The organism is Jeotgalibacillus sp. R-1-5s-1, from assembly GCF_004405105.1.
GTDB lineage: Bacteria > Bacillota > Bacilli > Bacillales > Jeotgalibacillaceae > Jeotgalibacillus.
The window spans coordinates 488706-530891 of sequence record NZ_SORW01000002.1 but is presented as its reverse complement, the minus strand read 5'-3'; the positions used below and the strand labels follow the sequence as shown (position 1 = coordinate 530891).

Genomic DNA, 42186 nt, shown 5'->3' with positions numbered 1-42186 from the left:
TGATCCACCTTCATTATACAAATAAAACATGTATAACAGAGGAACCAGAGAAAAATCTGGTTATCTATACTATACGAGCGGAGGGTGGGTCTAGCCCGATTTTTACAATAGGATACTGAACTGCTCTAGATAGCGTGATTCCAGTTTCCATATAATCAAATTTACTCACTTCCAAAAAATCCTGAAAAATTCACAAAAAAAGCATTATCATTTTACTAAATAGGAATAAAGTATGTATATATAGGGTAGATGTATAAAAGTTAAAGCAATAAATAAGGGATGGGGAGTGACAGTAAAGATGAAATCACAATGCGTTCACTGTGGAGTATCTGTCAGCTTTGATGACAAAGGAACTTTTTACGTTAAGGCTAATGAAAGTGAGATCTCAAGGCTGAGCTTCAATTTTGATCATGATAAAGGTGTATTTTACCGCGACTATACAAGTCTGAAGGAAATAGAAATAATACTTGCAGAAATGGAAGAGATGCTTGACGCTGAAATTCAGTGTGGTGTTTCAAGCAATGGTCATCTTACCCGTTACATGCCAATGCACTTATTTTCAGTGAGACTTAGACATAGAAATACTGTACACTTCATTCAGCATGGCAAAATGATCAGCCATCTGCAGCCGATTATGGATATTAAAAATGGAGAACTGTATGGTTATGAATCACTGCTGAGGGCTGATAAAGATGAGAATCCTATATCTCCTTACGAGCTGTTTCAGGTAGCTAATGCCGCTGAGATGCATTCGCTTCTGGACCAAAGAGCAAGAGAAGAAGCCATTAAAGCAAGAAAAGAAAAAATTGATCCAGGCGTAAAGAGCTTCATCAACTTCTTGCCGTCTACTATTTATAACCCTGAATACTGCCTCCGTCATACGTTTCAAATCGTAAACAAGTATAATGTGGATCCACGGGATCTTGTTTTCGAAGTAGTGGAGACTGAAAAAATCAATGATGTTGATCATCTAAAGAAAGTTTTTAAAACATACAAACGTGAAGGCATGAAGGTTGCACTTGACGATGTCGGAGCTGGTTTTTCTACAATTGATATGTTAAAAATGCTTGAGCCCGACTATGTTAAAATTGACCGTTCATATATATCCTTCTGTGATCAGGATCATCAGAAACAGGATTTTCTTCATCGGGTTTATCAAACATCTGAACAACTTGGTATTAAGGTGCTTGCTGAAGGTATGGAAAGAAATGAAGAACTTGAAATATGTAAAAAAATCGGTTTTGATCTTGGGCAGGGTTACTTGATCGGAAAACCTTCCGAAAAAGCGATCGTTCCGGAGTTGAAAAAACCGTTTGCTTCATGAAAAGACTTGACTGAACGTACAAATGTGTTAATATAGCAGTATTCTTTATCACTTAAAAGCGTTTAAGTGAAACAGTATATTGCGATGATCCGGCAGACGGAGTAGATGTGAAACAGGCAAAAAGCAGAGACTGAGTGGGTGGTGGAAACTCAGGCCTTTTCAATCATCGAATTACACCTGCCATAATGGATGTACGATTCAGTTAAGAGAGCGAAAGCTAATTTGGGTGGTACCGCGGAGAAACCTTCGTCCCAGTGTTACGGGATGAGGGTTTTTTCTGTATTTCTAAGGAGGATGTTTTATGGAGAGAATTAAAGGTGAAATTACGCCGACGTTAGTTGAAGCAATTGGTTTAATTGTAATAGTAATAGGAATGATGTCAGTTTCCATGATCGGATTTGGAGCGGTGCCTCACATTCCGATGATTGGGTCCATCATTGTCTTGTTCGTATATGGATTGTTAAAAAAAGTGTCATTTAAAAAAATGCAGACTGGACTGGCAGAAGGAACAGTATCGGGAATTAATGCTGTGTTTCTGTTTCTCTTTATTGGTTTACTGATCAGTGCTTTATTGATTTCGGGTGCGATTCCTACACTGATGTATTACGGTCTTTCAATGGCTGAGCTTCCATTTTATTTCGCCATTGTTTTTGCGGTTACTTCCATCATAGGAATCAGTATTGGGAGTTCGTTAACGACTGCGGCAACACTGGGTGTCGTATTCATCAGTATTTCTTCTGCCCTGGATGTTTCTTTAGCCATTACGGCAGGGGCTGTTGTTTCAGGTGCTTTTTTCGGGGATAAAATGTCTCCATTATCAGATACCACTAACCTGGCTTCAACGGTAGTAGGTGTTGATCTTTTCGAGCATATTAAAAATATGTCCTGGACAACTGTACCGGCGTTTATCATCTCGCTGCTTTTATTTATGATTCTTTCACCGGAAGCTTCAGCAGCAACGAGTGAAATTGAGATGATCAGAGGTGCATTAGAGCAGTCCAACCTGGTCCATGTTTACAGCCTGTTACCAATCGTACTGCTCTTTATATTGGCGATCAGAAAAATACCTGCGCTGCTGTCGCTTATCATCACAAGCTTGTTTAGTATTGCACTTTCGTATGTTCATACTGCTACTCCAGTGGACCAGCTTTTCGGGATTCTTTTTGGAGGATTCTCAGCTGACACAGGAAATGAAGCTGTAAATTCCCTGCTATCAAGAGGCGGGCTTGAGTCTATGTTTTTTACAATCTCACTCGTTTTATTAGCTCTCGGATTGGGTGGAATGCTTTTCAAAGCAGGCGTTATTCAAAAGATTTTCTCAATGGTCCGTTCAAATGGTAACCGGGGAAAGGTTCTGCTGCAGGCGGGTACAACGGCTGTTGGAACAAATGTGCTTGTAGGAGAGCAGTATTTATCCATTCTTTTAACTGGTGAAGCATTTGCCAAAAGAGTGGATGAATCAGGGTTAAGGAGAAAGAACTTGTCCAGAGTACTTGAAGATGCCGGGACCGTTATAAACCCTCTTGTTCCATGGGGTGTTTGCGGCGTGTTTTTAACCGATGTTTTAGGAGTGGCAACACTTGATTATCTTCCGTTTGCGTTCTTTTGTTTAATTTGTCCATTGCTGACGATCCTGTTCAGCATCACAGGATGGACAATCTCGAAAGCTGACTAGATAAAGCATTTGATCATATTGTGAACAACCGTATTTAAAATTGATAAACGACACACGAGTCAGTATAGTGAAAGATAGAGTAAAATGCTGGTTTTGTGTAATCAGCGGAAGGGGCGTTAACCGTTGAATCTAAGTCGATTTTCAATTAGGCGGCCAGTGTTCACCATTGTCACAATGCTGCTTGTTATTTTATTGGGAACCATCTCCCTTACGCGGATCCCAATTAAACTGATTCCGGATATCAGTCCACCGGTTGCGGTGGTTGTTACTTCCTATCCGGGTGCAGGACCTACAGAAGTACTGGAAAAAGTAACGAAACCAATTGAGTCTCAGGTGGCGTTACTGCCGGGTCTTAAAAATGTATCTTCAACTTCTGAAGAGGGCTCAAATCTCGTATTTCTGGAGTTTGACTTTGCAACAGATATTGATGAAATTGAAAGTGATATTCAGCAGGCTGTTTCACAGTTTGAAGTGCCTGAAGGAGCAAATGATCCAAGGGTATTAAAATTTGACCCTTCCCAGTTTCCGGTCATTCAGTTAAGCCTTCGATCATCTGATACGGAAACAGACATCAGAGAACTGGCAGAAGAACTGGAGCTTGAATTAACCCGAACAGAAGGTGTGGCAAGTGTAGATATTTCCAATTCACTTGCTGAAGAAGTACGCATTCAACTCGATCAGGATCAGCTGCAGGAATTCGGACTTTCACAAAATGATGTTTTGCAAACGATTCAATCAAATAATGTATCCTTCCCGGGTGACCCGGTTGAAACGGATGGTAAAAATCTCACAACTCGTATACTAAGTACTTTAACATCCGTTGAGGATATTGAAACATTGCCTATTACCGTAGATCCGGTTTCGGGTGAAGATATCACGGTAGCTGATGTTGCAGAAGTAACGCTTGGTGAAGCCGAGCAAAACGTGATTACGCGGGCAAATGATGAGCAGGCTGTTCTGATCAGTGTACTGCAGGAATCAGATGCAAATACAGCTGATGTTTCTTCAGCATTCAAAGAATCACTCGATGAATTACTTGCAGAAGACAGGTATGAATCCATCACTGCTGACGTGCTGTTTGACCAGGGTGATTATATACAGCTAGCAATTGGCAACATCGGAAATTCACTGATTGTCGGTGGGCTATTTGCCATGATTGTACTGTTTCTGTTTTTGAGAAATGTAAAAAGCCCTATCATTATCGGGGTTGCGATTCCTTATTCAGTTATTGTGACGTTTGTTCTGATGTTTTTCTCTGATTTCTCACTGAACATCTTTACACTCGGTGCGCTGGCACTTGGTATCGGAATGCTCGTTGATAATGCCATTGTCGTGCTCGAAAATATATACAGACATCTCTCGATGAAAAAAGATCCGAAGACAGCTGCAGGAGATGGAGCAAAGGAAGTAGCTAGTGCGATTACAGCCTCAACACTGACCACGGTAGCTGTTTTTGTTCCTGTAGTCTTCATTGAGGGACTGATTGGGGATTTATTTACTGAATTTGCTTTAACGATTTCATTCAGTTTATTTGCTTCGCTCGTCGTCGCATTGACAGTTGTGCCAATGCTTGCAAGCAAACTTTTAAAAGAACCGAAACAAAACCTTGAAAAAATCCGCAGAGAATCCCGCTTCCTTAAGACATTTAATGGAACAGTTAAATGGTCTTTGAAGAGACGCTGGGTACCAATCCTGATCATGGTTGGACTTCTAGGAGTCGGCGGATACGGCATTTCTACTGTAGGAACTCAATTCCTTCCTGCAACAGATGAAGGATTCTTCAGTATTCGAGTCAACCTTGAAAATGGAACGGCCATCGAGGAAACGGAGCGGGTTGTTGCAGCAATCGAAGAGGAGCTTCGTCAGGAAGAATCCATCGATGTATATGTCAGCCAGATCGGACAAACACAACAAGGTTCGTTTGACGGAGGAGCTGACGGATCTATTGCAGATATATCTGTAAAAATGGTTCCTTTAGGAGAACGTGATTTGTCAGTATTCCAGCTCATTGAAAATATAACAGATGACATCGAGGATGCCGCGCTTGCTGTTAATGAGACTGCTGAAGTGTCAGCATCACTTCAGACTGCTACTGGTACCTCTCCGCAGACTTTATCATTTGACGTTCGTGATACAAATGAAAATCGCCTCGACGAATCAGTGGCACGCATTGAGGAAGCCTTGCTTGAAATGGATGCGATTACTGAAGTGGAAACGGACCTTGAAGACACAGTTGAAGAAGTTCAGCTTGAAATCAACCGTGAGGAAGCAAGAGAGTATGGTTTTGTACCTGCTCAAATCGCTCAGGAAGTAAATGCTGTTACAAGAGGAACACTTGCTACACAGATTATTACAGACGACTCACAGGTCTACAGTGTATTTATTCAGTATGAAGAAGAAATAGCTAATACGCTCGAGGGACTTGAGCAGCTGGCGCTCCGTGCACCGAGCGGACAATTTGTTGAACTGCAGGAGCTGGCTGATATTACGATTGCAGAAGGACCGGTGTCCATCCAGCGTATTGATCAGCAGTCAGCGGTTGGATTTACCGCAACCTACACCTCTGCTACAAACCTTGGTGCTATTTCAACTGAAGTGGATGAGGTCATAGCTGATCTTGATCTGCCTGAAGAAACGGAAGTAGTATTTGGTGGAGACCGTGAGTTACTTGAGGATTCTATTAACGATATGCTTTTAGCCGTGGTGCTGGCGATCGTACTCGTGTATTTTGTGATGGCTGCCCAGTTCGAATCTTTCAAATATCCGTTTGTTATCATGTTTACAGTGCCGCTATCCGTTATAGGTGTTGCGATTGCACTGTTTGTCACACAGACTCCGGTCAGCGTAACCGCGATTATCGGTTTACTAGTTCTGTCAGGTATTGTTGTAAATAATGGAATTGTTCTTGTTGATTATATCAATCAGCGCAAAGCTTCAGGTATGAACAGTTATGATGCCATTGTCACCTCAGTACGTGACCGTGCAAGACCGATTTTGATGACTGCATTAACAACAATTCTTGGGCTGGTACCATTGGCAGCAGGAATTGGTGAAGGAACCGAGATTAACCAGCCAATGGCGATTACAGTTATTGGCGGATTGATCAGTTCAACGTTCCTGACGCTTTATATCGTTCCGATTATATACAGCTTTGTAGATAAAGAGACGAGAAAAATGAATAAAAAGAATAAAACTTCAGCAGCCCAAAAGACTGAATAAAACTTTTCTGCTGAAGAAAAAATGAATAAGTGCCTGAAAACCGTTGTTTTCATAGTGAATAACATAACGCTTCAATGATGAAGGGTGAATGATTTCGCTATAAAGTTACAACGCGATTTTCAGGCACTTTTATTGTATAAACCATTCTCTATTAAGAGGGATCACAGCTGATTCGTATATGCCAGCTTGATTTTGTATAATAACACCAAGGGGGAATGTGAATTGAAAACCGGCTATTTCGTGACAGGATTTCCAGGCTTTTTGAGCGAGCAGCTTTTAAAGGAATGGATTTCAGGAAGTGTATCAAAAAGCATTTATCTTCTCGTTATGCCGTCTATGCAAAAGCAGGCGTCAGAACGATTGGAAGAATTGAAAAAAATCAATGAATCGCAATCTGTCTTCCATATTGTACAGGGGGATATTACGAAACCTGACATGGGGATGACGCATTCGGCATCAGCGTATCTGAAAGATAAAATTCATTATGTGTGGCACCTGGCTGCGGTATATGATCTAGCTGTACCAAAGTCCACAGCTTTTCAAGTGAATGTAACAGGAACTCATCATGTTAACGAATGGGTGCGTACACTCCCGAATATCAAGAGATACGTGTATTTCAGTACTGCCTATGTGGCTGGTAAGAGAAATGGTGTTATTAAAGAAACTGAGCTGATCAGGCCTGAAGCATTCCGGAATCATTATGAACATTCAAAGTTTGAAGCAGAAGTGCTTGTTGAAAAAATGAAATCGGAAGTTCCAGTGACCATTATCAGACCTGCCATTGTCAAAGGCTCAACCAAAAGTGGAGATACCACGAAGTTTGACGGACCTTATTATCTGATGAATATCATTGATAAAGTAAAGTCCATTCCTGTTATACCGTATATGGGGAAAAGCAGCGCTAAATTAAATGTGGTTCCGTATGACTATGTTATACAGGCAGCAAATTATTTGGCACATCTCCCTGAAGGAGAAGGGAAAACCTATCATTTAACTGATCCATATCCTTACCCTGCCAGAGAAGTATACCGGTTTATTATGCAGGAGCAGGCTGGCAGAACACCTTCTTTTACGATGCCTGTAAAAGCAGTTCAGTTAACATTATCGATTCCCTATGTCCGGAAATATATTAAAGCGGAAAAGGAAGGGCTTGATTACTTCTTTTGGGAAGCTGAGTTTGATCAGAGTCAGGCAGAGGAGGATCTGCGACAATCAGGGATCGAATGTCCGGATTTTGTAAAAGCCATCCCATCGATGGTCCGTTTTTACGAGGAAAACAAACATGACAAAAGATTCCATCGTAAAATAAAATAAATATTGCTTTCTTTTACCAGCATGATATAATATCGTTAATCGAATATCACTTTGACAGTTGTCAAGGGGGAGTAGCTGTAGCTATGGAGCGTACATAGCTAATTATGGTCGTCATGACATGAACATTGCCGTTCATCGGCCATAATGGCATTCATTTGCTTAGCAAGACCTTTGCCTATTATTAGGTGAAGGTCTTTTTTGCTGTTTAAAAAGGCGATTCGGTTAAAAAATATAGTACGGAGGCGATTTTATGGATGCAGCATTGTTGCTGGAGTACGCATGGGTTCTTTTAATCCTCATCGGATTGGAAGGAATTCTTGCGGCAGATAATGCGGTTGTAATGGCTGTAATGGTTAAGCATTTACCGGAAGAACAAAGAAAAAAGGCATTATTCTATGGACTATTTGGGGCATTTGTTTTCCGTTTTGCTTCGTTATTCCTAATTGCTGTACTCATTGATGTATGGCAGGTTCAGGCTATTGGAGCGCTTTATTTACTTTACATCTCGATCAGTCATATTGTAAAACAGCTGATGACAAAAGAAGATCAGCTTACAGATGCTGCTGATGCTGAAAAAGCTGCTAAAAAAGGTTCAGGCTTCTGGATGACGGTATTAAAGGTTGAACTGGCAGATATCGCATTTGCCATTGATTCAATGCTTGCAGCGGTAGCGCTAGCCATTACCTTACCAGCTGTCGGTGCTTTTGATATCGGGGGCATAGATGGTGGACAGTTTATCGTTATTTTCCTTGGTGGACTGATCGGTTTAATCATTATGCGTTTCGCAGCACACTGGTTTGTTAAACTGCTTGGGAAATACCCATTACTTGAAACAACAGCCTTTTTGATTGTCGGATGGGTAGGGGTAAAGCTGGCTGTTCTGACGTTAGGACATCCGAACCTTGCCTTGATTGATACACACTTCCCTCATTCAACAACATGGAAATTAATTTTCTGGTCCGTTCTTGTCATTATTGCCGTAGGTGGATTCCTGCTGGCGAAAAAACGTGGTGGACAGGAAAGCACAAGTACAGCTCATTAATAAAACATAGAAAAACATTGCAGACTTTAATGGTTTGCAATGTTTTTCTTGATTTAGCATCATAAATTTATGATCATACCCCCATAACCCACTCTTTTATCACCGAATGTTTATATGAAAGAAAGCTTTATCTTCCATTCTACGGAATTTACCGTTACAATTCAGCTATAAGAGGCTGAATTGAGGTGAAGATGGTGATCCCATTTCTTTTACTTGGTATTTATAAGTTTTCAAACCAGTCTTCACTTGAAGACAAAATCGTGTTAATTCAAAATGGAGACCTGCAATTACTTAATGAAGTACTGCAGGATTATAAGCCCTATATTAAAAAAACAGTGTCTAAAATTTGCAAAAGATATATTTACGATTCAGATGATGAGTTTAGTGTTGGCCTGATTGCTTTTCATGAAGCCATTATGAATTATCATCCGGAGCGTGGAGCTTCACTTCTTACTTTTGCTGAAGTAGTGATCAGAAGAAAACTGATTGATAAAATCAGAAAAGACCAGAGAGAAAAAGCAAATCTAACGTATGATCGTGATGATAACGAATCAGCAGCAGGTGTTCATGAAACCTGGCAGGCCATGGAACACTTTCAGCATGAAAACACAGTAAGGGACCGTAAAGAGGAGATTTTGCAGTACAGTCAGGCGCTGATTCCTTATAAGCTTTCATTTAAGGAGCTGGCAGAACAGGCTCCTAAGCATTCAGACGCAAGGGAAAATGCCATTTTCATTGCAAGGCTCGTACAATCAAATGAAGAATGGCTCCGCGAATTAAAAGAGAAAAAAAAGCTTCCGATCAAAAAAATAGAAAAAAAGATTGATCTGAGCCGTAAAACAATTGAAAGAAATCGTAAATATATTATTGCTGTAGTCATTTTACTTGATGGAGATTTTCCATATCTTCAGGAGTATGTGAAGGGGAGTTTGTAATGAAAAAGGGAATGATCATGGAAATACATAAACGTCATGTTGTGCTGATGACAAGAAGTGGGGAGTTCTGTAAGGTTGCAAAACCGTCCGGATCTCTTTCAATAGGGGAGGAAGTGGTCTCTTACCCACTGGAACGGAGCCGGCTTGGCGCGTTATCCTCGATTGGAGCTCTGGCAGCAGTTGCACTGATTATGTTCTTCCTAATGAACCCCTATTTTAATGATGAAACCTATGCTCACATCGCAGTTGATATTAACCCAAGCTTTGAACTGCTGATTAATGAAAACGCTGAAGTGATTGAATGGAACGGTTTGAATGAAGATGCCGAGAAATTGAATCATCAGCTTAATCTGGAAGGTGAGAGCGTTCAGGAAGCAATGTCCGAAATTATTGCTGCCAGTGGAAAAGCAGGTTTTATTAATGAGAATAACGAAACGGTTACGGTCTCTGCAGTTTATACCAATGAATCATCCACTACCTTTCAACAAGAGATGAGGAAAATGCTTGATGAATGGTCTGACCAGGAAAATAAAATGAACAATACTGCTGCGATTTCGATTCAGGAAGGGACCGTTTCCGATCTTGCTGCTGCAGAAAAGCAGGGAATTTCCTTCGGGAAAATCATTACCGGAAAAACGACTGCATTGACTGCCCTGCCCCTGAAACAGCAGCCGGTTCTGCCTCCGCTTAAGAAGAAGGATGAGGAGAAAGTGATAACGGAAGCTCCTGAAAAAGAAGTAACAGAATCAGCCGAAATGAAAAATCCTGAAAGCTCAGATGCAGATAAGCAGTCAGAGGAGTCTCCGGATCGTAAAAATCAATTACCATCTGCTGCTTCACATGGGCAGAATATGAAGCAACAAAAGCAGGAACGTAATGAAGAAAGAAAACAAGAAAAGCAAAAAGATGAACCTGATAAAACAAACCCTGTTGTCAGTACAGACAGTGAGGACGGTTCTAATTCAAATAAAGAGAAGAAAAATGATAAGAACAATGACAAGCCCGATAATGAAGGAAAAGGTCCTGATGATAGAGGCAATAAAAACAAAGATAAGGATGATAAAGGTAATAAAAACAAAGGCCCGGGTAATAATAATGGAAACGGTAATAAAGGGAATGAGGATGGCCATCCCGGAAATGGAAAGAAAAAAGATAACAATGATTAATAACAACTAAAGTTAGAAAACCGGCGTTCACAGCTTCTCAGGTGAATGCCGGTTTCTTTTTCTAATTACTTTTCAGAAAATCTACATGGAAAAATCATTTCCATACACATGAAAATCAGATAAGCTTAAATATAGATTTTACAGCACGGTTTGTTCCTGTAAGATAGAGTGAGCAGTACATGATACATCTGGTCTGTCTGATGTTCGTCAGACGATTAAATTTATGATGGTCAGCTTTTTATTATTGGGGTTCAGAAAGGAATTATATTATGTGGCAAAGGTTTAAAAACAGAATCAGAATGCTGAAACCTGCTCAATTGATTGTGGCGTATTACTTCTTTGCAATCAGTTTGTCATTTGCATTGCTGAGGCTGCCTGGTGTGCATAAGCCGGGACAGGAAGTATCATTAATTGATTCATTATTTACGGCTGTGAGCGCGGTTAGTGTAACGGGCCTGACGGTAATATCTATATCTGAAGAGTATACAGTGTTTGGTATTGTTATGGTCATGCTGATCCTTCAACTTGGGGGAATCGGGATAATGTCTCTTGGAACCTTCGTTTGGCTCCTGATCGGGAAGAGAATCGGTCTTCGTGAGAGACAGCTGATCATGGTCGACCACAATCAATACAATTTATCCGGCGTCGTGAAGCTGATTATTGAGATTATCAAAATCCTGCTGTTGATTGAAGCAATTGGCGCTTTATTTCTGAGTGTGTATTTCACTCAATTTTACGATACCTGGAGAGAAGCGCTGCTGCATGGGCTTTTTGCCTCTGTATCTGCTACGACTAATGGTGGATTCGATATCACAGGAGAATCACTTGTTCCTTATGCTAACGACTATTTTGTACAGGTTATCACGATTTTTTTAATCATTCTGGGCGCGATTGGGTTTCCTGTATTGATTGAACTAAAACAGTTTTTATCGAATAAATCAGGACATTTCCGTTTTTCACTTTTTACGAAACTTACCACACTCACATTTGGAATCCTGCTCGTTATTGGAACGGTTTTAATTTTTATTATCGAGTATAATAAGAGATTTGCTGATGTCAGCTGGCACGAGGCTTTCTTTTATTCCTTGTTCCATTCAGTTTCGACAAGGTCTGGCGGTCTCACCACGCTTGATGTCAGTACGTTTTCAGAGCCCACTCAGCTTGTTTTAAGTCTGTTAATGTTCATCGGTGCTTCACCAAGCTCCGTTGGTGGAGGGATTCGGACTACAACTCTTGCCATCGCCGTCTTGTTTTTGGTTAATTTTTCAAGAGGGCGAGAACAGATTCAGGTTTTTGGGCGTGAAATTCATCTGATTGATGTGTTCAGGTCCTACGTTGTGATTATTCTGGCGACAACAATGTCGATGCTTTCCATTCTTCTTATTATGATTTTTGAAGAGCAAAGTCTGATTTCAGTCATTTTTGAAGTCACCTCTGCTTTCGGAACTTCCGGTATGTCGATGGGTATTACGCCATCACTCTCTACGCCAAGTAAGTTTATTTTAATGATTCTCATGTTTGTTGGGCGTGTAGGACTGATTTCCTTCCTCTTTATGATTGGAGGAAATAATAAAAAAGAAAAATTCCATTATCCAAAAGAGCGGGTTATTATTGGTTAACTTTTAAAGTTTTTATAATCGTGCAGGCGACATCCTTCGCTTTCCGCGGCCGCGCGGTGAGCCAGCTAGTGCTACGCACTACGCTGTCTCACCTGTCGCTTCTCTGCCGCAGGAGTCTACGGATGTCGCCTGCACTTTTTAGAGTTGAATCGTGAGTGAATTTTACAGTAAATCTAATGTTTGGAAGGAAATGCTTTTTACATTATAATTGCTGGGATTTAAAACAGGGGGAGACAGTATTTTGTCTCCCCCTGTTTAATATGAGTCATTTCCATAAAGTTATATGGTTTTAAGTTTACTTGTATTGTACTCAAATTCAAATATCATTACTGTGCCCTGAGGCGGATAATAAGCAAGAAGGTATTGATGATTAAACCCTTTTTCAAGAACAGTATGCTTATGGAGCTCTTTTTGGTTAAGGCTAAGTTGTTCAAAGGCGGATCCTGCAATGGACGGCTGATCGGTTAGCAGCCCGTACAGTTCTTTTTGCCAATCTTCATTTTCCGGCTTGCTCCACCATGCTTTACGCGGCTTTTGTTTTTGATTCATCAGATAATCTTTTTTCATCAGATGTTCAGTGTATGGTACAGCGTCAGGTTTGGCCGTTTTCAGGAATGTGTGAAGTCTGATAAAAAGATCCTCAAGCTGGTGTCCGATCCTTGCCCACCCCTGACGATCCCAGAATGTCCCGAAATCCTGAAAGAAATCAAACGGAGTATCAAATACTTCCGATGTAAGGTAGTGGATCGTCTCATCCATTCTGTGATCATTCCAGTACTTCTCAAGAACGTCTTCAACATGTTTTATTCGGATCATATCATCAAACGACAGACAATTATTCTTCAGAATTTCATAAGGTGCATGGTCCATATAAACATAATCATGACTGGCTGCGTTAATTCTCAAACCGGTTCCCCGAAGCATTTTTAAAAATCCAAGCTGAAGTTCTTCCGGTTTCATAGCAAATACATCATTGAAGGTCTTTTTAAAAGAATCATAATCCTCTTCGGGTAAGCCGGCAATTAAATCAAGGTGCTGATCAATTTTTCCGCCATCACGCACCATCGTAACAGTTCTTTTCAGTTTTTCGAAATTCTGTTTCCGTTTTACAAGCTCATTTGTTTCATCATTCGTTGATTGAACACCGATTTCAAAACGGAAAAGACCGGTTGGAGCATGATCATTAAGATATTGAATCACTTCAGGACGCATAATATCTGCTGTGATTTCAAATTGAAAGACAGTTCCGGGCAGGTGTTCTTTGATCAGGAAATCAAACATTTCAAGTGCATAGCTTCGGCTGATGTTAAAAGTCCGGTCAACAAACTTAATGATTTTTGCCCCGTTATTCATAAGAAAACGAATCTCTTCTTTCATCGCTTCACGATCAAAATAACGTACACCGACTTCAATCGATGACAAACAGAACTGGCACTGGAACGGACAGCCTCTGCTCGTTTCAACATACGTAATCCTTTTTGATAAGTGAGGAAGATCCTCTTCAAACCTGAATGGAGAAGGCAGCTCCTTCAGATTGATTTTATTTGTTTGAGGGTGAACTTTTACTTTACCTTCCTTAAGATAGGCAATGCCATTTACCTCATCAAGCGTCAGCTTCCCATGAAGGTGTTCGAGCAATTGGTTGAAAGTTTCTTCACCTTCACCAACGGCGATGTAATCGATCTTACCGTCAAGACGTTTCAGCCAATAGGGAACGTCATAGGAGACTTCAGGACCACCAATGATTATTTTTGTATCAGGTGAGATTTTCCTAAACATTTCAATGACCTGGATCGTTTCTTCAATATTCCATATATAACAGCTGAAGCCGAGTATATCGGGTTTTCCGGAATACAGATCTGAAACAATATTAATCAGGGGATCTTTTATCGTATATTCTTTCAATTCGATCGGATAGTTTTTGGAATAGCTTTTTAAGTAGCGGATGGCAAGGTTTGTGTGAATATATTTAGCATTTAATGTGGATAGTACAATTTTCATTTGAAGACTCCTTTTTTGGCAATACGCTCTTATTTTACACGAGGAGTGCATTGGGGACAATGGGAGGGAGGATCGTTCTTTATAATGAATGTTTTTATTAATGACTGTTTATTTTTTCCTCATCTGATGTTAAAATAGGAAAAAATGTGAATAGCGGCTTATTATGCCGCTATTTCACATCAGGCTTTTTAACTAAAAGTTTTCGCGCTCTTGCTGCCCTAAGCTCTACGATAGGCTGGCTGATTGCCGCCACCCATTTTGAGGATAGGATGATCGTCAGGGCAATGGACGCTGCAAGGATAATGACAAGGGACAGATATGGATTAACGATTAAATCGATTCCGCTCTCCCTGTACAATTGAATAATAAACCCGTGGAAGAGGTAAACGTATAGCGTATTAACCCCCCACTTCGTGAAAAAGGTTTTTGATTCCGGTGCCAGTGAAAAGAAAGCTGCTGTCAGATAAAAGCTCATTGCATAAACGCTTAATCTCAGCAGCGGGCTTGTTTCAATCGGCATGCCAAGGTCCTCGTATGAATGAGAACCGAACAGCCACCTGCTGCTGAATTCCGGAAGCACAATCATAAATAAAAAAGCGACAACAAGTGAAAAGGCAGAAACGAGCTTTAGATTTCTTGATTTAATACGGGTGAAAAACGACCGGTCAAGGTAAAATCCTGCCAGGAAAAACGGGAAGAACACAAAAGTTCTCGATAAACTCAGTACGGACGAATAATCATTTACAAACCCGATTAACAGTCCAATGATTATACTGGTCAGCATAGCGATTTTCGGCTTAAGCTTAAGGACATGGTTGAACAATAGCAAAAGCAGACTCCAGAAAAACATGCTGATTAGAAACCAGAGGGACCACTGAGGGTTCAGTGGGTCAATTTCAAGGTTTTGCTCATTTCTAAGGAAATAGTAATAAACTGAATAAATGACCTGAAAGATCAGATACGGAATAATCAGCTTTTTAAATAGTTTAAAAAGCAGACCGCTTTTATAGACACCTTTTGCGAAATAGCCGGCAATCAGGATGAATGCTGGCATGTGAAAAAAGTAAATTGTCTGGTAAACCCCCATTAAAAGGGGATCCTCCTGCGTAATACTTTGAATAGCGTGACCAAACACCACTAGAAAGATTAACAAAAACTTGGCGTTATCAAAAAAATAATCACGACTGGACATATAAATCACCACTCTTCTTTGCTAGTCATTTTGTTTCATTACCCGTTTACCGTAAGAATAAATCTGGTGAAATTGGCATAAATCCTAATCAGGATAGTATCTTTAGTGAAAATGAGGGATTAACATGCGATTATCCAAAAGAATAGATCAGCAGGAAACTGATCAAAACCTCCTGAATAACGGGAATGAACTTTCAATCGCCAAGACGATTTTACACCATATGAAAGAAAGTGCCATTCTTTTTAATCAAAAAGGCAATATTCTTTTTGTGAATTCTACCACTAAGCATGAATTTGCAGATTATTGGGCTCAGGGACGAAACCTGTTTCAATTAATGGATACAAAAAGCACTGCATGGCTCCGGAGCTGTGTGAATATTAAAAAGGAAAGTGAATACCTACTGAAAATTCAAAGGGATGGGAAAGAAGATTTGCTGATCGAGTTTTCTTTTGTACCCTTGCATTTTCAAGATATTTTTATGCTGATCCTGAAAAAGGGAACGGCTTTTGACTATGCTGAGCAGGAAACGATTGCACACGTTTTTGATAAATCTGTCCACGGACTGATCATCACGAATAAATTTCACAAAATCGTAAAAGCAAACCGCTTTGCCGAAAAACTTTTTCAGCTTCATTCCCAGCAGGATAAAGATTCTTTTGATTTGGTAAAATTGATCGATCAACATGTCCACAGCATTAACACTAAAAGATTTAAGCAGCAGCAGGGGATGTATCGGCCTGAAAGATTATCAATCAGTGTGATCGCGTTTAATGACGGTTATTACGAAGTCAGCAGGGCAGAAAGTATTTATCAGGATTATGATTTGTACGTGATTCGTGATGTCACCGGGATTGTGAGCATTTTAAATCAGGTGGACAGAAATGATACCCTGAAAGTTGTCGGTCAGCTCGCAGCTGGTATTGCCCACGAAATCAGAAATCCTATGACATCTCTAAAAGGGTTTATACAGTTGCTTGAAGCTGCCCTTAAAAATGAGCATTCAATGTATTTTAATGTGATTACATCTGAACTACAGCGAATAGAGTCCATTATGACAGAATTTTTGATGCTTGCGAAACCAAAGGATAGTAAGACCATCAGGTTCAATTTGTATGATATCATTCATGATTCAGTCGAACTTATGAAGCCGCAGGCTGTCATGCACGACATTGAACTTAACATGCTCTCTTCGAGTGAAAACGCTTTCATAAAAGGAGACCCGAATCGTTTAAAGCAGGTTGTCATAAATCTGATTAAGAATGGTATTGAAGCCATTGAAGAGAAGGGGATCATTCAGATTAACATTGAACAGCATCAGGAGCAGGTTGTCGTCTTAATAAGGGACAATGGGTGCGGAATTTCTGAAGACAAACTAGGAAAACTGAATGAGCCGTTTTATACAACAAAGGAACACGGAACAGGGCTGGGTCTGCCTGTGAGCTTCAAAATCATTGAAGAACATGGCGGTTATGTGGATGTGAAAAGCACGGAAGGTGAAGGAACTGAGTTCAGCCTTACTTTTCCGCTGGATGCTGACTGAAAAAGCGCTGCTGGTTACACTCTATATTTTCACACATAAAAAAGTGGAATGATTAGAAAAATCATTCCGCTTTTCAGTGTATTTATACGATCAATAAAAATCAGGTCTGCGATCTTCAAAAACAGGTATTCTACTGCGGACTTCCTTTGACACTTCCAAGTCGATTTCAGCATACAAAATTTCTTCCTGATATGAAGCGATAGCGATTTCCTTTCCCCAGGGGTCTATCACGATGGAGCGGCCGCCAAATTCATTATCTGGATCCGACCCAACCCGGTTGCAGGCAATCACATATGACTGATTCTCAATCGCACGTGCTTTAAGGAGCGTCAGCCAGTGATCAATTCTTGGAGACGGCCATTCAGCTGATACAACAATTACTTTTGCTCCCGATAAGACCGGCTTCCTGATCCATTCCGGAAAGCGGATATCATAGCAGATGAAGCCGGCAAACTCAGTACCTTCCAAAAGGAAGCCTGGTTCATCCTTGCCGGGCTGAAGGAAATGATGTTCGTTCATTAGTTTGAACAGATGAAGCTTACTGTACTCATGCACAAGATCTCCGTTTCTGTCCACAACAATCATCGTATTAAAAACGCCCTCATCCGTCTGTTTGGCAAAAGACCCTCCAATCACATTAACCTGATAGGATTTAGCAATTTTCTGCAGAAACGCTGTTGTCTGTTTCCCGTCTTTGTCCCCAATCTCATCCAGCCGGGTAAGGTCATATCCGGTTGTCCAGAGCTCCGGTAGCACGATCGTATCAGTCTCATCAGCATTTATATTTTTCATCCACTCTGAAAGCTTTTCATAATTTTTTTCAGGATTTCCAAACACGATATCCATCTGGAAAATGGCAATATTCATAACGTCCACCTGCTTTCCATAATAATCTTTACATTCGCACTTTTCCGTTATAACATTTACAGCAAAGATTGGAAAGTGGATAGGAGTGTCAATGTGAAGAAATTTGAAAAAGCATCAAGAATTCATCAGTTACCGGAACAGTTTTTTGCCAAACTTTCCTCGAAGGTAGCGAAAAAAGTTCAGGAAGGGCATGATATTATCAACCTCGGTCAGGGGAATCCGGACCTTCCGACACCGGACCATATTGTAAAAAGGCTTCAGAAAGCAGCTGAAAACCCTTTGAACCACAAATACTCGCCATTCAGGGGTATGCCATACATCCATCAGGCTGTTGCAGATTTTTACGAAAGAGAGTACGGGGTTTCAGTTGATCCTGAAACAGAAGTGGCTGTTCTATTTGGGGGCAAGGCTGGCCTTGTGGAGCTGCCGCAATGCCTTGCGAATGCAGGGGACATCGTGCTTGTTCCGGATCCGGGTTATCCGGATTACTGGTCAGGGGTATCGCTTGCGGAAGCTGAAATGTATATGATGCCTTTATTAGAAGAGAATCAATTCCTTCCTGATTACAGCAAAATTCCTGAGCATATTGCTGATAAAGCACGTTTACTCTTTATTAATTATCCTAATAATCCAACGGGAGCGACTGCTGATGAAGCATTTTTCAAGGAGACCATTGCGTTTGCAGAAAAGCATGATCTTTGTATCGTTCACGATTTTGCCTACGGCTCCATCGGGTTTGATGGGATCAGACCGCCGAGTTTTCTGCAGGCTGAAGGAGCAAAGGAAAATGGTCTTGAAATTTACACGTTGTCAAAGACTTTTAATATGGCGGGCTGGCGGGTTGGTTTTGCAGTAGGCAACCCTTCCGTTATTGAGGCCATCAATGTTTTGCAGGACCATTTGCATGTCAGTTTGTTTGGTGCTGTCCAGGAAGCTGCTGAAGAGGCGCTGATTGCATCTTATGAACCCGCCCTTGAATTGTCTGATATCTACGAAAGCAGAAGAAATGTCATGGTACAGGCTTTCACAGAAGCTGGCTGGGATGTCACAGCACCAAACGGTTCTTTTTTTGCCTGGTTTAAAGTTCCGGACGGTTTTACTTCTGAGTCATTCAGTGATTATCTGCTGGAGCATGCCAACGTTGCAGTAGCACCTGGTGTCGGATTTGGTGAAGCGGGAGAAGGTTATGTCAGAGTGGCGTTATTGGCGACTGAAGACCGGATTAAAGAAGCAGCAAAACGCATTCAGCGTCTCGGGGTTTTCTCTACGGTAAATTAATAATCAGACGATCATAATCATATTAAGAGGAGGGATCAGGGTTGAAAGCAGATCAGACTGAAATTGTGATTCTCCAAACAAGTGATGTTCATGGGCATGTCAGAGATGCCACCGTTTGGGGTTTGAAAACTGCATCTCACGGATTGGCAAGGATCAGCTCATTTGTCAAAAGGGAGAGAGAAAAAGATCCTGATCTTCTTCTTTTAGATAGTGGTGATATGCTTCAGGGAAGTCCGCTTGCTTTTCACTATGCACATTTTAATGACTATATGCCAAACCCCCTTATATCCGTTATGAATCACCTGAGCTATGATGGAGCAGTGATTGGTGAGCATGACTTTGATTATGGGTTACCGTGTGTCAGCAGGGCAGTAAGCCGCTCCTTTTTTCCATGGCTCTCGGCTAATGTTGTTCATAAAGTGACAAAGGAGCCTTATTTCGGTTTTCCGTATACGATCAAAAATATCAGAGGAGTTAAGATCGCCATACTCGGCATTACAGCTTACCGGGAAAGCGGTCATGAGCCTTGTATTGTAAATGATGTCTTATACGAAGACGCATTCGACGCAGTGAAACGCTGGATTCCGTTTATTCATGAGACAGAAAAGCCTGATCTCGTGATCCTGAATTATCATGGAGGAATGAATGATGTAGCATGCGACCATAAATCCGGTGCAGTGGATCAGGGCTTGGAAATTGCACAATCGATTGAAGGGATTGATGTGATGCTGACTGGACGCCAGCATCGGCTGGTCTGTAATAAAATCCACGATAAATGGATGATTCAGCCGGGTGCATTTGGACAACATGTTGGGAAAATATCGATTCTGATGACGAAAATGGGCAACTCCTGGAAAGTTGAACAAACCTCAGGACAGCTCGTTGATATGAAACAATATAGCTCTGATCCCGAAATCGAAAAACTTGTATATTTTCAGGAGCTTGAAGCAGGGAGATGGCTCAATGAACGTTTAGTCAAAGAAACCGCCGGTCCAAAAGGATCTGATAGCAACATAAAAGTGGCTGACTGGATAAAAAAGGCGACTCCTGAGGATTTTATTGACTTCTTTTAACAGCCCCGACTATACTTTAAAAGAAGATGAGACAAAGGACTGACAAATATGACAGAAGCGACCGATTATAAACAATCGTTGAAGCTTTTTATCGTGCTTTCCCGCGCATATAAAGCGATCAATGAATCAAGCAACCAGTTTTTTCAGGCGAAAGGTCTAAATCCGACTGAATTTGCTGTGTTGGAGCTTTTATACCATAAAGGCAGGCAGCCACTGCAGAAAATTGGTGGAAAGATTCTTCTTGCGAGTGGCAGTATCACGTATGTAGTGGATAAGTTAGAGAAAAAAGGGCTGATCAGAAGAATTGCATCTCCAAAAGACCGCCGGGTAACCTATGCTGAAACAACTGACGAAGGAAACCGTTTTATGGCAGAGATTTTTCCGGATCATGAAAAAAACCTGCATGAATTAATGGCAGCTCTTTCGGATGAAGAACAGCAGCAGGCAATCGAACTGTTAAAAAAGCTTGGTCTTTCCATAAAAGATTTATCTTACTAAACCCGTTGAAGAAAATGACTGGACGGGTTTTTTGTAATGTGTAAAAGGGTTTGCGCTTTTTTTATTGAATGTAAGAAGATAAGGGGGAGTATACATGCAAAAATTTAATGATTATCAATATAAACGTCCTGATTTTGCTCAGGCGAAAATGACGTTTGAAGAACTTCTGACTGCTTTTACAGAAGCCGGATCAGCTGAGGAGCAAATCGCAGCGATCAATAAGCTGAATACATACCGCAACAACATCTCAAGTCAGTATAACCTGGCGTTGATTCGTGCATCTGTTGATACAAACGACGAATTTTATCAAAAGGAAAAAGACTATTTTGATGAAGTGATGCCAAAGTTTTCTGAGCTTGAAACCAATTATTATAAAGCGCTTGTCGCATCACCATACAGGGACCGCCTCGAAGAAAAGTACGGTAAGCAGCTGTTTGAGCTCGCTGACTTTTCAATTAAAGGCTTTTCACCTGAAGTGATTCCGTTGTTGCAGGAAGAAAACAAATTAACATCTGAATATTCAAAGCTTGTCGCCTCTGCTGAAATTGACTTTGATGGAAAAACGTTAACACTGGCTCAGCTTGATCCTTACACAGAATCGACAGACAGAAGCATGAGAGAGAAAGCTGTTAAGACAAAATTTGATTTTTTTAACCAGCATGCCGAAAAATTCGACCGGATTTACGATCGTCTCGTAAAAGTAAGACATGAGATTGCGCTAAAGCTTGGTTACAAAAATTTTGTTGAGCTCGGCTATATTAGAATGCTGCGTATTGATTATAATGCTGAGATGGTACAGACTTTCAGAAATCAGGTAAAAGAATTTATTGTTCCTCTAGCCACTAAACTCAGAGATAGACAGCAAAATAGAATCGGCGTTAATGAATTGAAATTTTGGGATGAATCTCTTTCTTTCCTGTCAGGAAATGCCGCTCCTAAAGGCGATCCTCAGTGGATCATTGATCGCGGAAAGGAAATGTACAGTGAACTCTCACCTGAAACAAAAGAGTTTTTTGATTTCATGAATGAGCGCGAGCTGATGGACCTTGAAGCGAAAAAAGGAAAAGAGTCTGGCGGTTACTGTACGTTTATTGAAGATTATGAATCGCCGTTTATCTTCTCGAACTTTAATGGTACATCAGGGGATATTGACGTTTTGACCCATGAAGCCGGTCATGCATTTCAGGTATATATGAGCCGTCACCTTGAAGTACCTGAATACAGATGGCCGACCCACGAATCAGCAGAAATTCATTCTATGAGCATGGAATTTTTCACATGGCCGTGGATGGAAAGATTCTTTGAAGAACAGACAGAAAAATATAAGTTTTCACATTTGAGCAGCTCTTTGCTGTTTCTTCCTTATGGCGTAATGGTGGATGAGTTCCAGCACATCGTCTATGAAAATCCGGATATGACACCTGCTGAGAGAAAAGCAGCGTGGAAAGAACTTGAGAAAACGTATCTTCCTCACCGTGATTATGGTGACCATAGTTATCTTAACGAGGGTGGATTCTGGCAGCGTCAGGGCCACATTTACGAAGTGCCGTTTTATTATATTGACTATACACTGGCTCAGATTTGTGCGTTCCAGTTCTGGAAAAAGTCACGTGAAAATCACGAATCAGCATGGGCAGATTATCTGCATTTATGCAAACTTGGCGGATCTCTTCCGTTTACAGAGCTTGTAAAGGAGGCAAACCTTCTTTCACCATTTGAGGAGGGCTGTGTGGAGTCAGTGATCGGGGAAATTGAACTCTGGCTTTCATCAGTGGACGATCAGAAGCTTTAATGGAAAGAGGATTGGGTTTGTTTAAAATTAGAAAATCCGGTCCGGACTCACCCTCCGCTTTCCGTGGCCGGGCGGTGAACCCGCCTGTGCTACGCACATTCGGTTTCACCTGTCCCTTTCCGCCACAGGAGTCTACGGGTGAGTCCGGACCTCTGAGAAATCAATCTTTTATCTGGCACCTCAAATCGTTTTGAAAAAATGAGTCTTTGAGTGTATCATCCTGTGATATTTTTAGTACTAAGGTGAGTGCGACGGAAAGCGTCCGTCTGGAGCGGAACTCACTGGCTGAATCATATTAGACTGGAACGACTCTATTCGAGGGTTGTTCCAGTTTTTTTATTCCCGAAACAAAAAACTTGAAAGTCAAAAAAGGTCAAATTATAATAGAGCCATAAGGTCAAAGAAAGTCAAATTAATATTTAATCATTAAAGGAGGAGTCACAATGATTTGCGAAAAATGCAGTACAAATCAGGCAAATGTTCAATTAAGAGTCCAGCTGAATGGCAGCATACAGGATTTTCATTTGTGCTCCGACTGCTATAAAGAAGAGCGCGCAAAATTGCATTCTGCTATGAATGGCTATAATGGCGCTGGTCAATCACCAAAGCGTGACAAAAAAGAGGAACGTCCTGAACAGGCACAAAAAGAAGCCGGTCTTCTTGGTGAGTATGGCAGAAATCTGACTAACCTGGCAAAAGCCGGTCTGATTGATCCGGTGATTGGTCGTGACGCAGAAATCAGCCAGATGATCGAAATTTTGAATAGAAGAAATAAAAACAATCCGGTGCTGATTGGAGAACCGGGAATTGGTAAAACGGCAGCAGCTGAAGGGCTTGCACTGAAAATTGCTGACGGTACAGTGCCCCAGAAGCTTAAAGGTAAAGAAGTCATCCTGCTTGATGTAGCATCACTTGTGTCTAATACGGGCATCCGTGGGCAATTTGAAGAGCGGATGAAACAGCTGGTTTCAGAGGTTCAATCCCGCAAAAACGTCATCTTGTTTATTGATGAAATTCATCAGATCGTAGGAGCTGGATCTGCAGAAGGTTCAATGGATGCAGGAAACATTCTGAAGCCGGCCCTTGCAAGAGGCGAGCTTCAGCTTGTCGGTGCAACGACACTGAAGGAATACCGGAAGATTGAAAAGGATGCTGCGCTTGAACGCCGCTTCCAGCCTATTCACTTAAAGGAACCGACAGCTGAAGAAGCATTCGAGATTTTGAAAGGTCTTGCACCACGCTATGAGGAGTATCATAAGGTGACTTATAGCGAAGAAGCACTCAAGGGTGCAGTCCAGTTATCAAAACGCTATATTCAGGATCGTTTTCTCCCGGACAAAGCGATCGATCTGATGGATGAAGCGGGTTCTAAACTGAATTTAACCGTGGATCATCATGATAAAGAAGAGATTCAGCAGCGTCTGAAGCATATTCATTTAGAAAAAGAAAAGGCTTTGAAGGAAGAAAATTATGAGCTTGCTGCAAAGCTTCGTGATGAGGAAGAAGCGCTTGAGCATAAACAAAACGATTCTTCATCAGCGGAATATCCTGTTGTTGACCTTGAATTGATTCAAAAACTGATTGAACGTAAGACCGGGATTCCAGTTGGAAAACTCGAACAGGATGAACGGGTGAAAATGTCCAATCTTGAAGAAAACTTAAACAATAAAGTCATTGGTCAGTATGAGGCTGTGAAAAAGGTGGCCAAAGCAGTCCGCAGAAGCAGAGCAGGACTAAAATCGAAAAACCGTCCTGCCGGATCATTTCTTTTTGTTGGGCCAACGGGTGTAGGTAAAACAGAGCTTTCCAAAACGCTTGCTGAAGAATTATTCGGATCAAGAGACCAGATGATCCGACTGGATATGAGTGAATATATGGAAAAACACAGCGTTTCAAAGCTAATTGGTTCACCACCGGGGTATGTCGGTCACGATGAAGCGGGACAGCTTACTGAAAAAGTAAGACGCAATCCCTACTCCATTCTGCTTCTTGATGAAATTGAAAAAGCACATCCTGATGTGATGAATATGTTCCTTCAGATCATGGAGGACGGCCGTTTAACAGATAGTCAGGGGCGTACGGTGCAGTTTAAAGACACCGTGATTATTATGACAAGTAATGCAGGAGTCGGGATGCGTAAAAAAGCGGTTGGTTTTGGCGCAACAGAAGCCGCAGATGAAGCAACTATCCTGGATTCATTAAGCAACTTCTTTAAACCGGAGTTCCTTAACCGTTTTGACAGTATCATCGAGTTTAAACCACTTGAAAAAGCGCATCTAGTGAAGATTGTTGATCTGATGCTTGAGGAATTAAACGAATTGATTGAGGAACAGGGTATGGAGCTTACTGTTTCAAAAGAAGTAAAAGAACAGCTTGCAGAGCTTGGCTATCATCCTTCATTCGGCGCTCGCCCTCTGAGAAGAGTCATTCAGGAATACGTGGAAGACCGGATCACAGACTTTATGTACGACAACCCGGATTTAAAGAACGTGCGTGCTGAATTAATTGAAAATGAAGTAACAATTGTTTCAAAGTAAAAAATAGATAAGAAAATGAGGGTGGGTCATTTTTGACCCACCCTCATTTTCTTATTGAATCGTTTCAGCCATTTTCAGAAAAGCGTCCTGTGTGCCGGTGTCGGCTTTTGTGTACATTGTGATTTTAATCAGTTTATCTCCCTGTTTAGCTAAAAGAGATTGATAGTCAGTGTCTTCTGTCTGTGTTGAGTAACCCGCGATGACCTCTTCGAATTGACTGTTTTCAGGCATCCAGTCAGCAGCATTTTCTGCATTGACTGCATCACGCTGGCCAGCCATCTGCTCCTGAACAAATGAAGTGTCAGTTTCGTTTGCAGGGAATGTTTCGACTCTCATGTATTGAGATGGATCTTCATTATAGAACACCTGATCAACGTTCGGTTCTTCCGGTGTATAAGTAAAGCCGTCCAATACATACATACTGTATCCATTGTTTGTGTTTTCCTGAAGAAACGCTGTCTTATCCGTTGATTCTCCCTCTAATTCAACGGTCATTTGCTGTTCGAGCAGGCGCATACCATTTTCTTCTCCGGCAGCTGTTTCCTCTTCAGCCGTTTCTTCAGCAGGTTCTTCTCCTTCTCCAACAGCAGCTTCATCTTCTGTTTCCTCAGCAGGCTCTTCTTCTTCTACAGGCTCTTCTTCAACAGCCTCTTCCTCGGTCGTTTCCTCATTGTCGATTGTTTCAGATGTGCCGTTTGTTCCGTCCTCAGATGCAGGTTCAGCAGTTTCTGTACCGCATGCCGCAAGGATTAATGTTAAAATCAGTGCAAAGATCAATAAATGCAGCTTTTTCATTTCATTCCCTCCAGTTTGATTCTATATGTTGTCAGTATAGTAGACGTTTGACAGAATGAAAAGTTTCAAAATAGGATGAAAGTGATAAATCTGATGAACAAATAGAATAGAGTAAGAGGTGTACAGCATGACAAAAGAAGAAATTAATCAAATGTTTGAGCAGCTGAAAAACAAGGAAATAAATGAAGTGTTTGTTAAAAAAGAGCAGTTTGATGAGGTGAGGGAAGTGCTTGTGGCAAGAAATGACTTTAAGCATTTCAGAGGAATTGCAGGACATAACGGTCATACTGTTTATACGTATCTCGATGAACCAAGAAGTTAAAGGAGCGGATCGTAAATGAGAGTAGTGGTTGTAACCGGTGCAGCGAGTGGAATTGGACTTAGTGTCGCAAGAGCATTTGCCGGAAAAAAGATGAAGGTGTACATGCTTGATGTGAATGAAGAGAAGCTTAGAATTGAAAAGAAACGATTATTGGAGGATGGGCTTGATGTCATCACAGAAGTACTTGATGTATCAAAGCATGAAGAAATTGAACGCTTGTTTTCTAAGATCCACGAGAAGGAAGACTCTATTGATGTATTGATTAATAACGCCGGTCTTTCGGAATTTAAATCGATCTGGGAAGTAACGGTTGAGGATTGGGAAAAAGTAATACATACGAATCTTTCAAGTGTATTCTTTTGCTCAAGGGAGGCGGCCAGAAGAATGAATGGCGGTGCTATAATTAATATTTGTTCGACGAGGGCTTTCATGTCTGAGCCGGATACAGAAGCGTATGCAGCTTCCAAAGGCGGCATCCATGCATTGACTCATTCACTTGCTGTTACATTAAGTGAAAGAAACATCACAGTGAATGCAATCAGTCCCGGCTGGATCGCAACAGAAGACTATGATCAGCTAAGAGACATAGATCATAGTCAACACCTTTCCAACAGGGTAGGAAAACCCGAGGATATTGCTAGGGCATGTTTGTTCTTATCTGATCCTGAAAATAACTTTATTAACGGTGAAAACCTTATTATTGATGGCGGTATGACGAGAAAAATGATTTATGAACATTAATTAAAATGGTGGATGTGGATTCAGTACAAGATCCCGGGAGTCAGAGGAAACTTTGGCTGCCGGGATCTTTTGTTATATCAGCAAAGTATATCGTTGATCAACTCTATTTTCCGAATTTTTGGTATAATAAAGTATATCATCTGTCAGGGGGAAGAAAATGAAACAGTTAGTTAATAAAGAGGTAAGTAAGACCGTTATTGGTAGAACAAAAGAAACAGAACTCTTACTGATTGCATTGCTTCAGGGAGGACATGTGCTGATTGAGAGTGTTCCAGGGACAGGGAAAACGTTATTGGCAAAAACCTTTGCCGGAGTGGCGGGAGGAAAGTTTAAAAGAATTCAATTCACACCGGATGTATTGCCATCAGATGTAACGGGGCTCCATTATTTTAATCCGGAGACGCATAAGTTTGAATTAAAAAAAGGGCCGGTTATGACGAACTTCTTATTAGCTGATGAAATTAATCGTGCCACGCCAAGAACGCAGTCAAGTCTGTTGGAGGTGATGGAGGAAAGACAGGTCACGATTGACGGCACGACTGTTCAGGTGGATTTTCCATTCATGGTCATTGCCACTCAAAATCCTGTCGAGTCACAGCAGGGAACCTTCCCTCTGCCTTTTGCGCAGTTGGACCGTTTTATGTTTAAACTGCCAGCTGATTATCCTTCTTTTTCCGAAGAAACGGACATTATTAATCAGTGGATTAATCAATCTGAAAAGCAGGAACCGGAGTCCATTCTATCAATCGATACATTGGAGGATGCAGTCAGAAAAGTAAGAGAGGTTCTTGTGCATAAGGAAATGGCTGATTATATTGTTGAGTTGATCAGGGCGACAAGAGAACATGCTTCTGTTGAGTGGGGGGCAAGTCCCCGTGCAGGAGTTGCGCTCGTTAAAGCTGCCCAGGGGTCTGCTTTTCTGGAAGGTCGTCATCATGTTGTTCCTGAAGATGTCAAAAAGATGCTCAGGTATGTACTAGCACACCGGCTGCAATTAACTGCAGAAGCTTCTTTGACAAAATCAACAGATCAGGTGCTTGATGAGATCATCCAGTCAGTGGATACCCCAGTTGAGCTGAGGCTCTGATATGTGGGAACGTGAATCCGTTGAAAAAAAGAGAATACTCGCGGTTGAATTGCTTGCCTTTTCAGGTATTCTGTTTTCTTTGTTTGGTGCCCAGTTTGAAGCCATGACATTAGGAATTGTCATTCTTATCTATATCAGATTTCACTTGCGATATCTTGATAAAGTCGGTGAAGGGCTGACCATTACAAAAGAGAGATCAGCTGAAAGACTTCACATAGGGGAAAACTCCGAATGGTTCTTAACGTTTCAAAATGGGAAGTATCCGATGAAAAATGCAAAACTGCAACTACTTTTAACTGATCATATAGAGCCGTCAGAAGGGGATTGGTCGGTAAACGGCTCACTTGTTGAATGGGAAACGGATATTTCATTGGAAAAGTATGAGAATGTTACCGTCACGATACCGTTCCGATCGATCAGAAGAGGGAAGGCTAAAGTGGTTTCAGTAAGACTAAAAATTCCACACCTGTTTGGTTACGGTGAAACGGTGCTCAGGTATAATAGCCATCTTTCTCATTCAAAGCTGATTTATCCGGAGATTGAAAAAGTGTCGTTTCAATCATTATCTCCGGTTTTTAAATCAGGTGAGGATCTGTCTTCTCATTCATTGTTTGAAGATCTGACTATGCCGGCTGGGACTCGTGAGTATAGGCCCGGAGATACGATTCAGCGGTTGAATTGGAATGCCTACGCTAAGACGGGTGAACTTCAGACGAATGTTTATGAACGAGTGACAGAAGAAAAAATGATGATTTTGCTGAATGTATCCCACGGCCATGCGAAAAACATTGAATTTGAAAAACTGATCAGGCAGGCTGCCTTTCTTGTGACGGAAGCCCACCGCAATAACCGTTCAATCGGACTTGCAGTTAATGTAAGGACGAAAGGATCACCTCACTTTTACTTCCTGCCACCTGAGAAGGGGACAAGTCACAGCAGAAAACTCCTTGAAATGCTAAGTGTATTATCGATCGGTGACGTAACATTGCCATCTCATCTTGTTATTAATCAGCTGAATCTGATGCAATTACAGGCGAATGATGTGATACACATCGGACAAATGGATCAGACATCTGCCGGGAGATTGTCAAAAATGAGCGGAAGAGTCTGGATCATTACTGAGTCAGGAGGGACTGCGGTAAAATGGAACGATCTGCAAAAAAACATACAATAAGTTCAGTCGCATACATATTATTCAGTTTTTTGTATCCGGCTTTGGTGCTCTCGGCTTTTGCTGAGAACGGGATGTTTTCTCTTCATGTAACGTCACTCATATGGGGAGTTGTGCTGGCAGCCGCCTTTCCTTTCGTTGTCAGAATGAAAAACTGGCGGGCTGTTTATGGAATATTGGCAGCTTTACTGTTTACGATCAGTTTTTTTATTGGAGATTGGCCTGTTCTACTTCTGGCAGTATTAGCCGCTTATTCAATCTGGATTGCTGTTAAAGCATGCACAGGAGAGTCCATTCAGATTACGTCCGGTAATCTGATGGTGTTTTTTATCGTTTTCATCTGGTTTTATATCTTTCAGCTTGTTTACGAGACTGTTCAGGCTTCAGAGCTTCTGCTGTATTTGATCGCAGGTTTCATATTATACAGTGCAGGAACGTATCTGAACCATTACTTTGCAGACAGGAAAGATAAGAAGAAGCGTGCGGGAAGAGAACTGGTAAAATGGAGTAGTTTATTTTCAGGAGTGACGGTTCTTCTGTATTTTCTAGCTGCACCTCTAAGGGTTGGTTTTTATCAGGTATTTGACGGCATTATCTGGGTATTTACGTTACCTCTTACATTGATCGGTTTAGAGATTGAGCGTGCTGAAATCTCTGATATGCCGGACGGGGAGAGTGGCGAAAGCGGAAGCCTTGAACAGGGACTGATGACAGGAAACAACGAATTTCAGGAAGTCATTGGTGTAGAGTCCATTGTCACGTTTTTGATGATAACTGGATTAATCGCAGTATCAGGGATCATTATTTACCTTCTGATCGTTAAGGCTAAAAAGGTTGTGTTAATACCCGCAACTGCTGAAACCTCCTACGTGAAGTCAAATATGGTTATGAAACCGGAAAAAGAGGGTAATCATAAGGAGCCTCTAAATAAAATAAGGAAAGCACTGTTTAGGCTTGAAAGGAAGCTTTCAGGGAAAGCTTCAGGCAGACGTAAGTCAGAAACAGTCAGGGAATGGTTCGACAGACTGGATATACCCCGGCTAAATGAGTGTGTGTCCATCTATGAACGTGTCCGTTATGGCTCTATGGATGTGACAAATGATGAAGCTGAGTATTTCAAGATGGTTTTAAAAGAAGCAGATAAAGAGTTGAACAGCCGCAGAGATGGTTAGATAGGGTGAACGGCAAAATCGTTGTACTAACGGTGCTGACATGCTATTCTTATTTCTTAGAAACATACAGAATCATCACTTAAATTGTTTGTATTGACGCAGGTGCGACAATCCGATAATTTAGTATGGTGATGTTGTAAATACAAGTTACAGAAAAGGAGAAGATTTAAATGGCACAAAAACAATTTACAGTAACAGCAGAAACGGGTATTCACGCACGCCCGGCAACGATTCTTGTTCAAACAGCAAGTAAGTTTGATTCTGATATTCAGCTTGAGTACAAAGGTAAAAAAGTGAACCTGAAGTCAATCATGGGTGTTATGTCTCTTGGCGTTGGACAGGGAGCTGAGATCGTGATCTATGCAGATGGAAGCGATGAAGCGGAAGCACTGGCAAGCCTTGAAGAAACACTTAAAAAAGAAGGTCTGGCATAAGCATGTCTTCTGTATTAAAAGGTATTGCAGCTTCAAGTGGCATTGCGATTGCAAAAGCATATCGCCTGGTAGAACCGGATTTGTCATTTAAGCAGATTAAAGTAGATGACACAGCTCAAGAAGTACAGCGTTTTCAAGATGCTCTTGAAACATCAAAAGGTGAATTAGCGGTGATTCGTGATCGCGCCAGAACAGAACTCGGTGAAGATAAAGCGGCGATTTTTGAAGCTCATCTTCTGGTACTGAGCGATCCTGAACTCATTTCACCTATCGAGGATAAAATCAGTCAGGAAAGTGTCAATGCTGAAGCAGCACTGAAAGAAACGGCTGATATGTTCGTGATGATGTTTGAGCAGATGGATAATGATTATATGAAAGAACGTGCAGCGGATATTCGTGATGTAACGAAACGCGTTCTGTCACATCTGCTGGGAGTAAAAGTGTTAAATCCAAGCATGATTTCTGAGGAAGTTATCGTGATTGCAGATGACTTGACTCCGTCAGATACTGCTCAGTTGAACCGTGAATTTGTTAAAGGATTCACAACAAACATTGGAGGCCGTACTTCGCATTCAGCCATTATGGCGCGTTCAATGGAAATCCCTGCCGTTGTGGGAACAAAAGAAGCAACAAAAGAAATTGAAAACGGTGACTTTGTCATTGTCGACGGATTGAACGGCGAAGTTCATATCAATCCTTCTGATGACATTATCAGCCGTTATAAAGAGGAAGCAGCAAAATTTGCTGATCAGAAAGCGGAATGGGCTAAGCTTGTGAATGAGCCGTCTGTATCTGCTGATGGTAAACATGTAGAACTGGCAGCGAATATTGGTACTCCTGCCGATCTTGAAGGCGTTATCAATAACGGTGGTGAAGCCATTGGACTTTACCGGACTGAATTCCTTTATATGGGACGTAACGATCTGCCATCAGAAGATGAGCAATTTGAATCCTATAAAGCCGTTCTTGAAGGCATGAAAGGAAAACCTGTTGTTGTCAGAACACTGGATATCGGTGGAGATAAGGAACTTCCGTATCTTGACCTTCCTGAGGAAATGAATCCATTCCTTGGATACCGTGCAATCCGCATGTGTCTGGACAAAACGGATCTTTTCCGTGTTCAGCTCCGTGCTCTTCTTCGTGCAAGTACTTACGGGAATCTGAAAGTGATGTTCCCGATGATCTCAAACCTGAGCGAATTCCGTGAAGCGAAATCTTTATTATTAAAGGTGAAGGAAGAACTGATTGCGGAAGGAACAGAGGTTTCAGATTCAATTGAAATCGGCATCATGGTTGAAATTCCATCTACTGCAGTACTGGCTGACCAGTTTGCAAAGGAAGTGGATTTCTTCAGTATCGGTACGAACGATTTGATTCAGTACACGATGGCAGCTGACCGGATGAATGAACAGATTTCTTACTTATATCAGCCATACAATCCGGCGATTCTCCGTCTGATCAAGATGGTGATCGATGCTTCTCACAAGGAAGGCAAATGGACTGGTATGTGTGGAGAGATGGCGGGCGATGAAATCGCGATTCCGATTCTTCTAGGACTTGGACTCGATGAATTTTCAATGAGCGCAACATCAATCCTGCCTGCACGTTCACAAATCAGTGGTCTTTCTCAGGAAAAGATGAAGGAGCTGGCTGAAAAAGTGCTTAACCTTTCAACGAATGAGGAAGTCATTGAGGCTGTAAAAAAAGAAATAAATATGTAACGAAAATGTAACTTTTAACAGGGATAATTGTTTGAAGATGGGGGAAGTATACTAGTAGTACAAGCATACTTTTTCATTCTGATTTCCCTTTTGTGAACCGGATTCCCCCCATAATCCGGTTCTTTTTTTATGCCATCAATGTAAGAACGGGTTTTTCCAAACCATTAAAACGGCATGATCAGCAGATTCTTCATCCTCGAGGTAACCTGGCAGCAAACGTTCCGGTACCCTGCCGGACTTCATCAAAAAAGTAACAACAGGATCAGAAATCTCTCCGCTTTTTACTTTTTCAAAATACTCCTCAGGTGACATCACTGACTGATAATCGATATATCCCGGAATTCTGCTTCCACCTGCAAGCTGTTTTACCCCTAAATAAACAACGGTTTCGTACATAGCACGCATTAATTCCTTTCCGAGCCCGAGTCCCCTGTAGGCGGGGTCTACACAAATATCCACAATATAAATTGAATCGCCGTCCGGTTCATGATTGGTTATGTACCCTTCAGATGTGATTTCATCCCAGGTGTGATCCTGATCAGTACGGCTTGTTCTTAAAGCTGTAATGGATCCTGCAATATGTCCATCTGCTTCAATACATAATGCTCCCTCGGGAAAACGGGTAATATGTTCACTCAACTGATCCCGGTTCCATAAAAGTTCCTGTGGGAATGGAGGCGGAAAAGCTTTCCGCTGAATGTGAATGAGGCTTTCAAAATCCTCTTCTTTGTAGTTTCTGACATGAATGTCAATTCTTTTTGAATCCTTGAATACAAAAAACGTTTTCTTCATCATCCTCACCTCCATCCCATCCTATCAATCAGCTATAACGTTTGCAATTTTCAGAACTTGATAAGAAAATAGGAGTGGGAGTGATGAAGATGCAATCAGTAAAAGTAGGTTTTATCGGTACAGGTGTCATGGGCGCATCCATTGTTCAGCACCTGTTGAAAAATCATGAAGTACATATTTATACGAGAACAAAGTCAAAGGCTGAGCCACTTGTGCAAGCTGGCGCGATCTGGCATGATTCAGTCGGAAGTCTGGCAGGTGAATGCTCTGTTGTGTTCACCATGGTTGGTTATCCGCAGGATGTAGAAGAAGTGTACTTAGGTGAATCGGGTATTTTCAATCAGGCAGTTGAAGGGACGATTTGTGCGGATTTAACGACCTCAACACCGGCTTTGGCGAAAAGATTATACGAAGAAGGGAAGGAACGGGGAATCGCTATGCTTGATGCCCCTGTATCCGGAGGAGACCTCGGAGCCAAAAACGGTACATTATCCATCATGGTCGGTGGTGAAGAATCATCATTTGAATCATTAAAGCCCTTATTTGAACTGTTCGGGTCAAATATTGTTTTTCACGGATCGGCCGGCAGTGGTCAGCATGCGAAGATGAGTAATCAGATTGTGATCGGTTCAACGATGACAGGCGTTTGTGAAGCACTTGTTTACGCCATTAAAGCCGGTCTTGATCCTGAGAAGGTTCTGGCGAGTATTTCTCAGGGAGCGGCAGGGAGCTGGAGTCTGAGTCATCTTGCGCCGAGAATTCTGAATGGTGACTATGAACCGGGGTTTTATATTCATCATTTTATTAAGGACCTTAGAATTGCATTGCAGGAAGCAAATACGATGGGCATTGATTTGCCCGGTCTGAAGCTCGCGCTGAAATCTTATGAAGAAACAGCCAATGCCGGATTCAAAATGAAAGGAACCCAGGCGTTGTATAAACATTATGAGAAGCAGCTGTAAAGGATCGTATCAATTGCATACCGCATGAATAAAACAGTGCCGGGCCTTCCGAATTTGAAGAAGGGCCCGGCACTGTTTTTTTATTTATCTACGCTTTTTATTGAGGAACTGTTCTATTCTTGTAAAAGCCTCTTTAAGCTGGTCCATAGAACAAGCGTATGAAATTCTTACATATCCTTCTCCGTAAGGGGCAAAAGCAGTTCCGGGAACCACCCCGACACCTGCCTGTTCTGCAAGCTCAACGGCAAAGTCAAATGAAGACAACGAAAGATCGTCCGGAATGCCGGCTAAAAAGTAAAAGGCACCATCGGGATGAACCGTTGTAAAACCAAGTTTAGCTAAATGAGCTGCTGTGAAATCACGTCTCAGTTTATATTCATTTCTCATCGGTATCGCGTCGTCCATACCATGCGTATATGCCGCAACAGCTGCGTGCTGTGATATGGACGAGACGCAGGAAACCGTATACTGGTGAACTTTCAGACACTGTTCTGCAATCCCGGATGGAGCCATTAGCACACCAATACGCCAGCCTGTCATCGCGTGTGATTTTGACAGTCCGTTAATCACAATGGTTTTCTCTTTATACAGTCTGCCAATCGAAAAATGTGGTCTGTCATAAACAAGTTCACTGTAAATTTCATCTGCAATAATGTACAAGTCCTTCTCTTTTGCGAGGTTTGCAATTTCAGTGATCTCGTCCTCTGTCAAACTTACACCTGTCGGATTTGACGGATAGGGCAGAACGATGCATGTTGTCTGATCGGTTAAGGTTTCCCTGATCAGGTCAGCAGTCATTTTAAAACCCGTTTTTGTCGTATCTGCAAACACTGGACGGGCACCGCACTGTTTGATCACAGGTACATACCCCGGATAAACCGGTCCTGGAAGAATGACATCCTGATCTGGACTCAAAATGGTTCTGAGCGCAGTATCAATAGCCTGTGATGCACCATTCGTTATAATCATCTCATCCTCAGCCTGATAATCAAGGTCATATTTCTTTTTCATAAACGTTGACACTGCCTTGCGAAGCTCGAGTATTCCGGCATTATGCGTATATGTCGTCTGATTATCCAAAATGGCTTTTGCGGCTGCTTGTTTAATGTGATCAGGCGTATGGAAATCAGGCTGTCCAATCGTAAGAGAAATCATATTCTCAATATGCTGGATCCGGTTGAAAAATTGTCTGATACCTGATATTTGAAGCTGACTGACTGTTTCATTCATTACTTTCACACCTTTACTGCTTCTTTTTGATATTTTACTATTGTAACGTATTTTTATCGCCGGGCACATGATTAAACTTAGGTGATTAAGGCTAAATAATAATAAGCTTAATAGAGAAAGGTGGGAGCAGTTTGATCCGGATTGCAGGCTTGGAAAAAAACGGAGAATTAAAAACGTATAAAACAATTAAAGAAGCAAAAAATCAGGATCTGCATTGGTTCTGGGTTGATTTTGATCAGCCGGCGGACCGGGAAGGGAAAGAACTTGAACGCTCTTTTTCCTTTCATCCGCTCGCGCTTGAAGACTGTATGGAAAAAGAATATCAGCGTCCCAAGTTTGATAATTATGATCAGTATATTTTTCTGACATTTCATCATCTACCCAAGCATACATACGAAGCGCAGGAAATCGATACATTCGTTAACAGTAAAATGATCGTAACATGGCATTACGAAAAAATTCCTTTTATCGATGAAATGTGGGAAGACCTGGTGAAAGGAAAAGAAGTCATCTCTGAACAAAGTCCGATCTCCATTCTTCATAAAATAATGGATGCGGCCGTTGATGATTATTTTCCTTACGTGTATGGAATCGAGGATGAATTGAACAGAATTGAAGAATTAACAGACGAGAATTCATCACACGATCTCATGGACCGGCTTTTTGATATCAGGCACGATATGCAAAAATTAAGACGGTCACTCGTACCGACGAGAGATCTGTTGTACCGTCTGCTAAATGCCAACAGGACTGCACTGACGAAAGAACAGCAATTATATTTTTCAGATGTATATGATCACGTCATTAAGCTGAATGAGATGCTCGAATCGTACCGGGAATTTTCATCAGATATCAGGGATAACTATATTTCAGTCAGCTCAGATAAAATGAACAATATTATGATGACATTGACCGTCATCACGACAATCTTTATGCCATTATCCTTTCTGGCTGGCTTATATGGTATGAACTTTGTTTATATACCCGAACTCGAATTTGAATACGGTTATTTCGTTCTGCTAGGCGTAATGACGATGATTGCCGGTGTCATGTTTGTCATCTTCCGTAAAATCGGCTGGCTCAGATTCTCAAGATCCAAAAAGAAAAAACGCAGAAGAATCTTTAATCGCCGTTGATTATGATTTTTAAAACCGTGCCGGGGCATTCCTCCGCTAACGTCCATATGTGCTTCTCTAACGCTGTGGTTCTGCAGAATGCTCTCGGTATGGTTTGTTCACAAAATTAATCAAAAGTTGTTTGAGATAAAGGGGCGTATTCCCCCGAAGACTCCTACGGCAGAGGAGAGACAGGTGAAACCATTGTGCGAAGCACGAGGGGTTCACCGCCCGGCCGTGGAAAGCGAAGGGGGAATACGCCCCGGTTTGGAAAAGGCAGATGCCGTTTCGGTGGGATCTTTAACTATGTAAATTAGTTAAAATGATCAATTTTTACACTCATTTGAAGAAGTTATGATTAAGCACAATAAAAGTGCCTGGTCATTCCGAAGACTCCTACGGCAGAGGAGCGACAGGTGAGACAGCGTAATGCGAAGCATTAGCTGGCTCACCGCGCGGCCGTGGAAAGCGAAGGAATGACCAGGCACGGTTTTGCATTAGGCTGCCTCTGCTATCAGAGCGGCCTTTTATTAATGTTAAATTAACAATTCATAAGAAGGAATACGTAAAGGGAAAAGGGAATGTAACAGGAAAGGTTGTACTTTAGAAATGGGGGGTTTTATATGCAGCAGGTTCATCATCCACCGAGAAGTGGAATGAAGTTGTTTTTTACACTGCCGATTTTATCATGGGCTTTATATGATTTCGCCAATACGATCTTTTCATCAAACATTAATACGGTCTTTTTTCCTTTTTATCTTGATGCGCAGATTGGCGGAAGTGCGGAGATGGAACAAGTTGCGAGTACATTTATATCATATGCCAATGCGCTGGCCAGTTTTCTTCTGGTGATTTTTTCACCGTTATACGGTGTGTGGATTGACCGGACGGGACAGAAAAAGAAGTATATCGTCTGGCTGGCTTCATTTTCCATTGCGTTTACATTTCTAATGGGGATTTTTGCGCAGAGTAATGTCTTCGGGGAATGGTTTAATCTCCCGGCTAATTTGATTTTGGTAGTCATTGCTTTTGTCGCAGCTAAATTCTTTTTTAACAGCAGTCTTGTATTTTATGACACGATGCTTGGTGATCTTGGTACGAAACAGGAAATACCTCTTATCTCAGGGTTCGGGGTGGCGGTCGGTTATCTTGGAACGATTGTCGGCTTATCGGTTTATTTATTTGTGAATGAAAGTAATCCTGAACAGGCATTTATCCCGACGGCTGTCATGTATCTGCTGTTTTCATTGCCACTCTTTTTTGTCTTAAAGGATCCACCGAAGAAACCGGTCGCTCAAAAAGCTTCATTTTTCTCCGGCTATAAAGCCATCTACCGGACATTTAAAGAAATGAAAAACTTTAAAAATGTTTTTACGTTTATGATCGCTTACTTTTTCCTGAATGACGCGATTGCTACAACCATTGCGATTATGGCTATTTATGCTACGGCGGTAGTCGGTTTCTCTGGAGGCCAATTTATTATTCTGTACCTCGGTTCAACCATTGCTGCTGTTATAGGATCCTTTATTTTTGGGTATATTACGAAACGAACAGGAGCAAGGAATGGCGTTGTGATTGTCGCATTTATTCTCATCGCTGCTCTGACGATCGCAGCGCTTGCTACTGCTCAGTGGATGTTCTGGATCGCAGGTGCATTGATTGGGGTCGCACTGGGCTCCATGTGGGTTACGTCGAGAACGCTTATTGTAGACCTGACGCCAGTTGAAAAAAGGGGAGAGTTCTTCGGTCTTTTTGCATTTTCGGGGAAAGTATCCTCCATTATTGGACCAGCTGTTTATGGAACCATCACCCTGAATCTCAGGGAATACGGAGAGCTTGCAAGTCGTATTGCATTGTCATCCCTGATCGTCATGGCTGTTATCGGACTCATTATATTGTTCAAAGTGAAACAGGTTGATTCAGTCAGTGCTTGACTCTGACTGTCGTAATTTCTATAATGGAAATTGTGTTTTTTAATAATGATTTTAATTTGGTCCTTTATACGGGTTAGTTTAATTCGTGACAGGACGAGTCGCTGCAGGGAGGATTTTTATGAAGTTAAGAGAACCTATGCCGGAATTGTCCGGTGCAACAGCATGGCTGAACGATGAAGTAACAAAGGAAGAACTGGTCGGAGAAAAACCGACATTAATTCACTTCTGGTCAGTAAGCTGTCACTTATGCAAGGAAGCAATGCCTGAGATCAACGAACTTCGTGATGAATATGAAGATGATTTGAATGTTGTGGCTGTTCACATGCCACGTTCAGAGGATGATCTGGATATGCAGGTCATTGAACAGGTAGCGCAGGGACATGATATTTCACAGCCTGTCTATGTAGACAGTGAACATAAACTGACCGAAGCATTCGAGAATCAGTATGTACCAGCTTATTATGTGTTTGATAAAGATGGGCAACTTCGTCATTTCCAGGCCGGTGGAAGCGGCATGAAAATGCTACGCAAGCGCTTGAACAGAGTGCTGCAGACAGAAGAAAAATAAGATAAGACAATTTTCCTAACATCCCTTAAGATCAAGCCTTGTTATTCCGATAAAAGGAGTAACAAGGCTTTTTTGCTGTGCTGAAAAACCTATGTCTGTCTAAGGAGAGAATATCATGAACAATAACGGGATCCTGCTTGAAAGCGGAACAAATGAACTGGAGATTGTCGAGTTTGAAGTAAACAATAATAAATACGGCATCAATGTCATTAAGGTGAAGGAAATTATTCAGCCGGCTGCTGTTAATCAGGTGCCTCATTCCCACCCGTTTATTAATGGAATTATTCAGCTGCGGGGTGAAGTGCTTCCTGTCATCGATATGCGATCGGTACTTGGAGCCGTTAAAAAAGAAACATCATCTCAGGAGAAATTTATCGTGTCTGAGTTTAATAAACAAAAAGTGGTGTTTCATGTAGATAATGTATCCATGATTCACCGTATTTCGTGGGATCAGATAGAAAAACCGTCTGATATGTATCAAAATGGCGATACTAAAATAATCGGGGTTATTAAGCGTGAAGATGATATGCTCCTTCTGCTTGATTTTGAAAGCATTATCCTTGATATCAACCCTGAATCAGGAATCAATGTCGGCATGGTGAAAAAATTAGGGAAGCGTGACAGATCCTCCAAACAGCTGGTCGTAGCAGAAGATTCACCATTGTTAAGACGATTATTGTCTGACACCCTGTCTGAAGCTGGTTACGATAATGTTGAATTCTTCGAAAACGGAAAAGATGCCTACAGCTATCTGGAATCTTTATCAGTGAGTAACGAAAACGTAGAAGACAGCGTTCAGCTTGTGATAACAGATATTGAAATGCCTCAAATGGACGGACATCATCTGACGAGACGGATAAAGGAGCATGCTAGCCTTAAAAAGCTGCCGGTCGTCATCTTCTCATCTCTCATTACAGATGACCTCAAGCATAAAGGGAACCAGGTTGGGGCTGACGATCAGATCAGTAAGCCGGAAATTAATCAGCTTATTACAACCATTGACCGTCTGATCTTATAACAGAAAGAAAGACAAGTTGCCGTTTAGTTTTTTAAATGGTCACGAACATAATAAACCCCCGGGTATCTTCCGCTGCAGCAGGGAGGGTCTGATGTGCGAAGAGCACGGGACTCACTTTGCTGGTTATGCGGGCCGGGGGTTTTCATCTTATTCTCCGAGCCTTTTAAAAACAGGTTTTTGATATTTGGCGGCAGGATGTTTATGTTCATTTTGTCTGGTCATCTTATTACCTGTGTATGCCTGAAGGGTCAGTTTTGCTTCCTTCAGACTCATTCTCGTTTTTGGGTTTCTGACATGATCGGATAGTTTACCTAGATGAGGGAGCTCCTGAAAGTCGCTTTTCTGGGGTGGGATATGGAATTGATAGCGTCCGCATTCAATAAGCAAATCAGACCGCTGCTGGCTTAATCCTGGATTTCTTGAGAACTGAAGGCCGATTTTTCTGGCTTTTTTTTCTGAAAGGAGCTTTTCTATGGCAGCCTTTTTTAAGTCATACAGCCCTCTGGAATCCGGTGCGGTTTTGGCATGCTTGTTAACTGTAAAGATCGCCTGGGCAATTAAATCAGGGTCATCAGTCTTAAAATCATGGTCCATCTTTTCATCACTCTCTTTCATTAAATATTTGGTAAAGTATACATCAAATTTGTGTGAAAGAAAAGTTATTCTCTACTCCGACAGGGAAGAGTGAACTATAATGAAAACAAAAAATCCTCGTGGGGTGACGAAATGAGAAATAAAACCGCAGTCATTGATATTGGATCTAATACCATCAGACTTGTCATTTATGATTATGAGCCGAAAAAGGGGATGCGGGAAATTGAAAATATTAAAACTGTTGCCCGTCTGAAGAGCTTTTTGGATGAAGAAAACAAGTTAAATGAAAAGGGGTTAACCCTGTTAAAAGAAGCATTGCTCGCATTTAATGAAATCATTGATTATCACGGCATTCAGGATGTAAGGGCTGCAGCAACGGCTGCCATCAGACAGGCCGTGAACCAGCAGGAAATTGTAAGCAGGATGAAAGCTGAAACAGGTGTGAATATCAATATTCTGACCGAGGAGGAAGAAGCTTACTTCGGATATTTGGCAGTTATTCATTCCACCCCTGTTTTATCAGCAGTAACGGTCGATATCGGTGGAGGGAGCACGGAAGTAACCTATTATGAGCATAAGCAGCTCATACACTCCCACAGCTTTCCTTTTGGAGCGGTCTCGCTGAAGAAGGACTTCATGGCGGGTGATCAGATGACCCAGAACGAACATAAAAAGCTGATCCGCTTTTTGAAATCTGAATTTAACAGTCTCGGATGGCTGAAAAATAAAAAAGTTCCAATTGTGGCGATTGGGGGAAGTGCGCGTAACGTTGCGCAGATTCACCAGCAGCTCATTAAATATCCGGTGGCTGGTGTGCACCAATACTGGATGGAGGAAAAAGATCTCCATGAGACAAATGATATGCTGACGGCGATGTCAAAAGAGGATCTTGAAAAGCTGGATGGTCTCTCGAGTGACCGCACCGATATTATTGCTCCTGCTTCACAAGTATTCTGCGAACTCTATAAAATCGTTGATGCCAAAGGTTTTATGTTCAGTAAAAAAGGTCTTCGTGAAGGGATTGTTTTAAAGGAACTGATGAAAAGATATACAGCCCCTTTAAGCAAAGACAATGTGTTTATGGAAAGTCTTAATGAGCTTGCTTTTGACTATTCAATTGATAAAGAACAGGCAGAACAAATGGTCTCGCTGACGACTGAACTCTATTCCCATCTATGTGCAGTCGGAGTCCTTAAGGAAAACGAGGAGGATTTGCAGCTGATTAAACGGGGGGCATACCTCTACTATTTAGGTGACTATATTGATTCAGACTCAAGCAGCCAGCACACGTTTTACATTATAGGGAACAGATCTATTGACGGGATCCTGCACAGGGACCGCATCAAAATTGCAGCCGTTGCCTCTTTTAAAAGTAAGTCAATGCTGTATCAGTTTATGGATCCTTTTACCGATTGGTTTACAAATGAAGAGATGGAGACGATTCGTGTAATCGGTGCT

The 42186-nt window shown here is 41.6% G+C and carries 34 protein-coding genes (1 of these 34 cut by a window edge); 27 read left to right on the top strand and 7 right to left on the bottom strand.

What is annotated here, in order from left to right; genetic code table 11:
• The first annotated feature begins 298 nt into the window (after positions 1-298).
• The 8 genes from E2491_RS02605 (at position 299) to E2491_RS02570 (ending at position 12294) form a co-directional block, all read left to right on the top strand.
• Positions 299-1324, top strand: a complete 1026-nt coding sequence (locus E2491_RS02605; RefSeq protein WP_134372228.1) for an EAL domain-containing protein — start codon at positions 299-301, stop codon at positions 1322-1324.
• A 301-nt stretch (positions 1325-1625) separates the two neighbouring features.
• Positions 1626-2999, top strand: a complete 1374-nt coding sequence (nhaC, locus tag E2491_RS02600) for a Na+/H+ antiporter NhaC (protein WP_134372226.1) — start codon at positions 1626-1628, stop codon at positions 2997-2999.
• Between the two features lie 123 nt (positions 3000-3122).
• Positions 3123-6218, top strand: coding sequence for an efflux RND transporter permease subunit (locus E2491_RS02595; protein WP_134372224.1), 3096 nt, complete (start codon positions 3123-3125; stop codon positions 6216-6218).
• A gap of 222 nt (positions 6219-6440) precedes the next feature.
• Complete coding sequence (locus E2491_RS02590) at positions 6441-7532, top strand: SDR family oxidoreductase (protein WP_166805768.1); 1092 nt, start codon at positions 6441-6443, stop codon at positions 7530-7532.
• Positions 7533-7782: 250 nt separating this feature from the next.
• Entirely contained in the window at positions 7783-8574 is a 792-nt protein-coding gene (locus tag E2491_RS02585; protein ID WP_134372220.1) for a TerC family protein, read from the top strand.
• Positions 8575-8765: 191 nt separating this feature from the next.
• On the top strand, positions 8766-9509 hold the full coding sequence (sigI, locus tag E2491_RS02580) for an RNA polymerase sigma-I factor (protein WP_134372292.1): 744 nt from the start codon (positions 8766-8768) through the stop codon (positions 9507-9509).
• Positions 9509-10675, top strand: coding sequence for an anti-sigma factor domain-containing protein (locus tag E2491_RS02575; RefSeq protein WP_134372218.1), 1167 nt, complete (start codon positions 9509-9511; stop codon positions 10673-10675). The genes sigI and E2491_RS02575 overlap by 1 nt, the downstream gene beginning before the upstream one ends.
• A gap of 269 nt (positions 10676-10944) precedes the next feature.
• Entirely contained in the window at positions 10945-12294 is a 1350-nt protein-coding gene (locus E2491_RS02570) for a TrkH family potassium uptake protein (protein WP_134372216.1), read from the top strand.
• 279 nt (positions 12295-12573) lie between these two features.
• Here the strand turns inward: E2491_RS02570 and E2491_RS02565 are convergent, their stop codons facing one another.
• Both E2491_RS02565 and E2491_RS02560 read right to left on the bottom strand, forming a co-directional pair.
• Positions 12574-14295, bottom strand: coding sequence for a B12-binding domain-containing radical SAM protein (locus E2491_RS02565; protein ID WP_134372214.1), 1722 nt, complete (start codon positions 14293-14295; stop codon positions 12574-12576).
• Positions 14296-14464: 169 nt separating this feature from the next.
• Positions 14465-15487 carry an acyltransferase family protein gene (locus E2491_RS02560; RefSeq protein WP_134372212.1) on the bottom strand — a complete coding sequence of 341 codons (1023 nt, stop codon included), beginning with the start codon at positions 15485-15487 and terminating at the stop codon, positions 14465-14467.
• A 124-nt stretch (positions 15488-15611) separates the two neighbouring features.
• On the opposite strand from E2491_RS02560, the gene E2491_RS02555 reads away from it, so the two are divergent.
• Positions 15612-17027 carry an ATP-binding protein gene (locus E2491_RS02555; protein ID WP_134372210.1) on the top strand — a complete coding sequence of 472 codons (1416 nt, stop codon included), beginning with the start codon at positions 15612-15614 and terminating at the stop codon, positions 17025-17027.
• A gap of 90 nt (positions 17028-17117) precedes the next feature.
• Here E2491_RS02555 and E2491_RS02550 read toward each other — a convergent pair whose 3' ends face one another.
• Complete coding sequence (locus E2491_RS02550; RefSeq protein WP_371414446.1) at positions 17118-17987, bottom strand: carbon-nitrogen family hydrolase; 870 nt, start codon at positions 17985-17987, stop codon at positions 17118-17120.
• Here E2491_RS02550 and E2491_RS02545 point away from each other — a divergent pair, their 5' ends adjacent.
• The 5 genes from E2491_RS02545 (at position 17988) to E2491_RS02525 (ending at position 25072) form a co-directional block, all read left to right on the top strand.
• Positions 17988-19172 (top strand): pyridoxal phosphate-dependent aminotransferase, encoded by a 1185-nt coding sequence (locus tag E2491_RS02545; protein ID WP_134372206.1) that lies wholly within the window; start codon positions 17988-17990, stop codon positions 19170-19172. It abuts the gene before it with no gap.
• Between the two features lie 41 nt (positions 19173-19213).
• Positions 19214-20245, top strand: coding sequence for a bifunctional metallophosphatase/5'-nucleotidase (locus tag E2491_RS02540; protein ID WP_134372204.1), 1032 nt, complete (start codon positions 19214-19216; stop codon positions 20243-20245).
• A 48-nt stretch (positions 20246-20293) separates the two neighbouring features.
• The gene (locus tag E2491_RS02535; protein ID WP_134372202.1) at positions 20294-20743 is read left to right on the top strand and encodes a MarR family winged helix-turn-helix transcriptional regulator; all 450 of its coding nucleotides are present in this window, start codon (positions 20294-20296) and stop codon (positions 20741-20743) included.
• Positions 20744-20837: 94 nt separating this feature from the next.
• Positions 20838-22535 (top strand): M3 family oligoendopeptidase, encoded by a 1698-nt coding sequence (locus E2491_RS02530; RefSeq protein ID WP_134372200.1) that lies wholly within the window; start codon positions 20838-20840, stop codon positions 22533-22535.
• Between the two features lie 443 nt (positions 22536-22978).
• Complete coding sequence (locus tag E2491_RS02525) at positions 22979-25072, top strand: ATP-dependent Clp protease ATP-binding subunit (protein ID WP_134372198.1); 2094 nt, start codon at positions 22979-22981, stop codon at positions 25070-25072.
• A 51-nt stretch (positions 25073-25123) separates the two neighbouring features.
• Here the strand turns inward: E2491_RS02525 and E2491_RS02520 are convergent, their stop codons facing one another.
• Complete coding sequence (locus E2491_RS02520) at positions 25124-25867, bottom strand: hypothetical protein (protein ID WP_134372196.1); 744 nt, start codon at positions 25865-25867, stop codon at positions 25124-25126.
• A 127-nt stretch (positions 25868-25994) separates the two neighbouring features.
• On the opposite strand from E2491_RS02520, the gene E2491_RS02515 reads away from it, so the two are divergent.
• The 7 genes from E2491_RS02515 (at position 25995) to ptsP (ending at position 32515) form a co-directional block, all read left to right on the top strand.
• Positions 25995-26189 carry an abortive phage infection protein gene (locus E2491_RS02515; RefSeq protein WP_134372194.1) on the top strand — a complete coding sequence of 65 codons (195 nt, stop codon included), beginning with the start codon at positions 25995-25997 and terminating at the stop codon, positions 26187-26189.
• 15 nt (positions 26190-26204) lie between these two features.
• Positions 26205-26930, top strand: coding sequence for an SDR family NAD(P)-dependent oxidoreductase (locus E2491_RS02510; RefSeq protein ID WP_134372192.1), 726 nt, complete (start codon positions 26205-26207; stop codon positions 26928-26930).
• A gap of 157 nt (positions 26931-27087) precedes the next feature.
• Positions 27088-28017 (top strand): AAA family ATPase, encoded by a 930-nt coding sequence (locus tag E2491_RS02505; protein ID WP_134372190.1) that lies wholly within the window; start codon positions 27088-27090, stop codon positions 28015-28017.
• 1 nt (position 28018) lies between these two features.
• Positions 28019-29191, top strand: coding sequence for a DUF58 domain-containing protein (locus tag E2491_RS02500; protein ID WP_134372188.1), 1173 nt, complete (start codon positions 28019-28021; stop codon positions 29189-29191).
• Positions 29161-30360: a hypothetical protein gene (locus E2491_RS02495; RefSeq protein ID WP_134372187.1), complete on the top strand. Its 1200-nt coding sequence runs from the start codon at positions 29161-29163 to the stop codon at positions 30358-30360. Before E2491_RS02500 ends, E2491_RS02495 begins: the two co-directional genes overlap by 31 nt.
• 170 nt (positions 30361-30530) lie before the next feature.
• On the top strand, positions 30531-30794 hold the full coding sequence (locus tag E2491_RS02490; RefSeq protein ID WP_134372185.1) for a phosphocarrier protein HPr: 264 nt from the start codon (positions 30531-30533) through the stop codon (positions 30792-30794).
• 2 nt (positions 30795-30796) lie between these two features.
• Complete coding sequence (gene ptsP, locus E2491_RS02485) at positions 30797-32515, top strand: phosphoenolpyruvate--protein phosphotransferase (RefSeq protein WP_134372183.1); 1719 nt, start codon at positions 30797-30799, stop codon at positions 32513-32515.
• A 135-nt stretch (positions 32516-32650) separates the two neighbouring features.
• On the opposite strand, the gene E2491_RS02480 is transcribed toward ptsP, so the two are convergent.
• Positions 32651-33310, bottom strand: a complete 660-nt coding sequence (locus E2491_RS02480) for a GNAT family N-acetyltransferase (RefSeq protein ID WP_134372181.1) — start codon at positions 33308-33310, stop codon at positions 32651-32653.
• A gap of 86 nt (positions 33311-33396) precedes the next feature.
• Here E2491_RS02480 and E2491_RS02475 point away from each other — a divergent pair, with 86 nt between their 5' ends.
• Positions 33397-34269, top strand: coding sequence for an NAD(P)-dependent oxidoreductase (locus E2491_RS02475; protein WP_134372290.1), 873 nt, complete (start codon positions 33397-33399; stop codon positions 34267-34269).
• Between the two features lie 84 nt (positions 34270-34353).
• On the opposite strand, the gene E2491_RS02470 is transcribed toward E2491_RS02475, so the two are convergent.
• Positions 34354-35499: an aminotransferase A gene (locus tag E2491_RS02470; RefSeq protein ID WP_244093847.1), complete on the bottom strand. Its 1146-nt coding sequence runs from the start codon at positions 35497-35499 to the stop codon at positions 34354-34356.
• Positions 35500-35630: 131 nt separating this feature from the next.
• On the opposite strand from E2491_RS02470, the gene corA reads away from it, so the two are divergent.
• The 4 genes from corA to E2491_RS02450 all read left to right on the top strand — a co-directional run bounded on the left by corA (position 35631) and on the right by E2491_RS02450 (position 40134).
• On the top strand, positions 35631-36635 hold the full coding sequence (gene corA / locus E2491_RS02465; RefSeq protein WP_166805767.1) for a magnesium/cobalt transporter CorA: 1005 nt from the start codon (positions 35631-35633) through the stop codon (positions 36633-36635).
• A gap of 602 nt (positions 36636-37237) precedes the next feature.
• The gene (locus E2491_RS02460) at positions 37238-38548 is read left to right on the top strand and encodes an MFS transporter (protein ID WP_134372175.1); all 1311 of its coding nucleotides are present in this window, start codon (positions 37238-37240) and stop codon (positions 38546-38548) included.
• A gap of 118 nt (positions 38549-38666) precedes the next feature.
• Positions 38667-39116 (top strand): TlpA family protein disulfide reductase, encoded by a 450-nt coding sequence (locus tag E2491_RS02455; protein WP_134372173.1) that lies wholly within the window; start codon positions 38667-38669, stop codon positions 39114-39116.
• 115 nt (positions 39117-39231) lie between these two features.
• Positions 39232-40134, top strand: a complete 903-nt coding sequence (locus E2491_RS02450; protein WP_134372171.1) for a chemotaxis protein — start codon at positions 39232-39234, stop codon at positions 40132-40134.
• A gap of 147 nt (positions 40135-40281) precedes the next feature.
• Here E2491_RS02450 and E2491_RS02445 read toward each other — a convergent pair whose 3' ends face one another.
• On the bottom strand, positions 40282-40728 hold the full coding sequence (locus E2491_RS02445) for a YkyB family protein (RefSeq protein WP_134372169.1): 447 nt from the start codon (positions 40726-40728) through the stop codon (positions 40282-40284).
• Positions 40729-40860: 132 nt separating this feature from the next.
• Between E2491_RS02445 and E2491_RS02440 the strand changes: the two genes are divergently transcribed.
• On the top strand, positions 40861-42186 hold the 5' portion of the coding sequence (locus tag E2491_RS02440) for a Ppx/GppA family phosphatase (protein WP_134372167.1). 222 nt of this gene lie beyond the right edge of the window; the window shows 1326 of its 1548 coding nt (coding positions 1-1326); it begins with the start codon at positions 40861-40863; its stop codon lies off the right edge, out of view.

What these genes read in the sequence shown, in the direction of transcription:
- E2491_RS02605 (WP_134372228.1), top strand. Translation starts at nt 299, where the DNA reads ATGAAATCACAATGCGTTCACTGTGGAGTATCTGTCAGCTTTGATGAC.
- nhaC (WP_134372226.1), top strand. Translation starts at nt 1,626, where the DNA reads ATGGAGAGAATTAAAGGTGAAATTACGCCGACGTTAGTTGAAGCAATT.
- E2491_RS02585 (WP_134372220.1), top strand. Translation starts at nt 7,783, where the DNA reads ATGGATGCAGCATTGTTGCTGGAGTACGCATGGGTTCTTTTAATCCTC.
- sigI (WP_134372292.1), top strand. Translation starts at nt 8,766, where the DNA reads ATGGTGATCCCATTTCTTTTACTTGGTATTTATAAGTTTTCAAACCAG.
- E2491_RS02575 (WP_134372218.1), top strand. Translation starts at nt 9,509, where the DNA reads ATGAAAAAGGGAATGATCATGGAAATACATAAACGTCATGTTGTGCTG.
- E2491_RS02570 (WP_134372216.1), top strand. Translation starts at nt 10,945, where the DNA reads ATGTGGCAAAGGTTTAAAAACAGAATCAGAATGCTGAAACCTGCTCAA.
- E2491_RS02565 (WP_134372214.1), bottom strand. Translation starts at nt 14,295, where the DNA reads ATGAAAATTGTACTATCCACATTAAATGCTAAATATATTCACACAAAC.
- E2491_RS02560 (WP_134372212.1), bottom strand. Translation starts at nt 15,487, where the DNA reads ATGTCCAGTCGTGATTATTTTTTTGATAACGCCAAGTTTTTGTTAATC.
- E2491_RS02555 (WP_134372210.1), top strand. Translation starts at nt 15,612, where the DNA reads ATGCGATTATCCAAAAGAATAGATCAGCAGGAAACTGATCAAAACCTC.
- E2491_RS02535 (WP_134372202.1), top strand. Translation starts at nt 20,294, where the DNA reads ATGACAGAAGCGACCGATTATAAACAATCGTTGAAGCTTTTTATCGTG.
- E2491_RS02530 (WP_134372200.1), top strand. Translation starts at nt 20,838, where the DNA reads ATGCAAAAATTTAATGATTATCAATATAAACGTCCTGATTTTGCTCAG.
- E2491_RS02525 (WP_134372198.1), top strand. Translation starts at nt 22,979, where the DNA reads ATGATTTGCGAAAAATGCAGTACAAATCAGGCAAATGTTCAATTAAGA.
- E2491_RS02520 (WP_134372196.1), bottom strand. Translation starts at nt 25,867, where the DNA reads ATGAAAAAGCTGCATTTATTGATCTTTGCACTGATTTTAACATTAATC.
- E2491_RS02515 (WP_134372194.1), top strand. Translation starts at nt 25,995, where the DNA reads ATGACAAAAGAAGAAATTAATCAAATGTTTGAGCAGCTGAAAAACAAG.
- E2491_RS02510 (WP_134372192.1), top strand. Translation starts at nt 26,205, where the DNA reads ATGAGAGTAGTGGTTGTAACCGGTGCAGCGAGTGGAATTGGACTTAGT.
- E2491_RS02505 (WP_134372190.1), top strand. Translation starts at nt 27,088, where the DNA reads ATGAAACAGTTAGTTAATAAAGAGGTAAGTAAGACCGTTATTGGTAGA.
- E2491_RS02500 (WP_134372188.1), top strand. Translation starts at nt 28,019, where the DNA reads ATGTGGGAACGTGAATCCGTTGAAAAAAAGAGAATACTCGCGGTTGAA.
- E2491_RS02495 (WP_134372187.1), top strand. Translation starts at nt 29,161, where the DNA reads ATGGAACGATCTGCAAAAAAACATACAATAAGTTCAGTCGCATACATA.
- E2491_RS02490 (WP_134372185.1), top strand. Translation starts at nt 30,531, where the DNA reads ATGGCACAAAAACAATTTACAGTAACAGCAGAAACGGGTATTCACGCA.
- ptsP (WP_134372183.1), top strand. Translation starts at nt 30,797, where the DNA reads ATGTCTTCTGTATTAAAAGGTATTGCAGCTTCAAGTGGCATTGCGATT.
- E2491_RS02480 (WP_134372181.1), bottom strand. Translation starts at nt 33,310, where the DNA reads ATGATGAAGAAAACGTTTTTTGTATTCAAGGATTCAAAAAGAATTGAC.
- E2491_RS02475 (WP_134372290.1), top strand. Translation starts at nt 33,397, where the DNA reads ATGCAATCAGTAAAAGTAGGTTTTATCGGTACAGGTGTCATGGGCGCA.
- E2491_RS02470 (WP_244093847.1), bottom strand. Translation starts at nt 35,499, where the DNA reads ATGAATGAAACAGTCAGTCAGCTTCAAATATCAGGTATCAGACAATTT.
- E2491_RS02460 (WP_134372175.1), top strand. Translation starts at nt 37,238, where the DNA reads ATGCAGCAGGTTCATCATCCACCGAGAAGTGGAATGAAGTTGTTTTTT.
- E2491_RS02455 (WP_134372173.1), top strand. Translation starts at nt 38,667, where the DNA reads ATGAAGTTAAGAGAACCTATGCCGGAATTGTCCGGTGCAACAGCATGG.
- E2491_RS02450 (WP_134372171.1), top strand. Translation starts at nt 39,232, where the DNA reads ATGAACAATAACGGGATCCTGCTTGAAAGCGGAACAAATGAACTGGAG.
- E2491_RS02445 (WP_134372169.1), bottom strand. Translation starts at nt 40,728, where the DNA reads ATGGACCATGATTTTAAGACTGATGACCCTGATTTAATTGCCCAGGCG.